Raw genomic sequence first — 51,258 nt, 5'->3', positions numbered from 1 at the left:
TCTATACACCCCTAAAGTCCCCTCTAGGGGACATCACTCTGATGTGCTTACTCTTGTTTGATTACTCGGACGGCAATACACATAATACAAAACAAAAAAAGCAATTTCACTCGAACTGACAAATGTTTCCTTTTTAGCTATTCTTTTTTAATTATTAGTTATTTAATTAAACCTCACAACTCCCCAATCTTATCCCCTTCCTGCAACTTCTTACTCGCTAAACGCCAAGAAGTAAAAACCTGATAAAAAACCAAAGGAAGTATTAAAACGGTTAATACACTTCCTAAAACCAATAAAGACTTATTTTTTTTAAACTGATACGGGAAAATAGATATAGGTATAGTGCGTAACATGGCCAGTCGTGCTGCTTTATTACCAAAATAACGTCTAAAAAAGTACAACACACTAGGTATGGGTCTTGGGGCAAAAAAATTAGAAGGTCTAAAGGCATCCCAACTTCCCATTTCGCGTAAACCTCCGGTTCCTGCCTTTACATCTATACAAGATGCTATAGGGTTAGACACACTTTTTATTCCTTGTAAATACACACGCATACCAAACTCGCCATCTCCCATACGTTGCTTTTCAAATTGTCTATCAAACAGTCCTACTTTTTCAAAAACGCTTTTATACAAGACGGCATTTCCTGTTGCAAATTGTGACGCTATTGCAAAAAAGGCTCTGTCTTTTGGTATTTGTTTCCCTTCTGGATAAAAAACACCTGCAGATACCTCCGCTTTAAAATAATCTAAACATTTTAAATGACTAGAAATCCAATTAGGTGCGATACGCACATCATCTTCAGATAATGCTATAAAAGCTCCCTTTGCATTCTTAATAGCGTTATTTCTCGCTAACCAAAGTGCTTTCTCTTCTTGTCGAACTAAGTTAATATCTAGGGTATAATCTTTGTAGAAATCTGGATGAAAAGGTTCGGATTGATCTACAACAATAACTTCAAAATTACTGTAGTCTTGTTGCTCCAAATCTTTTAGTACCGCTTTTAAATAATCATAACGATTTAGCGTAGGGATGACCACACTTACCTTTTGATTTTCTTTTATTAATGCCGATTCAAAGGTATTGTAATCGTTATACACAATAGGATTACTTCCTATAGAAACACGTTGTACCTGTCGCGTTTTTAACCAAGCTGTAATTTCTTTAAAAGGATTTTTAAACGAAAACAAACGAAGTACTAACACATAAAAAACCCATGCTTTATTAAAATACTTACGTATAAAATGGTAGTTATCTTGTGCTGACAGTTTTTCAAAAGTGGTATATGTTGGTGCTTCTCCAATATATCCTTTTTGTACTGCTTGCCAAGACAAATCATAATCTTGTGCTAAAGTAGAGGTATATGTTGTATCTACTGTTAACTGCAATAAAACAGATTCTGGTATACTTTTTACAATGGGAAAAACAGAGGTATTCGCTTTTGTAAATAGCTGAAAATAATGGGTTGGCTGTAAATATGTAAGAAATTTAAAAAGCATTTAAATGTAGAATATTTTATGGCATAAATAATCAGAAAAAACGGCAAAGGATATATGTACTAGACCTTTTTTAGTGTTTCTCCATTTTGTTAATTTTTCAAATAATTGTAAATCATTTTTCAACTATAATATTTTTAATCTGTTTATAAATCGATTTTTTGTCAAATGTGTTTTTGTAAATATCTTTAAAGTATTCTCCTTCTATCCCCTTATTTTCTATATAAGAAACTAAAAGTTCCTTTAACTCATCGACAGAATTCGGATGAAAACAAAAATCCTTAAGATTCATTTTTTCAGCATCTAAAAAATTTAAAGCACCAAATTTTGAGGAAACAATAACAGGTCTACCTAATGAAATAGCCTCGATAAAAACTAATCCAAATGCCTCATTTAAACTAGGTAACACTAAAACATCCATCGTTTCATAAAAAACGATCATTTCGTTTACAGATAAAACACCTAAAAAGGTTACTTCTTTTTGAAGGTTAAGGTTGTCGACAATGTCCTCTAATTTGGATTTGTCTGGACCTCCTCCAGCAATATACAAATGTATCTCTCGCTCATACGTATCCTTTAAAACAGATAATGCCTCCATAACAACCTGATGGTTCTTATCCATGAGCAATCTACCTGGAACCCCCAATTTAAGCACACTGGAATCCTTGTTAATATTTAGCTCACTTACCGAGTTGCGATAATTCAATATATTAGACCAAAAAGGAACACAACGCGTATTCTTACTACGAACTCCGTAAATATCCTGCATTTCTTTTTGTAAAATTTCAGAATTAGCGATTACTATATCTGCCATTTTTAAAAAAAGTGCTTTTCGATACACTTTAAACGTACTAGGTTTATCATGTTCATAAACCGTGTGAAACCAAACTATATTTTTTTTAACGCCTAACAGTTTTCCAAATAACAACGCAGGATTAACGTAACTGAAGTTAGAAATAATGACATCTGGTTTTGTTTTTTTTATAACCTTATATATATTTTTATAATTATATAAATAACCACCGCGTTTCTCTCCATACACCTGAATCCCTTCTTGAATAAAAAAAGCTTTCTTATGTTTAAAATAAAAATTAGACACTTCATGTCCATCCGTAACCAATTTTCCAGATAACTCCTGGAAAAAGTTAGAAAGCAAACCTTTATTATATGTATATAACAATAATATTTTCACTTATATGGATGTCTTTTTTAAGATAAAATAATTATTAGATGCTGATTCTTAAAATACGAAAAAAGTCTTGGCTTTAATCCTTATACCCAATAGCAATTAAATGCGCTGTTTCTTCCTCGGTATCTGCTACGTCTTTAGATTGCATTCTATTAATAATATTAGAAAAAATAGATTGCAGAGTTTGTATGGGTCTTTTTACACTATAACTTTTTAAGCCTTGCACTCTGTATTTTCCAGTTTTTACCCCATAATGTACATCTACGCTATCAAAATACTTTTCTAATAGCGTTTGCAATTCTAATCGGGTATAATGCCTAACGTGATCTGGGTTTTTATTAGGACCTTCGTTCTTGATATAATCTCCATTAGGAGTGGTAAAATAAGCCCAACCGCCTTTATCTATAACTTTTGCAATGTTTTTTACAAAAACGTCATCTTCTACTACATGCTCTATCACTTCAATACACACTACAGCATCATACGAGGCATCTGGCAGTGTAGATTTGGTCATATCTTCTATAACAACATCTTTTATATTACTACGTTTTTTTTGAATAGTAGTTAATATATCTTTTGTAAAACCCAAATTTAATGCTTCTCGCGTTCCTTCTTCCTGTGGCACATCTAATAAAGTCACATTTGCAGGAAGATTTATGGTATAGGGTGATTTACGTCCGCCAACATCTAAAACATCTGGTATTGTTTTTCCTTTTTTATGTTCTTTTAATAACTGTTTTATATTATTACGAACAGTTACTAAATGCGTAGGCATTAATGAAAAAGTAAACCAACGCATGTATTCATATTGTGTCATAATTACGTATAGATAGTAAATTTAATTCTAATCGTTTTACAATAATAGATATTATGTATTAAAAAACGGTAATCTTTAGGCAAAAGCTATAAAAGATACCACTTTAGCACCCTAGATTTCTTTATTTAGGCCATAAAAACGTACAAAAGCCTTATGTTGCTGCTGTAAACCAAAGGTGTTTTGTACCCTGGTAATAGCATTTGTTTTTATTTTTTGCTTTTCTTCATCGGGTAAAGAAAAAACGGCTTCTATTTTTTTAGCTAAAGCTTCTGGTTCTCGTTTTGGTACTACCCAACCTGTTTTGGTATCTAATACATTTTCTGCCAGTCCTTCTGCATTAGATACTACACATAATAAACCTAAAGATTGTGCTTCTAAAACCGCATTACAAAACCCTTCCTGAATACTATATTGTACATAGATTGCGGTTTGTTCTAATTGTTTTTTTATTTCGGTTTGCAATAATTTTCCAGTAAAGGTAATGTGCTCCAAGATACCTAGTTGCTGTGCTGCAAAAACCAACCGTTCGCGCTCCTCTCCATCTCCTATAATGGTGTAATGAAAGGCTATTCCTTTCTTTTTTAAAAGCGCTAAAGCTTCTAAAGTATATACAAATCCTTTTTTCCAGTGCAAACGCGCAACAGTTGCTAATTGTAATACATTACCATACTGGTTTCTTTTGCTTGCTGTAAAAAAGTGGGTATCTATTGCTGGTGTAATTACCTGTATTTTGTTACATGCTATTTTATAATCCTGTAATTCTTGTTGCATTTCTTGTGACAATACATGGTATTTTACCGCTTTTGTAAACAACACATCATAACAGCCTGGATGCTTTAAAGGTGATAAGTATAAATCATAGCCTCTAAAACTTACCGCCATTTTTGCATCCATAGCAGCTGCTACATTTTCTCTTGTAACCGCTAACATACCAAAGCCAAAATGCAACCAATCTACCTGTTCGTTAAAAAAGAACTGGTTTAAAATAATGCTTCTAATGTTCTTTTTTAAAGACATGCCATCTTTTTTGTTTAATGCATATAAACGATAACTTCTTTTAGGGTGCACAAATAAAGACTTGCTTATGGCTAAAAAACTATACCATAAAGCTTTAAAAAAACCTACATTAAAATTTTTTCCCGCTACCACCTTACAGGCAAAATCAGCAGCATCTGCATGCACATAGTCTACAAACAAAACCACACAAAAACCAGCTTCCTGCAACCCTTTTATTTTATTTCTAAAAAAGGTTTCAGAGTATTTAGGCACTGTAGACAATACCATACCAATACTTGGTTTTTCTGTTTTATGCTTTGTCATGATATAGGCTTTGGTATACTGCTAACATTTGGTTTACCATTTGTTCTTCGCTGTGTTGTGTGTTAATGGTGCGTACTGCTTTTTTACGTATGGCTTCTTTTTCTACTTCTGGTATGGCTACTATTTCTACTATTTTTGTTGCTATGGCTTTTGCGTTGCGTATAGGTACCATAAAGCCATTAACACCATCTGCAATAACCTCATCCATACCACCACAGTTAGTACTTAAAACCAAGGTTTTGTTTTGCATGGCTTCTAAAACTACATTTGCAATACCTTCTTCTACACTTGGCAATACAAGTAAATCTGCTTGTTGCATTAATGCTTGCACTTTGGCATAAGGTAAATTATCTATCAGGCTTACTTCCTTTTCTAAGTGAAGATCATGCAATTGGTATGCAAATTCTATATCATTTGTACCACCAACAATCGTATAGTGAAACTTGACACCTTGCGCTTTCAATATTTTACAGGCATCTAATGCGTAGGTATAACCTTTTTTCCAATGCGCTCTTCCTACGGATATCATTTGTAAGACTGTTTTTGTTTTTTGCTTTTCAACATGCGCTTTACCTTGCGGCAAGCCACTATAGACTACGTGTATTTTTTCTGTTGCTGCACCATACTTTTCCGCTTCTACTCCTATGGCTTTAGATACCGCATGAAAGGCATCTACTTTAGGAAAATGTTCGCGATAGCTACTTGCTAATGCCTGATCTGCAATAGGCGAATAATTAATATGCGCTCCACGCAAACTAAGCACGAGCTTTATACCAAATTCTTGCACCCAAACCCAATCGGCAAGACCTTTTGCCCATTGTACATGAAAAACATCTGGTTTATGCCATAATACGGGATAGCTTTTTACCTTATCCAATAATAGGTTTTTAGATTGTGCTTTTAAAATACCATCTAGTTTTTGTTTTTCTTTATTTTTAAAACAGAATAACAAAAAACTGTATTTTATATAATGTAATGCCTTATGTACTCTTGTGTTTTTATACCCAAAAACAGAAACCAAAGCGGGATACCTTGTTTTCTTTTTAATAAAACCAAACAAATAGATTCTATTTCCGGTATGCGATAATCCCTGTATTAACCTTTCAATAAAAGTAGTACTGGGTATATCTCCAGAATAAACAGCTATTTTTAATTGGTCTTTCATTAATTAGATCTCATTACTTTAATAAAGATTGAAATACATTGGCAAAATGTATGCTCGCCATTTGCCTGCCTTTCGTATTCACATGTATTTCATCATAAAAATAAGCTTCGTTTTTTAATACATCGCTATGATTAATAATCGGAAAACTAGTGGTTTTCGCAATCACTTTTTTTGCTTTTATAGGCGAAAAATAAGAAATCAGTTCTATATTATTAGCCACACATAAGGCTTTTATTTTCGCTACATAAGGATTTGAAAAAGAAACCGGAAATGCTTTAAATTCAGAAATAGCAGCATCCTTATTATTTTTTATCGGATAGGTATAATTCCCTTTGGCATCAAATCTATTTCTTTTTTTGGGCTGTATAATCGTAAACAAGGAAGGATAAAACACTTCCACATTAAAATAAGATACGCCTAACATAGGTAACCATTTCGAATTGCTTATTAACTTTGCTCTTGTACTAGCATACTGCTTAAAATATTGAAAAACATAGGCTTCATTAATATATGGTAAAAACCGATAATCATTATCACTAATATCAGGATCTTTAGCATCAAAACTAGCAGCGCTTGGCGCCAAAACACAATATCTTGTCGTTTTTCCTTGTGCTAAAAAATGTTCTAACATCAAGTACTGACTGGATAAAGCGGTGTCATCCATAGACAAGTTAATTCCTTTTGTTTGTATCACCGAATCTATAACGCTAGTATTTAATGTCGTCAAGCCTGTACTTGCTCCTAACACAATATAATCAAAGTCTTTTTCCGGGATATCATTTACTAGAAAAGAAGGCTTATAAAAAGACGACTGACGCAAAAGCCATAGGCTACCAGCAGACACTAGCGTAGCGAAACCAATAGCTAGTAACAGAATAAAACCGATTCTTTTAAAAAACAACTGCATCATTAAAATTGAAAATATATAAACGCGGACGGATTTTTAAACACCCCCATAAAACAGATTAAAAGCACAACAACTATAGCGGTATACTTATTTAATGCTACTTCTTTTTTATCTTTTTGAATGGCTAAAAACTCAAACAGGAGCAATATACCAATACTTACAACAATAATAGCTGTAAATAATACGGTTTTAGAAGTCTTATAAAAGACTTGTGTAGTGCCACTATTAAAACTAGCGATATCTAGTATATACTGATAACCTATACTTACGCTATCTGCTCTAAAAAAGATCCATGCCATAGTTACCACTACAAAGGTGCCCACCAACATAGGTACTTGTTGCAGGCTTAATTTGGTAGACGTAATATGTTTTCTATTGGATTGCAATAGTAATAAAGGCAAAAACAGTATGGCATGAATAGCGCCCCAAACCACAAAGGTCCAATTGGCACCATGCCAAAAACCACTGACTAAAAACACGATAAATACATTTCTAACATTTTGCCAAGTAGATCCTCTAGAACCTCCTAACGGGATATACAAATAATCGCGAAACCATGTAGACAAAGAAATGTGCCAACGTCTCCAAAACTCTGCGATATCTCTAGAAAAATAAGGAAAGGAAAAGTTCGTTTTTAAATTAAAACCAAATAATCTAGAAACCCCAATGGCAATATCGGAATACCCTGAAAAATCGCCATAAATTTGAAAAGCAAAAAGAACAGCGCCCAGAAATAATTCCATGGAAGAATAACTGCCATACCCATCAAATATCTGATTTACAAAATAGGCGCAATTATCGGCTACCACTACTTTTTTGAATAATCCCCAAATAATGAGATACAATCCGCTAATAGCAAATTCACTATTAAAAACACGTTTGGTTTGAAACTGTGGTAATAAATGCGAAGCTCTTTCTATAGGTCCTGCTACCAATTGCGGAAAGAAAGACACAAATGCAGCAAACTGTATAAAACTATTGGTTGGTTCTATTTTCTTTCTATACACATCCATGGTATAACTCAAGGTTTGAAAGGTATAAAATGAAATACCTACTGGTAAAATAATTTTTAACGTAGCAGTTTGCATTTCAATGCCAAACAACTGCCATGCATCTACCCAACTTTCTATAAAAAAGTTAAAGTATTTAAAAAAGGCTAACATGCCTAAATTGAAAACTAAGCTAACAAAAAGGAGTGCTTTTCTTCGCTTGCCTACTGTTTCTTTTTGTAATTGTTTAGCAACTATAAAATCGACAAGGGTACTTAAAGCGATTAACGCTAAAAAACGATAATCCCACCACCCATAAAACAAATAACTAGCACAAACAAGAAGGATGTTTTGTAAGGACAGTGATCGCTTGGTTACAAACCAATACCCTATAAAAACTATTGGCAGAAAAACAGCAAAATCTATGGAGTTAAATAGCATCGTTAGTTAATATCTAAATTATTTTTTGTTTTCAAAATACGTTCCTATAAATAAATCGGTAAAAGCCTTTGCTCCTTGTATATTTAAATGTTGGTAATCATTGAACATGCTAATATTATTAATTGATTTAGAAAAATCCATATAATTGGGAAGATTTTCTTTTAAAACTTCCGTATTAAAATCGGTTTGGTAATAGGGTGCCGTAAAAAAATAGCAACGAATTGCATTTTTCTTACAAATTTCTAAGATTTCTAAGAGATGTCTGTTTTTTTTATTTTCCAATGCTTTTATGCGAAACGTAGCCTCTTTTTTCATCGTTCCATTAATCCCTGAAAACCCAAGATTTTCTTCCACTTTATCCTCTTTTATAAAAGCCATAGAAAGCTCTCTAAAGCCTAATTTAGAATCGTAAAGCATATACCTATAAAATGGTAGATACTTCTTAAAAAAGGCTAAAGAATCTTGTTTTGCTATTTCATTATACACATAATCTGTTCTTAGGTAAGGCATCCATGGTGTTATTGCAATGGGATCTATAGTTTCTTTATTATAGACCTTATCTACTTGGATAAAAATTCTTTTCACTTCATGTTCTTCCAAGAAATGCTTCACCATTAATTTTATCTCTAAATTTGTTGCTGCAGGATATGCAAGGTTTACTCCAAACTGATTCGTTTTTTCTAATATTTGTTTGGGAATAATATGAAAAGCGGCTCTAGAAGAACCAAAAACAGCATAATCCAAAGGGGTTTCATTACTTATATTTTTCACCCAAGACACCTTACTTCTATTATACCTAGCGCTACTATATATTTTTGTATACATAAAATCTAAGGCTATAAGTACGAGTACAGATAACAACAAAAGCTTAAAAAAATGGGATACAAATTTTTTCATATTTAAAACTGAAAATAAATAAACTCTTGTAGTTTAGAAAAACTTCCAAATACAAAAATGAGTAGCATAAGTATTAAACTTGCAAGTATGGGTTGCTTTGTTCCCTTTAAAGGATGTTCCTTTTTTCTTGTAAACCATTCTATAGTTAAAAGCAGTATGATTAATGGAACAATTTCAAATGCAAAACGTTCCAGCTGGAGCTTTTCCATAAAAGGCAAAGAAAAGGTACCCATTTGTTTTAGATACAAAAATGCGTGGGTTACATTCTCCGATCTAAAAAACACCCATGCTATCATGGTAACAAAAAAGGTAAATCCCATTTGCATACCCTCTTTTATACTTGGTAAAACACTGTTTTCGGCAACTATATTCGTGTGTACTCTATTTTTATTGGTTAGCATAATTGGTAAAAAATAACATGCATTTAAAAAGCCCCAAACAATAAAGGTCCAATTTGCACCATGCCAAAAACCACTGACTAAAAATATAATAAATACATTTCGTATTTGATTCCCTTTGGTACCTCTAGACCCTCCTAGTGGAATATACACATAATCTCGAAACCATGTAGATAAGGAGATATGCCATCTTCGCCAAAACTCTGCAATATCTCTAGAAAAATAAGGCAATGCAAAATTCTGCATTAAATCAAAACCAAACAAACGAGCGGTTCCTATCGCTATATCCGAATACCCTGAAAAATCCCCATAAATTTGAAAAGCGAAATAAAAAGCTCCTAATAATAACGTTGTGGAAGAATATGCTGGGTAGTTATTAAAAATATCATTTGCAAACTGCGCGCAATTATCCGCAATTACCACTTTTTTAAACAAGCCCCATAGTATTTGTTGTAAACCATCGATCGCATTTTTACTATTAAAAGCATGCTTCTTTTTAAACTGTGGTAACAAATGTGTTGCGCGTTCTATTGGACCTGCCACAAGCTGCGGAAAAAAGGAAACAAAAGCAGCAAAGGCAATAAAATCAGTTGTAGGTTCTAACTTTTTCCGATATACATCTATCGTATAACTTAGGGTTTGAAAGGTGTAAAAACTTATTCCTACTGGTAAAATAATATTTAGAGTATTTGGCTGTATATCACTTCCAAAAAAGGAAAAAGCTGCCGTGAAATTATCTATAAAAAAATTATAATATTTAAAGAATCCTAAAAGTCCGATATTAACAAAAACACTCGTATACAACAGGATTTTTCTTTTAGAAGTATCTGTCGTTTTTTTTAAATAATTACCTATCCAAAAATCAACAAGCGTACTAAAAACAATAAGTGCCAAAAAGCGATAATCCCACCAGCCGTAAAAGACGTAACTAGCGACCAATAACAAAATATTCTGTCCTTTTAGAGAATGCATAAAAACAAACCAATAGCCTATAAAAACTATGGGTAAAAAAATCGCAAAATCTATAGAGTTAAATAGCATAGATTAACTGTATTATTTTTTTAATAATTTCATTAATTTTTCTAATTCTATATTTAGTGATTTTGTTAATTTCTTTGCGCCATAAATATTTAAATGATCTTCATTATAAAACATATCTTTTTCATCTTGATAAGTAGTTTCATAATTCATGATATAAACTCTATCACGCTTCTTATACTTTTCAAATACTAAATTTCTTCTCTGTAATTTGGTTGATGTATAATTCTTGTTGTAAGTACTGTATTTGGGTGGAGAGAACAAGATTAAATCTAATCCTTTTTCTTCACATGTAGTAACCATATTAGCCAACAATTTAGTTTCTATTTTATAATTTTCTAAACTTTCTTTTATATGTCTGCTTTTTAAGTCTGAAGCAGGATAACCACTTATATCTAATGTTTTTTTTGTGGAAGTAATAAAGCCGTAGTTATTGTATACGCCAAACTCAGGAAAAACAGATTGTGTCCATATTTTTTTTATATATGCTTTTGGATTTGCTGTCAACAATAGATTTTCAGACCAAGGTACGACTCCTTCATAATTATTTATATCATAATATATATGAAACAAATGGTTTTTATTCCAGTTGGAATTTCTAAATTCTTCAAAGGTATGGTAAGACGCTTCTAGAATTACCACTTTAAGGTTAGGAAAAATATCAACATATTTTTTAAATAGTAAATAATCAATATTCAAAGCACTTCCTCCATGAGCTAATGGAGCAACATCCATTGTTAAATATTCCGGATTAATGGCTCTCCAAGTTTGCGAAGACCCTAAAATTAAAACTTCAATGGCGTTTTTGTTATCCTCAATATATTTACTTTTTGCATAAAAAGTATTATTAGTTCTATTTTCAATTTCAATAAAGATAAAACATAAAACCAAAGGCAAAATAAACAGACTCGATTTAACTATAAATTTTTTCATATTTAGAACTGAAAATATATAAATTGTTGCTCATTACCGCCAAACCAAAATATAGCAATAATAATTGCATAATAGAAACTATAGCGCAATATAATATGCTTTCTAATAAACGTCCGAGCAATGCCATACTGTTCTCTTCTTCCCTGCCACTCAATCACTAAAAACACTAAGATTAATAGTATTAAATAAGTTGGTTTAATTTTTGGCAAAGAAAATAAGGAAACATCCAAAATATGACTCACATAATCGACTGCTTTTGTAATAGATTCTGCTCTAAAAAATACCCAAGCTAAAACTGTAATGAAAAATGTAAATAGCATGCTGAAAAATTCTTTCACACTAGGAAAAATAGTGTTTTCTGCTACTACATTTGTATTTGTTCTGTTTTTATTGGAGAGTAATAATGGTAAAAAATAAAATGCATTTAATGTTCCCCAAGCAATAAAAGTCCAGTTAGCTCCATGCCAAAATCCACTGACAATAAAAATAATAAACACATTTCTAATTTGGTTCCATTTACTTCCACGAGAGCCTCCTAATGGTATATATACATAATCCCGAAACCAGGTAGATAAAGATATATGCCATCTTCTCCAAAACTCTGCTATATCTCTTGAAAAATAAGGGAAAGCAAAATTTTGTTTCAGGTTAAACCCAAACAATCTAGAGGTACCTATAGCAATATCCGAATACCCTGAAAAGTCTCCATAAATTTGAAAGGCAAAAAATACAGCCCCTAAAAGCAAGGTGCTACCAGAATGTGTGTCGTAATTATCAAAAATTAGATTCGCATATTTGGCGCAATTATCTGCAATAACTACCTTTTTAAATAAACCCCACAATATTTGTCGTAATCCATCTACAGCTTTATCATATTGAAACTTTCGTTTTACATAAAATTGCGGTAATAAATGTGTTGCGCGTTCTATTGGACCTGCTACTAACTGCGGAAAAAAGGAAACAAAAGCAGCAAAGGCAATAAAATTAGTTGTAGGTTCTAACTTTTTCCGATATACATCTATCGTATAACTTAGGGTTTGAAAGGTGTAAAAACTTATTCCTACTGGTAAAATAATATTTAGAGTATTTGGCTGTATATCACTTCCAAAAAAGGAAAAAGCTGCCGTGAAATTATCTATAAAAAAATTATAATATTTAAAGAATCCTAAAAGTCCGATATTAACAAAAACACTCGTGTATAACAGGATTTTTCTTTTAGAAGTATCTGTCGTTTTTTTTAAATAATTACCTATCCAAAAATCTACAAGGGTACTAAAAAGAATAAGTACCAAAAAGCGATAATCCCACCAGCCGTAAAACACGTAACTAGCGACCAATAACAAAATATTCTGCCCTTTTAGAGAATGCTTAAAAACAAACCAATAGCCTATAAAAACTATGGGTAAAAAAATCGCAAAATCTATAGAGTTGAACAGCATATCTACGATCTAATTTTTAAACCATTTAGAAAAAATTTCCTTTTTTACAAGGCTATCCAAATCTTTAAATTCTGTTTTAAAAAAATCATCTAATAATACTACTGTAGCCTTGGATGCTTTAAATTTGATAGTGCTTTTTAAGGGATTCAGCTTTTTATGCAATCGATCTATCATGCGATATTGCAAAGGCATTTTACTTTGAAAATCTGGAGTTACCGGTATAAAATTAGAATACCTATAGTTACCACTTTTACGTAACCAACGATTTCTAAGAAGCTGTAATTTTATATGCTTTGGTGTTTTTGTTTTATTCGAATGTGTATTAAAGACACTGGTATCGAACTTAGAAAAATCTACTTCTAAAAAATCGCATACTTCTTGGATGCATTTTTCCTTATTTTCTAATAAATCTTCAAACAAAACCACTTTAATCCTTTCGAACGGAATGTGCTTATAATAGGCTTCTAACTGTTCCGGATACATACTTCGTCTAATAATACTATTCGGATTATATCTTAAAGTATCCTCTAGAGAATATATTGCTCTTCCCGATTTTAGTAAGTGTAAATAATTAGATATCGTTCTTTTGGTAGGATGGCGTAATATAAAAATAAGTTTTATGGGCTTGTCTTGTAAAGCGATTCGTTTTGCTGCAATTTCAGAAGTTAAATACGTAGTAGAATCTTCACCTATTATTTTTGCTTTTTTCTCTATACTTTTAAATTGCGATGCATACCAATTCCACAATAGCGTTGGCTGTTTTTGCATGGATTGGCTGGTCCAAGTTTCTTTTTTAGGGTCGTAAAAATGATAATCTGGATGCTGCAACATACTATCGATATCAAAAAAACCCAATTCATTATGCGCCATAGCAATATCTGGATGACTATGTAAAATAGCATGCAAACTGGTGGTACCCGATTTCATGGCACCTCCTATAATAAAATCTGGTAGATGCTCTGGTGTTTTAGATTTCCATACTTCTTGTGTATTCTTTGCCATACAATCTATTTAACAATACTTAAATATAAGGCTTCATGGTTTTTTAGAAACTCTTCTATTGAAAATTCTTTAATCACCTGCTTTCGCATCGCTTTCCCTAAAGCATTTCTTTCGGTTTCCGACATATTCTTAACGGCCTGTATTTTTTCGGCTAACATAGCCACATTACTCGCTTCAAACAAGTATTCTGGAAATTCCTTTAAAATATCTTTTACACCAGACACATTAGAACCGACCACCACACATTCTGTAGCCATGGCTTCTAGTGGTGCATTGGGTATCCCTTCTCGCCTTCCTTCGTCTTTAGTAGGGATAACAAATAGATCTGCTAAGGCTAAATACGGTCTCACTTCTAGCTGTTTTCCAGCAAAGACAATATTTGTGTTTTTATGGTATCGTTCTTTTAATTCTTGCCCATAATCATTGGTATCATTACCAACAATTAAAACCTTTATAGAAGTATCCTCTAATTGCTGTACCGCATCAAAAAGGATTTCCATTCCTTTTACAGCTACCAAGTTTGCTATCGATAATATGACAAAATCCTCCTTTTTAAAAGCATATTTTTCTAATAAGGCATCACTAACTGCTGTAGCTTGATACCGGTTGGTATCTATGGCTAATGGAAATTTCTTTGCTTTATGCAGCATGGTATGAAAATACTGCTGCATCATATCTTCATTAACCACAATAACTTTGGTGCTTAGTTTTGAGCGCCAAGACCAATATCTATTTCCCCAACCCATTGCTTTTTTGGTATACACATAAGGTATTCCTGCCAGTCTTGCGGCTAAAGGCTCTGAAATATCAGAACTCCAATGCCAGGAATGAATCAAATCAAACTGGTTCTCTTTAAAAAACGTTCTAATTTTTAAAACGCGCTGTAAAAATGTTATTCTAGGCCTGTAGCTTGCTGTAAAAGGAAAAAGATGCATCTTAACCCCTAGTTTTTCTACCTCTTTATAATAAGCGCCCTTATTGTGAAAACAACATATTTCGGGTTCAAAAAGGTTACGATCTAATTTTTCAACCAAATCATAAACAGACCTACCACTACCTGCGGTATTAAAATTGGGTATGGTATATAAAACTTTTATTTTTTTCGACATATAAAGCCTTACTTTAATTTAATAATTTTAGCAGGATTTCCCGCAATAACACAATTAGAAGGCACATCCTTTACTACTACAGATCCTGCTCCTATAACCACATCATTACCTATAGTAATATTGCCTATAATAACCACATTAGCACCAACCGTAACATTATTTCCTATAACCGGAATCATGGTATTATTGTTACTTTTATTCCCTATGGTTAACCCATTTCTAAATTGAAAATTTTCACCAATAGATTTCGCATTAATAACCGTAGCAAACGGATGGTAACATACCATGCCTCCTGCTATTTTAGTACTTCTAAAAATCTTACAAGGCACCGCTTTAGTAAAGCCTCTTTTCCATAGATAGTTCTTACGTTTTATTCTCCAGAAGAAAATAAAAGCAAAATCGGGATAATAAATCATCAAGTGTTCAAACCTTTTCTTCAACGTATCTGGTTGTACCGTACAACCTCTTACTTTTATGGTTTGATTAATATCTTCTTGAATCGTTTTATCATTCACCACGTAACTAGTAAACAACCTTGCTATAAGGAGTTTTTTTAGGACGTGTTTTATTAGAAAAAAGAAACGCTTCATATTAGTATTAAAGTTTTTTTATAAAATGTTTTATATAAAAGGGAACAAGGTAATAAACATAAAATTTAAGTATATATGAAAAAGGAAATAAAATAAGAAGCCAAAGATAACTTTGTAAATAAAAAGGGATCTCTAATGGTTTAATTTCTAACATTATCTCTTTATATTTCACTTTCCTTTCCGAATAACCTTTTGTATAAAAAATCAACTTACCCATACTGCTATATATCTGGCTTACAAGTATTTTGTCAAACTTCTTAGGAGTCTTGTGCTTTGCATAAAATGGTAAATGTTCCTTTACTAAACGAACCCATGTATAGAATATCATGTTTTCATTTTTTTTAGTTTGCTGAATTGTTGAGGCATGATGCTTAAAGTACAAATACACATAGGTGTCTAAAAAAGCTACATTGCTTGTCATACCTAGTTTAATATCTAAAGCAGTATCTTGACCTATACGCAACTCTTCATTATAGAGACCAATTTCCTTAAATATTTTCTTTCTATATAAAAAAGCTGGAGGTCCAACTACATTTTTTAAACTAGAAAACCAATGAACACCCCAAAATGGTTTTTCTTTAAAAATAACATTATGTGTTTCATCTTTAGGCTTAATTGTTTCCGCTATACCTTTGTATGATTTCACCATTTTACCAAATACCGCATCCACTTTTGGATGACCATCTAAAACAGCAAGCATTTTATGCAATGCTTCCGGATATATTTCATCATCTACATCAAAAATATACACATAGCTTCCTATAGCTTTTTCAATTCCTAAATTTCTGGCTGGCGCAGCGCCTTGTTTGGGTTGTTTAAAAAGTTTTACCCGAGTATCTTTTGCTATTAGTTTTTGTATGTTTTGTACCGAAGCATCTTTAGAGTTGTTGTCTACATATAAAATTTCAAAATCTTCTATTTGTTGATTGATTATAGAATGATAGGATTTCTCAATAAATTCTGCGCCATTATAAACAGGAATAATTACAGATAATTGCATAAATTATTTGGTATAAAAGTGTTTTTTCCAAAGGGAAAAAGTTAATAACATACTTACTGGTGTAGAATAATACACCGAATTTACGTTTTTAAACTTGTCATAAAATTCGGTAACCACTTCTTTGGGTATAAATTCTAAAAAAGAAGGATCAAATATACGTTGCTGTAATTGTTTGTCATTTGTATCGCCATAAAACTGCAACTCAAAATTACGCTGAATATACGGATTTCCTAGCACTGCATACAACTCCCGTTTTAACTTATTACATATTCTATACGGTAAATTATAAGGTGCTTTATTGTACTGGTAATTATTTAAATGAAACGGTTTTTGTTCTTGCCAGGTAATATTGGCTAAGGCTTTGTCTTGCTGTAAGTGCGCGATTTGCATGCGTCTATCTGCTAAATACGCCTCTGGAATAGTACAAATAAACTGCAGCATGCGATCGTCATAATACGGTAAAGTAATAGAATGTGCTTCGGCAAAGACACTTAAATTCGTGGTGGTCCAACGGTGTGCCCATTGCGAGGTTTTAAAAGCACGCACACGAGCACTAATGTTATCTATTTTAATGGTAGACAAACTCTTTTCTATTCTAGATATGAGATAGGGCTTAAAAGCACCTGCTAAACCCCAAGACTTCCAGAGTGCTTCTGCAAATTCTAATCCGCCAGGTTTTAGCATTTTTTTTAATAAAAGCGGAATGACATCTGCTTCTTTAATATCCTCGGGAGCACCTCTATCAAAGAGTACATCTCCCCAATGCCCAAGAGCGAAAACACCTTCTTTCTGTTTCAATGCGGGCAATACTGCCATTTGACGTGCATGGGTAAATTCTGCAAAACAACCATTTATTTGTGCTAATGCATCTATATCCTTCCATAAATACCCTTTAGGAATGGTAAAGGCTTCAAATTCAAATCCGCAAACTTTTGCTATTTTTTCACTTATTTTATGTTCAGGAAAACCTCCAGGAAAAGAATAACTATAGGCCTGTACTTTATTTTTTAGTCCTTTAAAAATAAGTGCCTGGCTCCTACTATCCAATCCACCAGAGATTGGTAAAATAACAGGGCAATCACCTACTTGCTCTTTGGTTATAGTAGTTAACAAATCTACATATTCTTTTAAAGCTTGATCAAAAGAGATGTCTCTTGGGGTATAATGCCAATGAAACCATGGTTCTCTATTTATAAGAAATCCTTCCGCATCTAGGGTATGCTTATGTGCAGGTAATAAACAAACTTCGTCTTTAAAATAGGTGTCTTCATCCATAAAAAAACCAGTAGCTGCATAAATACAAATAGCTTCTTTGTGTAGTGTATGCGGTACATTTCGTTTTATAAACGTTTGTTTAGTAGGTAATATAGGGGTTTTAAGAAGCTTCATATATTAATAACGAATATAGTATTATTCAAGGAAGAAGAAAAATCATTTATTACTAATTATTTTCTATTTTAATATATGAGTAAACGGTTTATTACTTTTAAAACTATAGGTTCTAAATGTTTAAACAAGGTAATAAAGGGGAACGAAACAAGCACTAAAGCAAGCCTTATTTTTAAACGCAACACCAATGACAATTTACTACCATATGATTTATACGCTAAAAGCACCTCCTTTTTATTGATTATATACAGTTCTTTATCTAAAAAACGTAATAAAACAAGGTTTTTTAAAATTTTACCAAAATACTTAGACATTAAATTATTTGGCAATAATTGCAATGAAACAATTAGTGTCTGTATCATATGTGCTTTTTTAGCAGCATCATTAATAGCACTATACACACCACCTTCATGCAAACGATAGGCAGCGGTTACTTCATTTAATAGCTTTATGTTACCTAATCTAGATTGCCACAGCAACATAACGCTATCTACCCCTGGCGCAGAAGGCAAACTACTAAAATCTCTGTTTTTAAATACACGGGTTAGTGTTGGTGCCCAATTAGGCAAGTTATGTATAGTAAAAACATCGGTTAGGCTTGGTTTAAAAAGTGCTTCTTTAGTTACCTGATTTAAGTTATCCACTATTTTAATATTGGTAAAACACACCTCGTAGTCTGGGTTGGCTTCTAAAAAATCAACCTGCTTTTGCAGTTTTAATGGGTCTACCCAATAATCATCCCCTTCGCATAAGGCTATATATTTTGCTTTACATGCATCTAATACAAACATAAAATTAGCATACATCCCTTTGTTTTTGGTATGCGAATAATAGGTAATAAGATTCCCTTTTTCGTGATTTTTTATTAGATTTTCTACCACAGTATCTGTAGCATCAGGAGAGCAATCGTTAGCGATTATTACTTCAAAATCGAAGGAAGTTTGCTGCATTAAAACACTTTCTATAGTCTGCTGAATAAATTTTTCATGACCATAAGTAATCATACAAATACTTACTAGTGCTTTAGCCATACTAAAATATCAAAGGTTTCAATTGTTTTTTTACTACTGCGGGTACACCTGCAACCATACAATTATCTGGAACATCTTTAGTTACCACTGCTCCTGCTGCAACAATTACATTTTGACCAATTACAATATCTGGCAATATAGTAGCATGACTTCCAATTTGAGAAAAAGCACCTATACAACAACGTCCTAACAATATTGCTCCCGGAGAAATTTCTACAAAATCACCTACCTGCACATCATGAGTTAATACTGCATTATAATAAACTATTACTCCATCTCCTATGGAAACATCGTTAGACAGTATTGCTTGATCCAAAATATTGGCTCCTGTACCTATATTTTTAACATATGTTCCTATAATTGATTGCGTACTAATGGTACTTGTAAACTTTCCTCCTAATTCTTTAAATCTCTCAAATAGCATTTTTCGTAAAATAGGGTTTCCAATCCCTAAAGTAAATCTACTATCTATTTTTTCAAAATATATTTTAGCCTCTTCTAAAGTTTTCAATATAGAAAATTTATCATATAAAATATTAGCTTCATATAAATTAACATCATCATAAAAGGCTAGATTTTCTACATCTTCTAATTGACACATAACTTCTAAAACCTCTTTCGCAAAACCTTTTGCTCCTACAATTAGCATAGATTCGTTTTTATTATATTAATAATTCTTTCCACATCTTTAGCTGCAAGACCTACATATAGTGGCAAACATAAAACAGAAGCTGCTATTTTTCGGGATATTACACAAGCTTCAGCCTTTACATAAGGTAAGGTATCTAAACTAGGGTAAAAATAACGTCTTGGGTGTATATTTTCTGTTTCTAAAGCTTGTTTTACTTTTAATAATTGGGCTTCATTTTTAAAAATCACAGGATAATAGCAAGAATTCCATTGGGTGTGTTCTCTAATTTTTAACACTTGCAAATCGCTTTTAGCAAATGCATCCTTATAGGCATCTGCTACTTTTTTTCTTTCCTTTAATATGGTTTCAAAATAAGGAAAAACAGCTAATCCCATAGCGGCCTGCGGCTCACTCATCTTTGCATTAATACCTAAACCTTGAAAAGCCTCTGGCCCATCATGCCCAAAGTTATGGTGGTAAAATAATTTATCATGTACTGCCTTATTATTCGCAAACATAGCACCACCTTCTCCAGTATGAAAAAGCTTCGTAGCATGAAAACTGCAGGTACTTACATCGCCATAGTTAAACATACTTTTCCCTTTATATTCTACACCAAAAGAATGGGCTGCATCATAGATTACTTTTAAATTGTGCTTTATTGCAATCGCTTCAATAGCTTCCACATGACAAGGGTTTCCAAAAACGTGTGTTGCTAAAATTGCGGATGTATTTGGAGTTATTGCAGCTTCTATTTTGGTTTCATCTATGGTTAAATATTTATCATGTATATCAACAAAAACGGGTATACAACCTTCCCAAACAATACTACTTGTAGTGGCTACATAGCTAAAAGGTGTAGTAATAATTTCTCCAGATAACCCTAACCCTTTAATGGCTATTTGTATAGGTAAAGTACCATTGGTAGTTGCTATTATATTTTTCACCCCCAAATAGGATATTAATGTTGCTTCTAATTCCTGTACTAAAACCCCTCTATTTGTCATCCATCCAGTTTCCCAAGCACGTTGTAAAACAGCTTGATACGCTTCTTGTGGAGGCAAAAAGGTTTTGGTTACGTTAATCATCTTAATAGTACTTAGGTCTTATTTTCCCAAGGAAAATTATTTCCCTTAGGGGCTTGATTTAAAAATGTACACAATTTAATATAATCATCTGCTTTCGCAACATTTATAACTAACAATTTTTCTGGCCTACTTTTAAAATATTCTTTTACGGTTTGGTTATAATTTATGTAATGTGCTTTTAATATAATCTCGTTATAGATATCTGCTTCTGGCGTGCTATACAAATAGGTATTAAATCGATAGGCATACCCTAAGCCTCTATATTTTGCAGCTTTTAAATCTGTTGCAGTAGGAATACGTTTTCCATCTGCCCATAATTTAGAATGAAACTTAGTGATAGATTGATACCACTGCTCTGCAGAATCTCGTTCTGTTAAAATAAATCTTGCATTTGGGAAAGCTACGTCTAGGTGTTGATACGTATACGATAATGAAAATGGTATATCTTGAAAAGCTTCTGCTGTTTTACAAAACTTAATAATCTCTTTAAAATCTCTGGCATGCCAAGCTTCTAAAAGTAATTCTCCTTGTACTTGGTTTCCTAAACGGTAACCAAATCCTTTTAAAACAGCTTCAATGGTAGTTGTTCCTGTTTTATTTTGACCAATACAGAATACTTTTGGTTTTTGTTTTAGAAATTGCATGTTAAGTTTATAAATATATTAGAATTTAATGAGAACAATATAGCGAAACATATTGTGAGGTTTCGTTTTCTTGTGTTTGTAATACGGTTTCCATGGCATTTTTTTGAAGCTTTAATCTTAGGTCCGCATTGTCAATAACACTTTTTGTTTTTTCTGCCAATGCATTAAAATCATACGGCGAAAACAACAAACCATTATGTCTATCTTTCACTATTTCTGGAATACCATCTGTATCGCAGGCTACTACAGGAAAGCCACACTTTAAAGCTAAATATAAGGTATTAGGTATTCCTTCGTTAATAGAAGGCAACCAAAAAATATGCATATCTAATAATATCCTTTTGTACTCCGATTCGTTTAAATAACCATGTATACATACATTTTTAGTTAATCCTAACTTTTTTATTAAGTATACTATTTTGTCATACTCACCTTGCTTTGGAAATCCTCCTATAATATGATAACGGACATCGTATCCAGAATTTACAAGGTTTTTAACAGCTATTAGCGACTCTGGAATGCATTTTTTCCAATGCACTCTTGAAATCGTTACAATATTTATTTCTTTTTGAATTACTGTTACCTCCTTACTTTGTATAATATCTTTTAAATTTGGTGTTCTGTAAATAACATGTATTTTGTCTGCATTTATTGTCGCTAATGTAATAGCTTCTTCTTTTAAGCTTTGACAAACCGAATGTATTCTCCAAGCATGTTTTAATACCATTATAGCATGTGCTTTTATCGCTTCGCTTAACAATGGTTTTATTGCAATATCATTACCACGTAACGACACTACATATTTTATTTTTTTCTGTATTAAGATAGGCAACAATACTTGATCTATAGCATGCAAATCGTGAAAATGAAATACAGCATCTTTGTTCTTAAAAATAAAAGCATATTTACCATATAACTTAGCCGACTTACTTATTTTAGAGAATGAAAAAGTAAACTTTTCATTTTTAAGATATAAAAGAACACCTATAAAAAAGGCTTTTAATTTTTGTATTTTTCTGTCTTGTTTTAGACAAATAATATCCTTTTTGGGACTAGCAGAAATGGCTTCATTTAACGAAACAACAAAAACCTCTAATTCTTTACATTGCTCTAAACTAGTTATTAACCGTTTATTATACGGCTGATATTTATTGGAAAAAGTAGGGAATATGTGAAAAATCTTCATGAATACATTTAACGATTAGAATACATTTTTTTTATTCTTTGTTCATAAGAAAACAAACCTTTATTAAACATAAAATGGAATACATATAATATAGTTAAATACAAATAGTCGTACCATTTTATATACGTAAACTTTAATAGATACCCGTTAAAAATACTTGTACGTTTATTTACAAAAGCTATTTTTAATTTATCTAAAAAATGAAACTTAAGTTTCTCTAAAACTTCTACAGGTTGATTTTCAGGAAACTCATCTATCAAAAGAAGTTTGACATCTAAAATAGATTTTAAAGTTTCTAAGGTGTAATTTGTAGTTATGGAACCGCTGTGCCTTCTTATTTTTACTAGCACCTCATTTAACAAATAAATACATTCTTCATGTTCTCTAAATATACGTTGTAAAAACGCTACTTCTTGGCTTTTCTTTAAAGATTCATTAAAAGTATATTTTTTAGCTATATCCCGTTTAAAAAAAGAGGTTTGTAGATTTGCTTTAAAAATACGTAAAGCAAAATCGCAGTAAATAGAATATCTAATGGTGTGCTTTTTAGTTGTTTTTTTAAGTTCGGTCAAATCTTCATTATAACGATCTAATAAACAAATAGAAATTGGCAAATTATGAACAACCAAACTTTGCAATTGATGCTCTATTAATGTAGCACACATAACATCATCACTATCAAACCATTGCACATAGTCTCCTTTACTTTTTTTAAACCCAAAATTTCTAGCACCATTACCCCCTGGCAAATGGGTGTTAGGTCTTACATGATATTGAAATCGAGAATCTTTTTTTAGGTAAGTGTCCATTACGGTTGCTGTGCCATCTGTAGAGCCATCATCTACTACTATACACTCCCAGTTGGTATAGCTTTGTGCTAAAATACTATCTAGCGTTTCCCCAATTAAATGGGCACGATTATAGGTAGGTATAATTATAGAAACTAGTGGTTGCTCTGGCATGCTTAGTATTTACCCGACTAATATACAAAGTCAAGGGAAAAAGAAATACTAAATAGAAAAAAAAATAACATTCTTTCAAGAAATCAACAACTGACATTAACCACTTAAAAAGGGAACTTTTAATGCGTTGTAAATCTTGGAAGTATTATAACAGTATTAATTATGTAAAAGAAAAAACGGATGCTTTGGTGTGCGTTTTTTTTATATATGTACACAAAAACTAAATTTTATCCATATAATTCAAAAAATTGAGTTGCCAAAGTAGTACTACTAAAATTCTGCAAAACAAATGCTTTTGCGGCACTACTCATAGCGCTATAATCATCCGGAGATTCTAATAGTTTAACAATAGCTTCAGCATAGGCTGTAACATCTTTTTCTGCTACTAAAAAACCGGTCTTACCTTCTAAAATAGTATAGGGTACACCTCCACTATTAAATGCAACTACTGGCAACCCCATTGCTTGGGCTTCGGCTGTAACAACACCTTGTGTTTCTGCCCTATTAGTACTATCTGTTACAGAACTCATTAAAAAAACATCATGCGCTTCAAATAAGTCTTTAATCTCTTTCTGGTTTTTAGCGCCTACCAAAAAAACATGCGCTTCCAACTTTAGCCTAACTATTAAATCCTGCAGGGCATCATTTAAAACTCCAGCTCCAACAATAGTATAACGTACAGGAAACCCCATATCAATTACTTTTCGCACGCTCTTAATAGCATAAGTAAACCCTTTAAAATCAATAAGTCTACCAACAGAAATTAATTTAAAGGTTGTTTTACCAACTAAATCTTTTCTGTATTTTGGTTTAAAAAAATCCAGATCTATTCCCATAGGTATAACAACTACACGTGCTAAACTACTGGCAGGCATAATAGCATTCACTTGTTTGGCCAAATATGGTGTATTTACAGTAACATATTTAGAATGCTCTAACAATAATTGATAACGCTTTTTTAAAACCTCTAAGGCTGCATCAGAATTGAAATGCGCATCATAGCCATGAAACGTAGTAATAACATCTCCCTTAAGCAAGCCTATAGCTTTCATTTTTGCTAATTCTTTACCAGCTGTAGCAAATTGAACATGAAATACCGAAACATCTTTAAACAGATTATAAAACGCAAGTTGAAACGGCAAAGAAGAGAAACGTTTTCTAAAAGAAACATCCTTAACTTGAAACCAATATTTTAAATATTTAATAATGTATACTAAAGCTAGTAAACGTCTTTTTAATCTAGCGCTTGGTATTTTATAGTCAGTAGTATAAATATCTTTTAAAAGATCATGTTTTACAATCAGTTCTTTTTGTGAAGACTCTGTTATTGGCAATTTCTTTTTTACCAACAATAGTACACTATAGCCCTGAAGCTTAGCTTGTATAACATGATTTGTAACAAAAGTTTCTGAGACTCTTGGAAAACTAGACACTACAAAACAAACCGTTTTCATGCGCTTTTATGTTTTAGCCATTTGGTAATAAAGGTATAATTTTCTTCATACATCTTTTTATAAAACAAGGTATAGTATAAGGTTCTAAAATAAAGTTTCACCTTTTCCTTTTCCTCATAATCTCCTGTAATGTAATCTCGAGTCTTTACTAAAATTCGCTTAACAAACCCCAAAACCCCATATTGTTGTATAGGTTTCCATTGCCTATTACTACTACCCTTAATAAGATCTTTATAACTCCATAGTATAAAATTAGAATAGCTCATTGCTTTACGTAACCGACTTAAATAATCTAAATGCATTCTACCAGCAGTCATATAATGTGTAAAATACAAGCGTTCATCATACCAGATTTTATAACCTAGTAATCGTAATGCGTAACTGTATTCTGTATCTCCTCCTGAGCTTAAGCTGGTTCCTTTTCTACAAGACAACAAATGCACAAAACCTAAGCTTTTTAATTCTAGCCAATGTGTTTTATTAAGCACCATACCTGCACCATACAAACATCCTTTTTTAGTGGTAATATCGCCACTTGCTACTCCTTGCTTTGATACTGCAAAATATTTACTATAGGTAGCAAACCAATCTGGTTTTTCACCTTCAAAAGCAGCATCACACCAACCACCTAAAGCACCAATCTGCGAATTAGACTCCATGATATCAAAAGCATTTTGCACATAAGTATCACACAACCAATTATCATCATCACAAACCAGCAAGTAGTTGTAATTTGCTTTTTCATACCCTAAATCTTGGGCATACGATTTTCCAGGAATGGGTTGCTCAAAAGACAAATACGTTATTTTAGAAGTACCATGCGTAGCCCACCAGGTATCTGCAAAAGCTTTAGTGCCATCTGTTGAAGCATTATCCACAAAGATAATTTCACAAGGTACATCCAGTTTTTGTGCTGCCAAATGCCCTAATGTTTTGGCTAGTCGATTTTTACCATTATAGGTACATAATACTATAGACACTCCTTTTTTAAGCATACATATTTTCTATTTTATTTCCCTAACAAAATCTTTAAAACCTGCTTAAAAGCCTTATAAGCTCTTTTAAGTCGATTAGCTTTCGGCTGCAAACTGGTAGTTTTTAAAACTGGTTGTTTTCCATAAATAAAGTTCACTTTTTTTAACCCTTGGTAATTATTGGCTAACAAACATCTTTTATACAAATCAAATACCGGTACAATATCTAAGCGATTATCTAAATTAAAATTCTTGTTATACGATGCTATTTGCGGTTCGTTTTCCATTTTATAATGGCTATAATGAAAAAATCGTAATGGAGTCTTTTCATTATTAACAGCAAAAGAATCTACTTGTTTTATAATTTGTCGTTCATGTAAATTCCAATTAGCAACATTATACCCCAAATGTCTTAAAACGTAAACATTATCTAAAAATGCGGGACCATACCCCAACCAAATCTGATCATAAAAATAACCTTTCTTTAAATCGTGATAACCATAAGCCTTAACACGTTTGTCCCACCAGTCTACAAAACGCAATACTTCGGGTGTATTATTTACTGCTAAAAAGCCTAAATTATAAATACCTGTTCGCATTAAATCTTTATCCAGCGGATGGCCTACCTCTCCTGTAGGGCTGCATATATGCGGTGTAAGTACCATTTGGTTTGCTTCTAAAGCTGCAAACACCTCGACAAAAGGGGAAAACACTTTAATATCTGGATCTATATACAAGACCTTTTCATAGTCTTTATGGAAAAAATATTTAAACAATTCTGGCTTCACTACGGTACATAACTCTGCAATCCCATATTGGGCTTGTAAGGTATCGATTAATTCACTTAATAAGTTTGGCAACCATAACACCTCATCTGCACCTAAATCTGTATAATCTATGGTATCATTAGGTGCGTCTAAAATAGCGATGATAAACTTTTTATCTGGATGATGCTTTTTAAATGATACCGCTAAAGTTTTGGCATGTGCCAAATAGTTATTTGCACAAATGGTAAAAGCTCCTGTCATAGGTTAATATAGTTTTTTTAAAAGATGTAACCCTGTTCTTTTATCGTCAAAAGTATAATTTAATTGTTCAATATCTTGACCATATTTTTGGGAGACTAATCGTTTGTTTGAATTGGTGTAAAACAAGGAGTACTCTTTTACACGTTTACTTTTATTGGAGTGTTTATTAAATACTTTATCTATTTTCAAGTTTGTTAACACTTTTTGTATGTCTTCGGTAAAGTTTTCAAATCGACCAATAAAATCAGGTTTATAAATACCTTCGAAATCAAAATAATCTGTCTGTCCCTGTAAATGATCTCCCAAATAACTACTATTTGAACTATCGTTTAAAATCCCTTCAAATTCATTTTCCTTTTTTAAAAAACTTTTAAAATCTCCTTTAATTTTTGAAAAATTTTGAATAAATATATAATCGGAATATGCTCTATCCCATGGGTTTCTCACAAAAACAAACTTATAATACGTTTTCCATTGTTCCTTTGTTATCAATCCGGTTTCTAATAATTGTTTGGATGTAGCGTGTTGCATGTGTAGTTTTCGTTCTGGACACCATCCAAAAAGTCTTTCATAATCGGGAGTGTCATGATGAAACTTAACCCCTGGATGAAAAAAAGTATTAATACTAGATCCGGCTGTTTTTGGAATATGTATAAAAATACATTTATGTTTGTGTGATATCATAAAAAACTTTTTCTTTCTAAAATAGCTTTCACATACCATACATCTGTTCTCGATTCAAAAATATTGATATCGTTTTTAAGACACAGAGCGTTAGCTACTAATCCTCTAGAAACCATCTTTAGGTCTTGTTCGAATAACCACATAACTAAAAGAGACAAGCTAAAACGATACATTCTTGTTAAATAATCCATTTTATTTATATTTTATATTAAAGAATAATTATATTATTTTTTTAAAATCACATCTTTTATTCTTTTGAAGAATGACTTCTTCTTAATTATTACTTTTTGTGTCACCTTCTTAACAGGAGGAAAATCTGAATGATTTTTATCAGCTACAATAAAAGCAGTACTATTATATTCTCCAATTTTCGTTATTTTTTTAAACTCTCCTGTATTATTTAGAGTTTCTGTGATTGGCTCATAAAAAAAAGTTATATCTGATTTAAAACTTGGACTTTCATCATATGCAGCTATTAATAATCTTTTATTTGTATATTTAACTAATGTATTAATTAAACTTAAATAAGCTTCATAATTTTTTTGATGAATCAAAACATCTAAACAGATTACAACATCCATTTTTTCAGAATAAAAACCTTCTTCACTAATATGTTCAAAACTCCATTCTGGTTTTTTTATTTTTCCTTTTTTAATAGCTTCAATAGATAAATCTACTCCTAAGTATTTTTTAAAATCAAATACTTTGATAATCTCCAAATCTCCACAACCTACATCTAAAACAGTTAAATCCTGTCTATTATCAAAACAATTTTGAAGTAACCTTCTCTTATACTCTAATATTTTTCCTCTAGACCCAATACCACTTCCTAACTCAGGATAAAACTCATATCTAAAATCCCAAAAAATGCTATTTAAATGTTTTTTTCTTATCGATTGAGAAACTCTTTTATTAAGTTTATCAATAACACTATCAACTTTTTCTAAATTAACTTTTTTTAATTTTATTTGATTATTAATACAGTCATGAAAATGTAATATTCTAGGTTCTATATCTATTTCTGTTTTTACATGTGTTGGATAGTTCCACTCTATACCAAGATGTGTTACTTTTTTATTTAAACTCGTTAGTGCTAAAGCAAAACCTACTTGATCTGCATGCTTGCTATATGTTGGCGTAAACAAATCTTCTTGCTCTATACATGCCTTAGCATAATGTATCCATTTTGGCGCTAATGTTTTTAAAAAGTCTTTTTTTATTATATATAAACCACCATTACAATTATTCCAATCGGTTATCTGTTCTCCATTTATTGGAAATGTAGTTTCTGCAGGCAGTAATTGCAATTTATTTTCATCAAATACACGTTGAAGAATTGATAAAGGAGGATTAGGAAAATCTACAATTTTAGCATACACATCTTCTGTTAAATCTACATTTTCTAAATCTACCACAGCAGTATCACAATCCATTAAAAACACATAGTCAAAATTATCTAAACCTATAAAAGTTTCTAACTGTGTTAACTTATTGCAATACTTGTTTCTTTTATCAAAAATAGTTTTACGGATAACATTTACCTCAATTTCATTTAAATACTCTAAAAACGCATCTGGAACATCAGATACAAGATGTATATATATTTGGTTCGATTTCACGCTGTTTTCTAATAAACTACTCAACCATATATAACATTGAACAGCCATTAATGGTGAATAATCTAATACACAGGAAAAAAAAATTCTTTTATTCATTTGTTTTATTTTTGATAATGATTCCAAATAGCTGTTGCTATTTTTATTACTTCTGATACTTCTAATTTAGAGTCATCTACTTTTGATTCTTCAATTATCTCCTCTTTTTTATACCAACTCACATCTCCATTAAAATAACAATTAGATATTTCTAAATTCGATTTAACATATTTAGATAAAACATATTTTTTTTGCTCTATAGTCAACTTTAAGTCATCTTCTTGCTCAATAGAATCCTTTATAATTTTAATTAAAACATTATTTGCATCTCCATCAGATTTATCAATATTAAATTTATTAGCCTCTCTTAAAAAAGTTATTGATTTACTACCTAAACTTTTATTTTTTAAACCTGCTTTTTTATCACTTTCTATATTTAGATTAAATATTTTAAAGAAAGTATTTAATATGTCTTCTTCTTTTAAATAAGGCTTAACAATAATATTATCTACTCCAAAAGTATTGCTCCAATAATTTATGATAGTTTTATAATCGAATAAATCTATGTTTTCTTCATAATAGGTCATAATATCTTCATAATATAAGTTATTAAAATTATGCCTTTTAATAATTTGATTATACATCGATAATAAAAAATCATCTTGTTTTCTTAAAAATAAGATGATTTTAAATTTAAACCCATGTCCATCTAATAAATGTAATAATCGTTTTGAAGCTTCAACACCTAAATACTTATCGCTACTCACTAAAGAAAAAATCTCTGTAGTAATTAAAACTCTACTCTCTTCACTTTTTAATATTTCATCAACTAGTTTCTGATATAATTCTTCAGCGGTATTAGGTAAAACATGCTGAACATGCTTAGGGACCTTATCCATCAAAGAAAAAGCTAAATAATTTTGGGCTTTTAAATTTACCTGAGGATATAATACGTTGTTTTCTTTAAGGTAATCTATATTATTTACTAAATAATTTTGCACAGCACTACTTCCTGTTTTCATAGTACCTATATGTATATATATAGTTTTGTTTTGCTTTTGCTTTTGCTTTTTAATTAACCTCATTCTGTTTTATTTCTTTCCACTTCCCTAAAAATTGAACAGGTGCAACTGATGTTGCTACATTTATAATTTGAATACTCCCTATGCTTGTATTATATAAATATATTTCTCCTCTAGAACCAGATGGAAGCACTTCATAAACACTAATAGAAACGTTATAAACTCCTGCTCCTAAACATAGATTACTTATTATAGTCTCATTTAAAACCTTTCCCTTTAAATGGAATAGAGTCTTAGCAACCTTAGAATACACATTTGCTACAATTTTAGTATCTACATCAATAAAAGCATAACTAACGTGATACCCTGAATCCGTATCCTCTAATTGTAAAATCGCACTAAATTTCAACTCTTTATTAAACTCAATATTTATAACATTATCGGAAACTATTTCAGTTCCATTTATGCTAAAACTCAATAATTCTGTTTTACCATTACTAAATGAAACGCCTTTATTGTTGCTAGATATCATTTCTTTATAAAAACTTTGAATTCCTAATGAAATATCAGTAGTATCTATTAAGCACTTTCCCTTACTCATTAATAATACTCTACTCGATGTTCGCGCAATCTGAGGCATTGCATGAGAAACAAATATAGTTACGCAGGTAGGTAACAATTCCCCAATTCTATTTAAACACTTTGTCTTAAAATTAATATCTCCAACAGCCAATACCTCATCAATAATCAAAACATCGGGTTCCATTTCCGCGGCAACGGCAAAGCCCAAGCGCACCTTCATACCGCTACTATAATGCTGTACGGGCATGTCTATAAATTCTTCAAGCTCTGCAAAGGCTATAATGGCTTCTAGTTTACTATCTATCTCTTTTCGGCTAAAGCCTAGAATAGCGCCATTGTTATAAATGTTTTCGCGTCCGCTAAGAATAGGGTTAAATCCCGCACCTAACTCAATAAGCGCGCCAATACGTCCTTTAATGGTTACCTTACCTGCGTCTGGGTTTATTAGTCCGTTAAGTATTTTTAATAAGGTAGACTTACCAGCACCATTATGCCCTATCAACCCCAAACATTCACCGCGTCGCAGCTCAAAATTAATATCTTTTACTGCCCAAAACTCTTTAGGTCGCAATACGCGCTCTTCACTAGCACCAGAAACACCACTTAACAAATCTTTTACGCCATACCAAAGGCTTGTTTTAAGGTTTTTGCAAAACTTCTTGCTCAACCCCTCTACTTTTACCAGAACTTCTGGTGGATTTGTTATCTGCTTTGTATTAGACATATATATTTAAAATTGTTTTTTTATTTTTTTACCATCATTTAAATCATGAAATTGCCACACTTCTCTGGCAATAACAGTAGACCTAAGCACTTAAACGCTCTACAATTATAGGAATAGAAATACGGTAAATAATTAACCCCAAGAACAATAATGGTATGCAAACCAACAAGACTCCTAAAAAATAATTTACATATACAGGATGAAAACCAACTACCAGATCTCTTGCTGTTAACACCAATGGGGTTATAGGGTTCCAGGTCATTAAGGTATGCATAATACCTGTTTTAGGTATGGCATACACCACAGGAGTAACATACATTAAAAACTGTAAGCCAAAGGAGATTATCTTACCTATATCTTTATACAACAACCCTAAAGGCGTTACAAACAAACCAAGGGTAGTACCAAATAAAACCGCTCCTAAAATAGCAACAGGAAACAATAACAAGCTCCAATGAAAGCCTACTCCATACACAAAAACAAACAATACTAGTAAAATAATTTTAATAAAACTATCAAACAACAGCTTGTAAATTCCTGATACTAAAAGGGCTTCTTTTGGAAAATTGATTTTTGTTAAAATACCTTTAGCGGCATTGGTACTTTGCATAGGAGAGTTAATTGCTGCAACTATAATAGACCAAATTAAAGTTCCCGAAAAAGCATACACAGGATAAGGTATTCCGGTGTCAGACAACGCTATAGTACCACTACTGTTTAAAACAATCCATACAGCTGCTGTAGCTAATGGTGTTATAAATGCCCAAACAATACCTAAATAAGATTGCCTGTACATGGCTTTAATATCGCGTTCTGCCAATTGTCTTGCCAAGAACCGAGAATGGTACATATCGCTTAAACTCGCTTTTAATAGCGCACCAAATTTTATGGTTCGTTCTTTTTGATAAACTCTAGTTTCTAATGCCATGAAAGGTTTTGAATGCTAATAATATAGTAAATAGGATACATAGTGCTAATATAAGAAAACACAATCTTTTATTTAAAAAGATTCGTGTATTTTAGAGCAAAAGAAATCTTAGTCTTTAAACACGTCCCAAGTAAGCTCTAAACCTTCGCCTACCGTATACTCTGGCGCGTATCCCAATAACTTTTCAGCTTTAGAAATATCTGCTAAAGAATCTCTTACATCGCCTTGGCGTGTTGGTCCATACATCGCTTCTAGATTGGTATTGGCTGCTTGGTTTAACGTATCCCATAAATAATTCACAGAAATGCGTTCCCCACAGGCAATATTAAACACTTGATTAGCTGCTTCTTTAGATGCAAACATCCCTTTTACATTGGCTTGTACGGCATTAGCGACAAAGGTAAAATCTCGGGTTTGTCCGCCATCACCATGAATGGTTGGTGCTTTCCCTTCTTTTAATGCTTGCATAAACAAAGGAATTACTGCGGCATAAGCGCCATTAGGACTTTGTTTTGGTCCGAATACATTAAAATATCTAAAGCCAATAACATCGGTATTGTACGTAGTACCAAAAACATTGGCATACAATTCATTTACATATTTGGTTACTGCATAAGGAGACAAAGGATTACCAATAGTCTCTTCTACTTTTGGCAAAGAAGTACTATCGCCATAGGTAGAACTAGATGCTGCATATACCATACGTTTTACGCTAGTACTTTCTTTTAATGCGATAAGCATATTTAAAAAACCAGATATATTAACGTCATTAGTAGTTGCTGGATCGGCTATAGAACGCGGTACCGAACCTAATGCTGCTTGATGCGATACATAATCTATATCTAACATGGCTTTTTTACAGGTGGCAAGATCTCTAATATCGCCTTCTAATAATTCGAATGCTGGGTTGTCCATAAACTCGGTCAAGTTTTCTCTATAGCCATTAGAAAAATTATCTAATACGCGTACTTTTTTTGCGCCGAATTGTAATAGGTATGCTACCAGATTAGATCCTATAAAACCTGCTCCTCCAGTTACTAAGAAACTAAAATTGGATAAATCTTGTTTGTGGTATGGTTGTGTATACATGGTTTTGGTCTTTAATTTTTGTTGCAAGGCTTTCGTTATACTTGTTCTCGATACCATCCCGAAAAAATATCGGGATCACTCGAAATGACATTGGTTTCAGTCATCCGTTCCAAAGAGATTTCTCGACAAGCTCGAAATGACATTGGTTTTTGTTATCCGTTGTTCCTTGATTATTTTAAGCATTTCTATTAACCTGTTCTCGATACCATCCCGAAAAATATCGGGATCACTCGAAATGACATATTTTCAGTCATCCGTTCCAAAGAGATTTCTCGACAAGCTCGAAATGACATTGTATTTTAGTTATCCGTTGTTCCTTGATTATTTTAAGCATTTCATTAGCCTGTTCTCGATACCATCCCGAAAAATATCGGGAGCACTCGAAATGCCATTGGTTTCAGTCATCCGTTCAAAAGAGATTTCTCGTCAAGCTCGAAATGACATTGTATTTATTTTTTAGACTCCTAATTATGAGATTGCTTCGTAGCTATGCTTCTCGCAATGACGAGAAGTTTTAAAGTCTCCCATCTACCTGCTCTACAGGTAATAAAGACTTTACATCAAATATTACACCTATAGGAGATTTTAATGCTTCCATATCTAATGCTTTAAATTCATTATGCGAAACAGCCAAAATAATAGCATCGTAATTGGCGCTTATTTCTGTTTTAGAGCATAATAAATCAAAACCATATTCATGCTTTACCTCTTCTGAAGAGGCCCAAGGATCAAAAACATCTACATCTACATGATAAGTTTCTAGTTCTTTAATAATATCTATAACTCTGGAGTTTCTAATATCTGGACAGTTTTCTTTAAAGGTAATTCCTAAAACCAAAACTTTAGCACCTTTAATGGTAGCCCCTTTTTTAATCATCATTTTAACGGTCTCCTGCGCCACATAGCTCCCCATACTGTCATTCATTTTTCGGCCTGCTAAAATAATTTCAGGGTTGTAACCAGACTCAATCGCTTTTTGTGCTAAGTAGTACGGATCTACGCCTATACAATGCCCTCCTACCAATCCTGGCGTGAAGTTGATGAAATTCCATTTGGTTCCAGCTGCTTCTAAAACGGCTTTAGTATCGATATCTAGTATTCTAAATATTTTAGACAACTCATTTACAAAGGCAATATTAATATCCCGTTGGGAGTTTTCAATTACTTTTGCTGCTTCTGCAACCTTTATAGATGGTGCTTTATGGGTTCCTGCTGTAATAATCGATTTATACAAATCGTCTACTACAGTAGCTATTTCTGGTGTAGAACCAGAGGTTACTTTTAATATTTTAGTAACGGTATGTTTTTTATCTCCTGGATTAATACGTTCTGGGGAATAGCCTGCAAAAAAGTCAACATTGTATTCTAAACCCGATTGTGCTTCTAAAATAGGCACGCAAATATCTTCGGTAACCCCAGGATATACTGTAGATTCATATATAACGATATCTCCTTTTTTTAACACCTTAGCAACCGTTTCACTAGCTTTTACAAGCGGCGTAAAAACAGGCTTGTTTAATGCATCTGTGGGTGTGGGTACGGTTATAATAAAGATATTAGAATCTGCCAGATGCTCTGGCTTATTGGTAATAAGAAGTCCTTTGGTGGCAGTGGTTTTAGAAACTAATACTTCTTGTAACGCAGGAGTTTCTACTTCTAAGGTTTTGTCTATTCCTTGCTGTAATTCTCCAACGCGAAGCGTGTTAATATCAAAGCCTACAACAGGATACTTTTTGGCAAATTCTACAGCCAATGGCAAACCTACATACCCCAAACCAATAACGGTTATTTTATGCATTTTCATTATTATATTTATAGATTAATAGCGATAACAATATATTAAATACTTTTAATAAATGCTTTAACTTTTTTAAATAATGACTTTTTTGAGTCTTCATGATAGGCGTTACCATAAACACCATAGCCATAACCGTACCCATAACCATAGCCATACCCATAATTATGGTTAGACTTATGTTTGTAGAAGTTAAGCACAAAACTGATGTTTTTTACCTCACCTGCACGATACTTCGCGTTTATTAATTGTAACATTCCTTTTTTAGTATAATCTAAACGAACCATAAAAATAGAAGCATCTGCATACTGCACCAACTCTAAGGCATCGGTAACTAAACCTAAAGGTGGTGTATCTAATACAATCATATCATACTCTTGACGTAACCGTTGTATTAACGCTCCCATTTTGTCACTCATAAGCAACTCTGATGGATTTGGAGGGATAGGTCCTGAAGTAACCACACTTAAGTTTTCTACATGTGTAGTATTTATTACCTCATCAAATTCACTATCGCCAATAAAATAGTTTACAATACCTTTTTCATTGGTTAAACCAAAATCATCAAATATCTTTGGTTTACGTAAATCCAGTCCTAATAATATTGTTTTCTTTCCTGATAAGGCATATACTGTTGCAATATTAATAGAACAAAAGGTCTTCCCTTCTCCACTTACAGAAGAGGTAATCATTATGGTTTTACCTCCTTCTTGTTCCTCTTTTAACTTGTTTTTATAAAAATACTGCAAGCTAGATCGAATTGCTCTAAAAGACTCTGCTACTGCAGACTTTGGTTTTTCAAAAACCACTAAGTTATTATGGTAGCGATACTTACCTATAAGCCCTAAAATTGGAATGCTAGATAAATGCTCTACCTCATCAGAACCATGAATTGTGTTATCTAATAGAAAAATAACAAATATTAAAAACAACGGAATAAAGAAACCCAGCATTAACCCCATCATATAATTTAAGGAAGTATTAGGCCCTATTCTTCCTCCTCCAATATCTTTTGCTTCATCTACAATGGTGATATCCGAGATATTAGCCGCTTTTACAATAGCTGCTTCACTGCGCTTATTCATATACACATTATACGCTTCCTGGCTAATATCTAATTTTCGCTGAATCTTTAAATACTCTTGTTGGTCTTCTGGTAAGTCATTTAACTTAGCACTTAAAATAGCAATCTCTCTATTAATAGTACCTAACTGAAGATTGATCGTGCTTATGGTAGATTTAATAGTTTCCAGCAACACATTTTTTTCTGCATCTATTTGTCTGTCTATATTTTTAAAAATAGCGGAAGACTCTCTAGTAGTATATTCTAAACTTCTACGCTCAATAGCCAGGTTTGTTATTTTAGACACGCTTGTTAAAATATTCCCTTCAGAAATCCCTACAGAAGTAGGTGCTGCTATATTGGTATAATCGGTTTTAGTCTGTAAGTAACTTTCTAACCTATTTAAATAGTTTAACTTGGTTTCTTCGGCTTCTTTTTGGGCTTCAAAAGATTTTAACTTACCTGAAATGTTAGTCATTTCTACACTTACATCAAAGACTTTGTTTTTCTTTCTAAAAGAATTCATCTCTTTAGTAACATCGGTTAAATCGGTATTTACTGCTGCCAAACTACTATCAATAAATTTAATGGTATTGGTTGCATATAAATTTTTACGTTCTAACTCGGTTCTACTCAATATAGCTGCAGTAGTATTTAAGTAATCTACAATTTTACCCTTATTATTTCCTGCTAACGAAAGCCTTAATACTGGAGAGTTTGAAGAATTAAAAGAGCCTACACTTATACTTTTTTTATAAGAATTTACAACGCCATCAAAGTTTTTAAAGCGCAAATAAAACTCAGTTCCTGGTTTTATATTTCTATGCGCTCTAGGCATTAGTGTTCCGCTAAAAAAAGGCAGATTTACAGGCTCACCTAGCGAAAAACTTTTTGTAAATTCTCCTACTGGTACTGTTACTGGTACTACTTCTTTGCTACTGTATATTTGCCCGCTACCTCCTGCACCTTCATAGGCAGTAAAAATCTCAAATTGGGTAGCACTTATAAAACGAATTCCTATAGGTTTCCCCAGTACCTGTGGTTTTTTAATATCTAAATCTACTTGAAATGGCGCTCGTTTATAGATATCTTCTTTTCGGTATTTACCTTCTTTTAGATAATCCATATAAAACTGTAATGAATCTACAACCAGCTCATTATGTGTTCTTGTTTGCAAGGTGGTAATGGTCTTTCCCATTTTACCTGAAACCCCTCCCCAATTAAAAGAAATACTGGTATTGGCGGTAAAAAAAGGGTTTTGATCGTTCTCTACACTTATTAAAGAATCTAGCTTATATACATCCTGCTTACGCACATTAATAAGATAGGCTATAATTAAAGCAGCACCAATACATAATAATACAAATTTCCATAAGTTAATAACCTTAAACAAGAAGCCTTTAAAATCAAAAGCAACATGATTAGATTCTAACCCTTCTATATCATCAAATTCTTTGTAGGCCATAAGTTATATACGTTGTAATAATATTATAGTAGTAGAAATCAAGGACAACACAGTAGCAACTGCACCTATGTTTTGCAAGGCATTAGTACCTGTTCCCCAAGCCTTTTGTCTTAAAGGCTTTACATATATCATATCATTGGGTTGTATATAATAATATGGCGATTGCATCACGTTAACATCGGTTAAATCAATATGGTGTACTTTTTGCCCTTGTGGGTATTGCCTTATAATCAATACGTCTTTTTTATCTCCTGTTACAGGAATATCTCCAGAATTAGCAATAGCTTCTAATATATTAACACGCTCTTGATATAAAACTTTTGTACCTGTATTACCAATTTCTCCGGTAGTTACATACTTTAACCCTGTAAGTTTTACGGTAACAAATATATTTGCAGTTTCTTTAAATTGTTCTTCTAACAGCTTTTCTTCAATCATTTGTTCAATCTCCTCGGTAGTATACCCCAGCACATTCATTTTACCTAAGGTTGGTATTCTAATATTACCATGTAAGTCTATAGTAAAACCATCAAAATAAGATTTCTCTACACCACTAGCATTTAAATCGCCATTACCTATAGGGTTAAAAATCTGGACATTTTCCTGATCTAAAGCTTTTACACGAATATTTAATATATCGTTAATTTGAACGCGATAGGCTTTTTGTTGCTCTACTATGGTTTGTAAAGAATCTACCTGACTCCCTTTGTTTTGAATATACAAAGTATCTTTATGAGGTATGCAAGAACTAATAAATACAGTAAAAAGTAAAGAGAACGCAAAAAAAAGTTTCTTCATTGTTGAAGTTTAATGTTACGTAACAAATATAAGTTTTCAGTAGGAATATAAAAACTTATAGAACTTTTTTTGGTATTTTATACGTTATTTGTAAAAAAGACTAAAATTGAACTATCTTAACGTAGAAAATATATCGAAATCTTACGGAGAGCTAACGCTTTTTCAAGACATTTCGTTCAGTATTCATAAAGACCAAAAAGTAGCGTTTGTTGCTAAAAACGGAACTGGAAAAACATCTATTCTAAACATTCTTGCTAAACTAGACCAACCAGATACAGGGCAAGTAATTTTTAGAAAAGACATTGTTGTTTCCTTTTTACCACAAGAACCGCTTTTAGACCAAAATCTAACCATTGAAGACACCATCTTTAGCTCTGACAATGAAATTTTAAAAGTCATTAAAGCTTATGAAAGAGCACTTTTAAATCCGGAAGACACAGAAGCATACCAAAAAGCTTTTGAAAACATGGACAGACATAATGCCTGGGATTTTGAAACACAATACAAACAAATACTCTTTAAACTTAATCTAGAAGACTTAAACCAAAAAGTAAGTGCGCTTTCTGGAGGACAAAAAAAACGTCTTTCACTAGCCAACGCACTAATTAACAAACCAGACTTACTAATTCTTGATGAGCCTACCAACCATTTAGATTTAGAAATGATTGAATGGCTAGAAAGCTTTTTTGCCAAAGAAAACATTACCCTTTTTATGGTAACGCATGATCGCTACTTTTTAGAACGCGTTTGTAATGAAATTATAGAACTAGACCAAGGTGAATTATTTGCTTACAAAGGAAACTACTCGTATTATCTGGAGAAAAAAGAAGAACGAATAAACAGAGAAGCCGTTGAAACCGGTAAGGCAAAACAACTCTTTAAAAAGGAGCTTAACTGGATGCGTAGACAGCCAAAAGCCAGAACTACAAAATCTAAATCCAGAATTGATGATTTTACCGAAATAAAACACAGAGCACACCAACGCAGAAACGACCATGAAGTGCAACTAGAACTCAACATGGAAAGACTTGGTAGCAAGATTATAGAGTTGCACAAAATATCTAAATCTTTTAAAGACAAAACCATTCTTGACCAATTTGAATACAACTTTCAAAAAGGAGAACGCGTGGGTATTATTGGTAAAAACGGAACAGGAAAATCTACTTTTCTAAACATTCTTACCCAAACCATACAACCAGATACCGGTAAAATAACCATTGGTGAAACCGTAAAATTTGGGTACTATACGCAAAGTGGTATTACAGTAAAACCAGACCAAAAAGTAATTGACGTGGTTCGGGAATTTGGCGATTATATTCCACTAAAAAAAGGAAGACAAATAAGCGCACAACAGCTTTTAGAACGCTTTCTTTTTGACAGAAAAAAACAATACGACTTTGTTGAAAAACTTAGTGGTGGTGAAAGAAAAAGACTTTACCTATGTACGGTTTTAATTCAAAATCCTAACTTTTTAATATTAGATGAACCTACTAACGATCTAGACATAGTTACCTTAAATGTTCTTGAAAGCTTCTTACTGGATTTTCCTGGCTGCCTCATTGTGGTTTCTCACGATAGGTATTTTATGGATAAAATTGTAGATCACCTTTTTGTTTTTAGAGGCGAAGGTGTAGTAGAAGATTTTCCTGGAAACTACAGCGATTTTAGAGCCTATGAAGATAGTCAACCCGTCTTAACCGAAGACAACGACAATAAGAAAGAAAAGAAATCCTGGAAAAAAGACAGCAACACAAAACTATCTTACAACGAACAAAAAGAATATAAAAACATTGAAAGCAAACTAAAATCTTTAGAATTTGATAAAAAGGAATTAGAAGCAAAGTTTCTAGACGAAACACTAACCCAAGAAAAAATCACAGCACTTTCAGACCAACTGCAAAGCATTATCACAGAAATGGAAACCAAAGAAGAACGCTGGTTTGAACTCATGGAAAAAATGGAAGAATAGATTTTTCAGATTACTAGTTACTAGTTGCTAGTTGCTAGTTGCTAGTTGCTAGTTGCTAGTTGCTAGTTGAAATTGTCATTTCGAGCTTGTCGAGAAATCTTTTTAACTTTTGCCTTTTTAAAATTAATCATGTTATACCAAGCCAAACAATACTTAAAATTCTTAAAAAAATCTACTAACCAACATGGTGTACATTCCCCTTTTGTTTACAATCTGGTAACCCAATGTTTTTATAACAAAACAAAATATAAAGATTACACCACCTTAAAACAGTACAGAGAAAGCTTATACAAAAACAATACTACCATTTCTGTAACCGATTTTGGCGCAGGAAGTCGTATTTTTAAAACCAACCAAAGACAAGTATCTAAAATTGCAAAAACCGCAGGAATAACAAAAAAAAGAGCGCAATTACTCTATAGAATCACCAACTACTTACAAGCCAAAAACACGCTAGAACTAGGTACATCTCTAGGTTTAGCTACTGTAGCTTTAAGTTTGGCAAACAAAAACGGAAACGTAACAAGCATTGAAGGTTGCCCAGAAACAGCACAAATAGCAAAACAACAATTAGAGGCTTTTCATTGCAAAAACACAACGCTAAAAACCAGTAATTTTAATACCGAATTACACCAATTAAATACTAGCGTTTTCGACCTTATTTATATAGACGGAAACCACCAGAAAGAAGCTACACTACACTACTTTGAGTCTTTACTACATAACATTCATAATGATTCTTTGATTATTTTTGATGACATCCATTGGTCTGCTTCCATGACAGAAGCTTGGCAAGAAATTATGAAACACCCAAAAGTTACCGTAACTATTGACACCTTTTTTTGGGGATTTGCATTTTTCCGTAAAGAACAAGAAAAAGAACATTTCACCATTAGAGTGTAACAACTTTTACTAAAAAGCGTCTTACTTTATAAATATATTTTAACTTGTAGCAACAAAAAATAAAAGATGAATAACGTTATTGAAATTAAAAATATTATTCGCGATTTTAAACTAGGTACAGAAACAGTACATGTTTTAAAAGGAATAGATTTAAATATAGAACGTGGCGATTATGTAGCAATTATGGGGCCTTCTGGTTCTGGTAAATCTACTCTTATGAATCTTTTAGGTTGTTTAGACACTCCTACAGATGGTAACTACCTGTTAAACGGTCAAGATGTTAGCAAAATGTCTGACGATCAGCTTGCAGATATTCGCAATAAAGAAATTGGTTTTGTTTTTCAAACCTTTAATCTCTTACCTCGTACTACAGCTCTAGATAATGTTGCATTACCAATGGTATACGCAGGAATTTCAAAAACAGCACGCCATGCTCGCGCTGCTGAAGTACTAGAAGATGTAGGCCTTGCAGACAGAATGGACCACAGACCAAACCAGCTTTCTGGAGGGCAACGCCAACGTGTTGCGGTAGGTAGAGCCTTAGTTAACAAGCCTTCTATTATTCTGGCCGATGAACCTACAGGAAATCTAGATTCTAAAACCGGAGAAGAAATTATGGGTTTGTTTGATACTATTCATAAAGCTGGAAACACGGTTATTATGGTAACACATGAAGAAGAAATTGCTGATCATGCACACCGAGTTATTCGTTTACGTGATGGACTTATTGAAAGTGATACTAGAAATAGATAATTGTTAGTAGTTAAAAAACTTTCCTTCTTCTTTTTTATATAAAAGCGCTTCGCCTTTTAGGGCAAACCTTCGGATTTTTAGGTAAACCAAAAAAGCCCCTTCCTTTTGCTAAAGGAAAGCGCTTTAATCTGGTATTTTTTGTTCGCTTTAAGCCGTAAAATTCTTCAATCTAAGAAAATTAGAGGCTTAAATTGATAATTTTGTATCTTTGATAAAAAGCGAATAAAATGGATTTACAAACAAGAAAATTGGAACTTATTCAAGAGTTTTTAAAAATTCAAAGTGAAGATGTTATTTCACGAATTGAAAAAATCCTTAAAAAAGAAAACAAAAATCTTAATAATGAAGATTTTAAACCAATGACAATAGAAGAATTTAATTCTCGAATTGATAAATCTATGGAAGATTCAACAAATGGTCAACTTATAGAGTCAAGCAAATTAAAAGCCAAGATTGATAAATGGAATTAAAACTATTTTGGACTAATTTTTCTCAAAAAGAAATAGAAAAAATTTATAAATATTATAGAGAAAAAGCAGGATCTAGAATAGCAAAAAAAATCGTTATTGGAATTTATAACGAGACTTTAAAACTACAAAGGCAACCAAAAATTGGGCAAACCGAAGAACTTCTTAAGAGTAGAAAACAAGAATTTAGATATTTAATCTATAAAAATTACAAAGTTATTTATTGGATAAATGATAAAGAGAACAGAATTGAAATCAGTGATGTTTTTGATACCCGACAAAACCCAATAAAAATAGAACGAAAAAAATAACAGTTGAACAACCTTGTCTTCTTCTAAAAAACAATAGCTTCTCCTCTTCTTTTTTATATAAAAACGCTTCGTCTTTTAGGGCAAACCTTCCGATTTTACAGCAAACCGAAAAAGGCCCTTTCTTTTGCTAAAGGAAAGCGCTGAAATAGAGGGTCTTTTTTGATGTTCTAGAATAAAATTACTCAGAAGAAACTTTTTTTTATTTATCATACCTAAAAAAAGGGCTTCGCCTTTTAAGGCAAACCTTCCGGATTTTTGTTAAAACAAAAAATCACCTTCCTTTAGCTAAAGGAAGGAGCTGAAATAGAGGGTCTTTTTGATATGTTAGATAAAACTATCCGCAGACACCTAATACCTCAAACCTCATCCCTACTACCTCATCCCTCTTCCAAAACTTTTAACGAGCAATCCTTTTGTCTTTTCCTTGATTACATTTAACTTTAAACTTTTAACAGGAAGTGAGCATATTAAACAGGTGTTACTTAGTAAAACACATGATACCCTTAAGCTCAAAACGATAACAACAAACAAATGAAAGTATACACAAAAACAGGAGATAAAGGTACCACGGCACTTTTTGGAGGCACAAGAGTACCTAAACATCATATTCGTATAGATAGCTATGGCACTGTAGACGAGCTAAACTCGCATATAGGTTTAATTAGAGACCAAGATATAAACAGCAAGTACAAAGAAACACTTATTCATATTCAAGACAGACTTTTTACCGTAGGAGCTGTTTTAGCCACAGACCCAGAAAAGGCCATGCTTAAAAATGGAAAAGAACGTTTAAACATTCCAAAAATTTCGTCTGAAAACATAGAACTACTCGAAAAAGAAATGGACACTATGAATGAAGCCTTGCCACAAATGACACACTTTGTGCTTCCTGGCGGACATCAAACCGTGTCATTCTGTCACATTGCACGCTGTGTTTGTAGGCGTGCAGAGCGTTTAGCTACTGCCTTAAATGAAATAGAAACTATAGAACCAAACACTTTAATGTACTTAAACAGATTATCTGACTACCTTTTTGTCTTGGCACGAAAGTTGTCTTATGATTTAAAGGCAGACGAGGTAAAATGGATTCCTGAAAAGCACTAATACGTTTCGTCTGTAATTAGTAACACTGCAAAATACTTTAGTATCAAGTAGTTTCAGTAAAGAAGACGTTCTTTTAATTATTGAAAAAATAATGCACTTTTTTCTTGACTATTTAAACTAAAAATTTATTTTTGCAAAAAATAAAATCATTTAGAAATGTATTGGACTTTAGAATTAGCATCTTATTTAAGTGATGCACCTTGGCCAGCAACAAAGGACGAACTTATTGATTACGCAATTAGAACAGGAGCACCTTTAGAAGTTGTTGAAAACTTACAATCAATTGAAGATGAAGGAGATTCTTATGACTCCATTGAAGAAATCTGGCCGGATTATCCAACAGACGAAGATTACCTCTGGAATGAGGACGAATATTAATATCAAATAAAATTACCAATAAAAAAGTCTCATTTCGAGGCTTTTTTTGTTGACACAAATAATAACATTTTGTAAATTAAGGAAAATCATCACCTTATTTTATAATATTTTTAAATAACATAACAACATAACGTATCTTTGAAATGAATAAAAGATACTAAAAGGCTTGCCTTGAAGTATCTGTTGAAATTAGCAATCTCCTCAAAACAGGAACCTTGTAAATTTCTATTTTATTTTCATTACATACACAATAACAATTAAAAGCTTGTTTTACCCAAGTGTTTTACTATAAACAAAGTAAAAACACCATTTAAAAAACCAAGCAACCAAAAACATATACACATGAGTTTTTTAGATTCTGTACTAAAAGTATTTGTTGGCGACAAGTCTAAACAAGACGTAAAAGCCATAACACCTTTAGTAAATAAAATTAAATCCTTTGAAGCTGCTCTAGAAGCTTTATCGCACGATGAACTAAGAGCAAAAACAGCTTTCTTTAAAGAAAAAATAGCAGAGGCACGCAAACCACTTCAAGATAAAATAGACGCCCTTTTACTAGATGCTGATAACGAAGAAGATATTGATAAACGAGAAGATATTTATCTAGAAATTGATGCTATTAAAGACGAAGTCTATAAAATAACCGAAGAGGTTTTAAACGATATCTTACCAGAAGCCTTTGCTGTAGTAAAAGAAACAGCAAAACGTTTTACTAATAACACTTCTATTACAGTTACTGCAAATGAGTTTGATAGAGTAATTTCTGGAGCGCATGACTATGTAACCCTTGAAGGAGATCAAGCAACCTGGGCAAACTCCTGGGATGCTGCAGGAAAACCTATTACTTGGGACATGATTCATTATGACGTGCAATTAATTGGTGGTATTGCTATGCACCAAGGTAAAATTGCCGAAATGCAAACAGGTGAAGGTAAAACATTAGTAGCAACGCTACCTGTGTACCTTAATGCTTTAGCTGGTCGTGGTGTACACTTAGTAACCGTAAATGACTATCTAGCAAAAAGAGATAGCGCATGGATGGCTCCTCTTTTTGAATTTCACGGCTTAAGCGTAGACTGTATTGACTATCACCAACCTAATTCTGCAGCACGTAAAAAAGCATACAATGCAGATATTACCTATGGTACCAATAACGAGTTTGGTTTTGATTACCTACGTGATAATATGGCACATAACCCTAATGATTTAGTGCAACGTCCACATCACTACGCTATTGTGGATGAGGTAGATTCTGTTTTAGTAGATGATGCAAGAACGCCATTAATTATTTCTGGTCCAATACCTAAAGGAGATCAACATGAGTTTGATGCCTTAAAACCTAAGGTAGATGATATTGTTTCGGTACAACGTAAATACCTAACAGGTGTATTAGCAGAAGCTAAAAAACTAATTGCTTCTGGCGATGAAAAAGAAGGTGGTTTTCAATTACTTCGTGTATACAGAGGTATTCCTAAAAACAAAGCATTAATTAAGTTTTTAAGTGAAGAAGGTGTTAAACAACTACTTCAAAAAACCGAGAACTATTACATGCAAGACAACAACAGGGAAATGCCTAAGATTGATGCAGAACTGTACTATGTAATTGAAGAAAAAAACAACCAAATAGAACTTACAGATAAAGGTATTGAATACCTTTCTGGAAAAGACAATCCTGACTTTTTTATCATGCCTGAAATTGGTGTTGAAATTGCAAAAATTGAAGCCAAAGGATTAAGCAAAGAAGAAGAAGCAGAACAAAAAGAAGATTTATTTCGTGATTTCGGAATCAAATCAGAACGTATACATACCCTTAATCAATTACTAAAAGCATATGCCCTTTTTGAAAAAGATGTGCAGTATGTGGTAATGGATAACAAAGTAATGATTGTAGACGAGCAAACTGGTCGTATTATGGATGGTCGTCGTTATTCTGACGGTTTACACCAAGCGATTGAAGCTAAAGAAAATGTAAAAATTGAAGATGCTACCCAAACTTTTGCTACAGTAACCCTTCAAAATTACTTTAGAATGTACAGAAAGCTTTCTGGTATGACAGGTACTGCTGTAACAGAAGCAGGTGAGTTCTGGGAGATTTACAAATTAGATGTTGTTGAAATACCAACCAACAAACCTATTGCACGTGATGACAAACAAGATTTAGTATACAAAACCAAACGTGAAAAATACAATGCGGTTATTGATGAGGTAACCAAACTATCAGAAGCAGGAAGACCTGTTTTAATTGGTACTACTAATGTTGAAATTTCTGAGTTATTAGGAAAAATGCTTTCTATACGAAAAGTACCTCACAATGTTTTAAATGCTAAACAACATAAAAAGGAAGCAGAAATTGTAGATGAAGCAGGTAGAAGCGGACAAGTAACTATTGCAACCAATATGGCTGGTCGTGGTACAGATATTAAATTAACAGACGAGGTAAAAGCTGCTGGCGGTTTAGCAATTATTGGTACAGAACGTCATGATTCGCGTCGTGTAGACAGACAGTTACGTGGTCGTGCTGGTAGACAAGGAGATGTTGGTAGTTCACAATTTTATGTGTCTTTAGAAGATAATTTAATGCGTCTTTTTGGTAGTGAACGTATTGCCAAAATGATGGATAGAATGGGATTAGAAGAAGGAGAAGTTATTCAGCACTCTATGATTTCTAAATCTATTGAAAGAGCACAGAAAAAAGTAGAAGAAAACAACTTTGGTGTACGTAAACGTTTATTAGAGTATGATGATGTTATGAACTCACAACGTGAGGTAGTTTACAAACGTAGACACCATGCATTATTTGGTGAACGTCTTCGTGTAGATATTGCCAATATGGTTTATGATACTTCAGAAATCATTGCAGACACAAATAAAGCTGCTAGCGATTATAAAAATTTCGAATTTGAGTTAATTCGTTATTTCTCTATGAGCTCGCCAATTACAGAAGCCGAATTTGCCAAACTTTCTGTTCAAGAAATTGCGCAACGCGTATATAAAGCAGCTTTTGAACATTACAAAGCTAAAATGGAACGCAATGCAGAAGTTGCATTTCCTATTATTAAAAATGTATACGAAACACAACGCGATAAATTTAAAAGAATTGTTGTTCCATTTACAGATGGTGTAAAATCTTTACAAGTAGTTACAGACCTTGAAAAAGCGTATGAGTCTCAAGGAAAACAATTAATAACAGATTTTGAAAAAAACATCACACTAGCTATTATTGATGACGCTTGGAAAACACATCTTCGTAAAATGGATGAGTTAAAACAATCGGTACAATTAGCTGTACATGAGCAAAAAGATCCTTTATTAATCTATAAGTTTGAAGCTTTTGAGTTGTTTAAATCTACAATAGATCAGGTAAATAAAGACGTAATTTCTTTCTTATTTAAAGGTGAATTACCAACCCAAGAATCTACTATTCAAGAAGCGAAAGAAACGCGTAAAAAAGAAAACTTACAAACGCAAAAAGAAGAGATTCCTAACCTAGACGAACGTTCTGCTCAAAACAGAGCTGCTAGTAATACGCAACGTCAACCAGAAGTAGTAGAAACAATAGTACGTGACAAGCCAAAAATAGGACGTAACGACAAGGTTACTATCAAACACGTTATGAGTGGTGAAAACAAAACCGTAAAATACAAACAAGCAGAACCTTTAATAGCTAAAGGCGAATGGGTTTTAATTGAAGAATAAATAATGTTTTAAAAATAGAAACCAAATACATAGTTATTATTAGTCTATAGACTTTTAAATACACAAAAAAAATCCTGATGTTAACCTATCAGGATTTTTTATATTAAATAGTGAGCATTGGACTTTTTGTTTCCCTTTAAAACCAATTATTATAGGGTTAACCAATGCTACAAAATCTATAAACTTAAAACTAGGTATCCCATGAAAAATTTATTCTTAATTATTGCTATATTTTTAAGCTATAATGCATCTGCCCAAATTACAATTAACAATCCTAATCCAGGATCTATCGAAATCACAGAAAGAAATATTCTATTTAACCCAAACTATTTAAGTTTTTATATTAGAATAGATGATTATAAAATAGAACCTTTTAAAGTAAACCAGTTAGAACAAGAATATACCACTGTATTACTAGACTATTCAAATTTAAGACCACACGAAAAAAGCATTCCGCTTTACACAATTAAGATAAGCGGCACGCATATAAGTAATGGAATTAGAGAGGTCTATTTTGACTTTAAGTTTACAAACCTAGAAGCTTTTTTAGCGACTACATCTTTATTAGAAAATTATGATAGAAAAGGAAAACTTATTTTATCAAGATCACAAGTAAATCCTCAAGACGCTGTAAATGTGGTAATAGAAAACATCGCAAATCCTTCACCTGGAAGACAAAATGAACAACCAATATTTCCTATTCAAAACGATATCATAGAATACATACATAACTAAAAACATTATTATGAAAATTCACTTACTATATTACACCCTTTTTGTGCTATGTACTACCGCTGTTTCAAGAGCACAAGAACAAACAGTTACCAATATCACTATCCAAAAAATTGGTGAAACAGAATTAAAAACAAGCATCAACCTGCCTAAAAAGCAGACACTAAATCACAACAAAGGATTAAAAAATTATAAAAATCAATGGAAGCAAAACGCTAACGGTAAAACAGTAATAGAATTCAATAATGACATACTAGTAAATAACATAAAACTAAAAGCAGGTAAGTACTATATTTTATTTTTTCCAGGTAATGACTGGCAACCTAACAAGGATTCTATTGCTGCTTTTCCGGGAAACGACTGGAAACCAAAAAACAATTCTCTTATTCGCTTTCCTGGCAACGATTGGAACCCTAAAAATTCTAAACTAAAATTTCCAGGAAATGACTGGAAACCAAGAGAGAACAGCATAAAATTTCCAGGTAACGATTGGAAACCTGTAAATAAATTAATGGAATCTTTCCCTGGTAACGATTGGCTAGTGGTTTTTTATCGCATTACAAATAGCAATAAATTAGATAAGAATCTAATAGCCGCAGAACTAACTGTAGATTCAAAAAAATTAATTTTACCTACTAAAAATTTAACTGCTAATTTTATTTATTTAGCCCCTAATCATATTGAACTAACACTCTCTTTGGATAAAACACTTATTTCCATTCCAATACATATCAGATAAAATTCGATAATAGTTAATAAGCAAAAAAATCCTTTATTAATCTATAAGTTTGAAGCTTTTGAGTTGTTTAAACCTACAATAGATCAGATAAATAAAGACGTAATTTCTTTCTTATTTAAAGGAGCATCACCAACACAAACAAGCAAAGCTAATAGCCAAAGGAGAATGGTTTTTGGTAGAAAAAAAACAACTTAATACACCTAGCAAAACAATTATATTAATTAAAAGACTTGAAGTATATACTTCAAGTCTTTTTTTACAATATGGTACAACAAAAACCAAAACAACACATATTCTAAATTTTTTAACTAATATTTTTTTGTATCTTTAAAAATACCTAACCAAAATTAAAGATATGAGAAACGTGTTTGCCATTACTGTTGGTCTTGTTGTTGCTGGATTAGTAGTATTTTTATTATATATTTTAGGCCCTCAGTTTTTTACTTTCCCGCAAGGAGCTAATCCTATGGAGCCAGAATCTATTAAACAAAACATGCATTTAATACCTAAAGGAGCAATGATTCTAGTTATTGTAGCGCATTGTTTTGGTATTGTTGGCGGTATGATTGCATCTACAGCCGTTTCAGAAAACTCATTAATCCCTGCCTATATAGTATCCGCAATAATCATTACAGGATCTATTGGTGGCTCTTTGGCTATGTCTCATCCTACTTGGTCTATCATTTCCGGTATAATTTCTGTAATTGCAGCATTTTTTATTGGCAGATTAGCAGCTATTAACAAATTAAACGAAGAATAAAACATATTTTCTTACCTTATTATTTCTTGCTCTACAAAACACCTTGTTTTTTTCCATTTCAACGAAAAAAACACCTCTAGCGTCTAAATCTAGTCATTATTACTTAAATTTAACATGTTGCTATTAAGCAACTTACATCTCTTTATTTTTTTTTGATTAATAGCACTTAATAAACAAAAAAAACAAAAAAAAATGATGCAGCTTTACTTTACAATAAAGCGAAATTTTGTGCTATGTCTCTTAATTTCTACCTTACACTTTTCTTTAAACACAAATGCTCAAACCATTAGCTTTGGATCATCCAGCCTAGTAGGAGAATCTGTACTTAACCCTACTTCTTTAGAATTTGGACCAGACAACAGGCTATATATAGCACAACAAGACGGGAAAATTTTGGCGTATACTATAAGTAGAGACGCTGCTACATCAGGAAACGGAACCTATACCATTACCAATACAGAAGAAATTACCACTATACAAACAGGTATTGTTAATCATGATGATTCTGGAATTTCTAATCCTAC

Annotated in this window: 46 protein-coding genes and 1 pseudogene (1 of these 47 cut by a window edge); 13 read left to right on the top strand and 34 right to left on the bottom strand. The window is 32.4% G+C overall.

The annotated features are described in order from the left end of the window. Positions 1-173 precede the first annotated feature (173 nt). The 34 genes from KO494_RS08535 to KO494_RS08370 all read right to left on the bottom strand — a co-directional run bounded on the left by KO494_RS08535 (position 174) and on the right by KO494_RS08370 (position 38,922). Positions 174-1,499, bottom strand: a complete 1,326-nt coding sequence (locus tag KO494_RS08535; RefSeq protein ID WP_215967184.1) for a glycosyltransferase family 2 protein — start codon at positions 1,497-1,499, stop codon at positions 174-176. A 112-nt stretch (positions 1,500-1,611) separates the two neighbouring features. Further along, complete coding sequence (locus KO494_RS08530) at positions 1,612-2,688, bottom strand: glycosyltransferase family 4 protein (protein ID WP_215967183.1); 1,077 nt, start codon at positions 2,686-2,688, stop codon at positions 1,612-1,614. A gap of 73 nt (positions 2,689-2,761) precedes the next feature. Beyond that, the gene (locus KO494_RS08525) at positions 2,762-3,502 is read right to left on the bottom strand and encodes a bifunctional 2-polyprenyl-6-hydroxyphenol methylase/3-demethylubiquinol 3-O-methyltransferase UbiG (protein ID WP_215967182.1); all 741 of its coding nucleotides are present in this window, start codon (positions 3,500-3,502) and stop codon (positions 2,762-2,764) included. Between the two features lie 111 nt (positions 3,503-3,613). Next, positions 3,614-4,822 (bottom strand): glycosyltransferase family 4 protein, encoded by a 1,209-nt coding sequence (locus KO494_RS08520; RefSeq protein WP_215967181.1) that lies wholly within the window; start codon positions 4,820-4,822, stop codon positions 3,614-3,616. Further along, on the bottom strand, positions 4,809-5,987 hold the full coding sequence (locus tag KO494_RS08515; protein ID WP_215967180.1) for a glycosyltransferase family 4 protein: 1,179 nt from the start codon (positions 5,985-5,987) through the stop codon (positions 4,809-4,811). The genes KO494_RS08520 and KO494_RS08515 overlap by 14 nt, the downstream gene beginning before the upstream one ends. A gap of 13 nt (positions 5,988-6,000) precedes the next feature. Continuing rightward, positions 6,001-6,897, bottom strand: coding sequence for a hypothetical protein (locus tag KO494_RS08510; protein ID WP_215967179.1), 897 nt, complete (start codon positions 6,895-6,897; stop codon positions 6,001-6,003). Continuing rightward, positions 6,897-8,324: an MBOAT family protein gene (locus KO494_RS08505; RefSeq protein WP_215967178.1), complete on the bottom strand. Its 1,428-nt coding sequence runs from the start codon at positions 8,322-8,324 to the stop codon at positions 6,897-6,899. Before KO494_RS08505 ends, KO494_RS08510 begins: the two co-directional genes overlap by 1 nt. Before the next feature lie 18 nt (positions 8,325-8,342). After that, the gene (locus tag KO494_RS08500) at positions 8,343-9,221 is read right to left on the bottom strand and encodes a hypothetical protein (RefSeq protein ID WP_215967177.1); all 879 of its coding nucleotides are present in this window, start codon (positions 9,219-9,221) and stop codon (positions 8,343-8,345) included. Positions 9,222-9,223: 2 nt separating this feature from the next. After that, positions 9,224-10,660: an MBOAT family protein gene (locus tag KO494_RS08495; RefSeq protein ID WP_215967176.1), complete on the bottom strand. Its 1,437-nt coding sequence runs from the start codon at positions 10,658-10,660 to the stop codon at positions 9,224-9,226. Positions 10,661-10,672: 12 nt separating this feature from the next. Further along, a complete protein-coding gene (locus KO494_RS08490) occupies positions 10,673-11,590 on the bottom strand; it encodes a hypothetical protein (RefSeq protein ID WP_215967175.1) in 918 nt (305 codons plus the stop codon). Between the two features lie 2 nt (positions 11,591-11,592). After that, the gene (locus KO494_RS08485) at positions 11,593-13,029 is read right to left on the bottom strand and encodes an MBOAT family protein (RefSeq protein ID WP_215967174.1); all 1,437 of its coding nucleotides are present in this window, start codon (positions 13,027-13,029) and stop codon (positions 11,593-11,595) included. 9 nt (positions 13,030-13,038) lie between these two features. After that, on the bottom strand, positions 13,039-14,031 hold the full coding sequence (locus KO494_RS08480) for a sulfotransferase (protein ID WP_215967173.1): 993 nt from the start codon (positions 14,029-14,031) through the stop codon (positions 13,039-13,041). A 5-nt stretch (positions 14,032-14,036) separates the two neighbouring features. Further along, on the bottom strand, positions 14,037-15,140 hold the full coding sequence (locus tag KO494_RS08475) for a glycosyltransferase (RefSeq protein ID WP_215967172.1): 1,104 nt from the start codon (positions 15,138-15,140) through the stop codon (positions 14,037-14,039). Between the two features lie 8 nt (positions 15,141-15,148). Beyond that, positions 15,149-15,730, bottom strand: coding sequence for a serine acetyltransferase (locus tag KO494_RS08470; protein WP_215967171.1), 582 nt, complete (start codon positions 15,728-15,730; stop codon positions 15,149-15,151). A 7-nt stretch (positions 15,731-15,737) separates the two neighbouring features. Further along, the gene (locus tag KO494_RS08465; RefSeq protein ID WP_215967170.1) at positions 15,738-16,730 is read right to left on the bottom strand and encodes a glycosyltransferase family 2 protein; all 993 of its coding nucleotides are present in this window, start codon (positions 16,728-16,730) and stop codon (positions 15,738-15,740) included. 3 nt (positions 16,731-16,733) lie between these two features. Continuing rightward, positions 16,734-18,119 carry an asparagine synthase-related protein gene (locus tag KO494_RS08460; RefSeq protein ID WP_215967169.1) on the bottom strand — a complete coding sequence of 462 codons (1,386 nt, stop codon included), beginning with the start codon at positions 18,117-18,119 and terminating at the stop codon, positions 16,734-16,736. 68 nt (positions 18,120-18,187) lie between these two features. Further along, positions 18,188-19,150 carry a glycosyltransferase gene (locus tag KO494_RS08455; protein ID WP_215967168.1) on the bottom strand — a complete coding sequence of 321 codons (963 nt, stop codon included), beginning with the start codon at positions 19,148-19,150 and terminating at the stop codon, positions 18,188-18,190. A 1-nt stretch (position 19,151) separates the two neighbouring features. Beyond that, on the bottom strand, positions 19,152-19,799 hold the full coding sequence (locus tag KO494_RS08450) for an acetyltransferase (RefSeq protein ID WP_215967167.1): 648 nt from the start codon (positions 19,797-19,799) through the stop codon (positions 19,152-19,154). Beyond that, on the bottom strand, positions 19,793-20,869 hold the full coding sequence (locus tag KO494_RS08445) for a DegT/DnrJ/EryC1/StrS aminotransferase family protein (protein ID WP_215967166.1): 1,077 nt from the start codon (positions 20,867-20,869) through the stop codon (positions 19,793-19,795). Before KO494_RS08445 ends, KO494_RS08450 begins: the two co-directional genes overlap by 7 nt. Before the next feature lie 11 nt (positions 20,870-20,880). After that, positions 20,881-21,513: a sulfotransferase gene (locus KO494_RS08440; RefSeq protein WP_215967165.1), complete on the bottom strand. Its 633-nt coding sequence runs from the start codon at positions 21,511-21,513 to the stop codon at positions 20,881-20,883. Between the two features lie 25 nt (positions 21,514-21,538). Then, a complete protein-coding gene (locus KO494_RS08435; RefSeq protein WP_215967164.1) occupies positions 21,539-22,699 on the bottom strand; it encodes a glycosyltransferase family 4 protein in 1,161 nt (386 codons plus the stop codon). Between the two features lie 8 nt (positions 22,700-22,707). Then, positions 22,708-23,661 (bottom strand): glycosyltransferase family 2 protein, encoded by a 954-nt coding sequence (locus KO494_RS08430; protein WP_215967163.1) that lies wholly within the window; start codon positions 23,659-23,661, stop codon positions 22,708-22,710. A 227-nt stretch (positions 23,662-23,888) separates the two neighbouring features. Further along, on the bottom strand, positions 23,889-25,115 hold the full coding sequence (locus KO494_RS08425) for a glycosyltransferase (protein ID WP_215967162.1): 1,227 nt from the start codon (positions 25,113-25,115) through the stop codon (positions 23,889-23,891). Beyond that, the gene (locus tag KO494_RS08420; protein WP_215967161.1) at positions 25,112-26,110 is read right to left on the bottom strand and encodes a glycosyltransferase; all 999 of its coding nucleotides are present in this window, start codon (positions 26,108-26,110) and stop codon (positions 25,112-25,114) included. The genes KO494_RS08425 and KO494_RS08420 overlap by 4 nt, the downstream gene beginning before the upstream one ends. Before the next feature lie 14 nt (positions 26,111-26,124). Further along, positions 26,125-27,117 (bottom strand): hypothetical protein, encoded by a 993-nt coding sequence (locus KO494_RS08415; RefSeq protein WP_215967160.1) that lies wholly within the window; start codon positions 27,115-27,117, stop codon positions 26,125-26,127. 3 nt (positions 27,118-27,120) lie between these two features. After that, a complete protein-coding gene (locus KO494_RS08410) occupies positions 27,121-27,801 on the bottom strand; it encodes a sulfotransferase family 2 domain-containing protein (protein WP_215967159.1) in 681 nt (226 codons plus the stop codon). 224 nt (positions 27,802-28,025) lie between these two features. After that, complete coding sequence (locus tag KO494_RS08405; protein ID WP_215967158.1) at positions 28,026-29,516, bottom strand: methyltransferase domain-containing protein; 1,491 nt, start codon at positions 29,514-29,516, stop codon at positions 28,026-28,028. 5 nt (positions 29,517-29,521) lie between these two features. Continuing rightward, positions 29,522-30,541, bottom strand: a complete 1,020-nt coding sequence (locus KO494_RS08400) for a hypothetical protein (protein ID WP_215967157.1) — start codon at positions 30,539-30,541, stop codon at positions 29,522-29,524. Continuing rightward, positions 30,528-31,784: an ABC transporter ATP-binding protein gene (locus KO494_RS08395; RefSeq protein WP_215967156.1), complete on the bottom strand. Its 1,257-nt coding sequence runs from the start codon at positions 31,782-31,784 to the stop codon at positions 30,528-30,530. The genes KO494_RS08400 and KO494_RS08395 overlap by 14 nt, the downstream gene beginning before the upstream one ends. 82 nt (positions 31,785-31,866) lie before the next feature. Beyond that, positions 31,867-32,712: an ABC transporter permease gene (locus KO494_RS08390; protein ID WP_215967155.1), complete on the bottom strand. Its 846-nt coding sequence runs from the start codon at positions 32,710-32,712 to the stop codon at positions 31,867-31,869. 108 nt (positions 32,713-32,820) lie between these two features. Continuing rightward, positions 32,821-33,801 (bottom strand): SDR family oxidoreductase, encoded by a 981-nt coding sequence (locus KO494_RS08385; protein WP_215967154.1) that lies wholly within the window; start codon positions 33,799-33,801, stop codon positions 32,821-32,823. 514 nt (positions 33,802-34,315) lie between these two features. Next, positions 34,316-35,605, bottom strand: a complete 1,290-nt coding sequence (locus tag KO494_RS08380) for a nucleotide sugar dehydrogenase (RefSeq protein WP_215967153.1) — start codon at positions 35,603-35,605, stop codon at positions 34,316-34,318. A gap of 35 nt (positions 35,606-35,640) precedes the next feature. Continuing rightward, on the bottom strand, positions 35,641-38,124 hold the full coding sequence (locus KO494_RS08375; protein WP_215967152.1) for an exopolysaccharide transport family protein: 2,484 nt from the start codon (positions 38,122-38,124) through the stop codon (positions 35,641-35,643). A gap of 3 nt (positions 38,125-38,127) precedes the next feature. Continuing rightward, positions 38,128-38,922: a polysaccharide biosynthesis/export family protein gene (locus tag KO494_RS08370; RefSeq protein ID WP_215967151.1), complete on the bottom strand. Its 795-nt coding sequence runs from the start codon at positions 38,920-38,922 to the stop codon at positions 38,128-38,130. 106 nt (positions 38,923-39,028) lie between these two features. On the opposite strand from KO494_RS08370, the gene KO494_RS08365 reads away from it, so the two are divergent. The 13 genes and pseudogenes from KO494_RS08365 to KO494_RS16105 form a co-directional block, all read left to right on the top strand. Continuing rightward, entirely contained in the window at positions 39,029-40,891 is a 1,863-nt protein-coding gene (locus tag KO494_RS08365; protein WP_215967150.1) for an ABC-F family ATP-binding cassette domain-containing protein, read from the top strand. A 129-nt stretch (positions 40,892-41,020) separates the two neighbouring features. Beyond that, positions 41,021-41,794: an O-methyltransferase gene (locus KO494_RS08360; protein WP_215967149.1), complete on the top strand. Its 774-nt coding sequence runs from the start codon at positions 41,021-41,023 to the stop codon at positions 41,792-41,794. A gap of 66 nt (positions 41,795-41,860) precedes the next feature. Then, the gene (locus KO494_RS08355; protein ID WP_215967148.1) at positions 41,861-42,547 is read left to right on the top strand and encodes an ABC transporter ATP-binding protein; all 687 of its coding nucleotides are present in this window, start codon (positions 41,861-41,863) and stop codon (positions 42,545-42,547) included. Positions 42,548-42,774: 227 nt separating this feature from the next. Further along, on the top strand, positions 42,775-43,017 hold the full coding sequence (locus KO494_RS08350; protein WP_215967147.1) for a hypothetical protein: 243 nt from the start codon (positions 42,775-42,777) through the stop codon (positions 43,015-43,017). Continuing rightward, complete coding sequence (locus KO494_RS08345; RefSeq protein WP_215967146.1) at positions 43,008-43,325, top strand: type II toxin-antitoxin system RelE/ParE family toxin; 318 nt, start codon at positions 43,008-43,010, stop codon at positions 43,323-43,325. Before KO494_RS08350 ends, KO494_RS08345 begins: the two co-directional genes overlap by 10 nt. Before the next feature lie 531 nt (positions 43,326-43,856). Next, entirely contained in the window at positions 43,857-44,429 is a 573-nt protein-coding gene (locus KO494_RS08340) for a cob(I)yrinic acid a,c-diamide adenosyltransferase (protein ID WP_215967145.1), read from the top strand. A gap of 156 nt (positions 44,430-44,585) precedes the next feature. Further along, positions 44,586-44,807: a DUF2795 domain-containing protein gene (locus KO494_RS08335; RefSeq protein WP_006989959.1), complete on the top strand. Its 222-nt coding sequence runs from the start codon at positions 44,586-44,588 to the stop codon at positions 44,805-44,807. Positions 44,808-45,149: 342 nt separating this feature from the next. Then, the gene (gene secA / locus KO494_RS08330) at positions 45,150-48,503 is read left to right on the top strand and encodes a preprotein translocase subunit SecA (protein ID WP_215967144.1); all 3,354 of its coding nucleotides are present in this window, start codon (positions 45,150-45,152) and stop codon (positions 48,501-48,503) included. Positions 48,504-48,704: 201 nt separating this feature from the next. After that, a complete protein-coding gene (locus tag KO494_RS08325) occupies positions 48,705-49,238 on the top strand; it encodes a hypothetical protein (RefSeq protein WP_215967143.1) in 534 nt (177 codons plus the stop codon). A 10-nt stretch (positions 49,239-49,248) separates the two neighbouring features. Further along, positions 49,249-49,974 (top strand): DUF2911 domain-containing protein, encoded by a 726-nt coding sequence (locus KO494_RS08320; protein WP_215967142.1) that lies wholly within the window; start codon positions 49,249-49,251, stop codon positions 49,972-49,974. A 6-nt stretch (positions 49,975-49,980) separates the two neighbouring features. Further along, positions 49,981-50,139, top strand: a pseudogene (locus KO494_RS16110) (hypothetical protein); the annotation flags it as partial. Positions 50,140-50,329: 190 nt separating this feature from the next. Then, positions 50,330-50,734 carry a hypothetical protein gene (locus KO494_RS08310; RefSeq protein WP_215967141.1) on the top strand — a complete coding sequence of 135 codons (405 nt, stop codon included), beginning with the start codon at positions 50,330-50,332 and terminating at the stop codon, positions 50,732-50,734. A 228-nt stretch (positions 50,735-50,962) separates the two neighbouring features. Beyond that, positions 50,963-51,258, top strand: the beginning of a protein-coding gene (locus KO494_RS16105) for an HYR domain-containing protein (protein ID WP_215967140.1). 5,788 nt of this gene lie beyond the right edge of the window; only the first 296 of its 6,084 coding nucleotides appear in the window; it begins with the start codon at positions 50,963-50,965; its stop codon lies off the right edge, out of view.

It is taken from the genome of Lacinutrix sp. C3R15, from assembly GCF_018860825.1.
Classification (GTDB): Bacteria; Bacteroidota; Bacteroidia; order Flavobacteriales; family Flavobacteriaceae; genus Oceanihabitans.
This window is presented reverse-complemented; position numbering and strand designations above follow the sequence as displayed.

Excerpts from the sequence above, each read along its gene's own strand:
- KO494_RS08535 (WP_215967184.1), bottom strand. The coding sequence starts at position 1,499 with ATGCTTTTTAAATTTCTTACATATTTACAGCCAACCCATTATTTTCAG.
- KO494_RS08525 (WP_215967182.1), bottom strand. The coding sequence starts at position 3,502 with ATGACACAATATGAATACATGCGTTGGTTTACTTTTTCATTAATGCCT.
- KO494_RS08520 (WP_215967181.1), bottom strand. The coding sequence starts at position 4,822 with ATGACAAAGCATAAAACAGAAAAACCAAGTATTGGTATGGTATTGTCT.
- KO494_RS08515 (WP_215967180.1), bottom strand. The coding sequence starts at position 5,987 with ATGAAAGACCAATTAAAAATAGCTGTTTATTCTGGAGATATACCCAGT.
- KO494_RS08510 (WP_215967179.1), bottom strand. The coding sequence starts at position 6,897 with ATGATGCAGTTGTTTTTTAAAAGAATCGGTTTTATTCTGTTACTAGCT.
- KO494_RS08505 (WP_215967178.1), bottom strand. The coding sequence starts at position 8,324 with ATGCTATTTAACTCCATAGATTTTGCTGTTTTTCTGCCAATAGTTTTT.
- KO494_RS08500 (WP_215967177.1), bottom strand. The coding sequence starts at position 9,221 with ATGAAAAAATTTGTATCCCATTTTTTTAAGCTTTTGTTGTTATCTGTA.
- KO494_RS08495 (WP_215967176.1), bottom strand. The coding sequence starts at position 10,660 with ATGCTATTTAACTCTATAGATTTTGCGATTTTTTTACCCATAGTTTTT.
- KO494_RS08490 (WP_215967175.1), bottom strand. The coding sequence starts at position 11,590 with ATGAAAAAATTTATAGTTAAATCGAGTCTGTTTATTTTGCCTTTGGTT.
- KO494_RS08485 (WP_215967174.1), bottom strand. The coding sequence starts at position 13,029 with ATGCTGTTCAACTCTATAGATTTTGCGATTTTTTTACCCATAGTTTTT.
- KO494_RS08480 (WP_215967173.1), bottom strand. The coding sequence starts at position 14,031 with ATGGCAAAGAATACACAAGAAGTATGGAAATCTAAAACACCAGAGCAT.
- KO494_RS08475 (WP_215967172.1), bottom strand. The coding sequence starts at position 15,140 with ATGTCGAAAAAAATAAAAGTTTTATATACCATACCCAATTTTAATACC.
- KO494_RS08470 (WP_215967171.1), bottom strand. The coding sequence starts at position 15,730 with ATGAAGCGTTTCTTTTTTCTAATAAAACACGTCCTAAAAAAACTCCTT.
- KO494_RS08465 (WP_215967170.1), bottom strand. The coding sequence starts at position 16,730 with ATGCAATTATCTGTAATTATTCCTGTTTATAATGGCGCAGAATTTATT.
- KO494_RS08460 (WP_215967169.1), bottom strand. The coding sequence starts at position 18,119 with ATGAAGCTTCTTAAAACCCCTATATTACCTACTAAACAAACGTTTATA.
- KO494_RS08455 (WP_215967168.1), bottom strand. The coding sequence starts at position 19,150 with ATGGCTAAAGCACTAGTAAGTATTTGTATGATTACTTATGGTCATGAA.
- KO494_RS08450 (WP_215967167.1), bottom strand. The coding sequence starts at position 19,799 with ATGCTAATTGTAGGAGCAAAAGGTTTTGCGAAAGAGGTTTTAGAAGTT.
- KO494_RS08445 (WP_215967166.1), bottom strand. The coding sequence starts at position 20,869 with ATGATTAACGTAACCAAAACCTTTTTGCCTCCACAAGAAGCGTATCAA.
- KO494_RS08440 (WP_215967165.1), bottom strand. The coding sequence starts at position 21,513 with ATGCAATTTCTAAAACAAAAACCAAAAGTATTCTGTATTGGTCAAAAT.
- KO494_RS08435 (WP_215967164.1), bottom strand. The coding sequence starts at position 22,699 with ATGAAGATTTTTCACATATTCCCTACTTTTTCCAATAAATATCAGCCG.
- KO494_RS08430 (WP_215967163.1), bottom strand. The coding sequence starts at position 23,661 with ATGCCAGAGCAACCACTAGTTTCTATAATTATACCTACCTATAATCGT.
- KO494_RS08425 (WP_215967162.1), bottom strand. The coding sequence starts at position 25,115 with ATGAAAACGGTTTGTTTTGTAGTGTCTAGTTTTCCAAGAGTCTCAGAA.
- KO494_RS08420 (WP_215967161.1), bottom strand. The coding sequence starts at position 26,110 with ATGCTTAAAAAAGGAGTGTCTATAGTATTATGTACCTATAATGGTAAA.
- KO494_RS08415 (WP_215967160.1), bottom strand. The coding sequence starts at position 27,117 with ATGACAGGAGCTTTTACCATTTGTGCAAATAACTATTTGGCACATGCC.
- KO494_RS08410 (WP_215967159.1), bottom strand. The coding sequence starts at position 27,801 with ATGATATCACACAAACATAAATGTATTTTTATACATATTCCAAAAACA.
- KO494_RS08405 (WP_215967158.1), bottom strand. The coding sequence starts at position 29,516 with ATGAATAAAAGAATTTTTTTTTCCTGTGTATTAGATTATTCACCATTA.
- KO494_RS08400 (WP_215967157.1), bottom strand. The coding sequence starts at position 30,541 with ATGAGGTTAATTAAAAAGCAAAAGCAAAAGCAAAACAAAACTATATAT.
- KO494_RS08395 (WP_215967156.1), bottom strand. The coding sequence starts at position 31,784 with ATGTCTAATACAAAGCAGATAACAAATCCACCAGAAGTTCTGGTAAAA.
- KO494_RS08390 (WP_215967155.1), bottom strand. The coding sequence starts at position 32,712 with ATGGCATTAGAAACTAGAGTTTATCAAAAAGAACGAACCATAAAATTT.
- KO494_RS08385 (WP_215967154.1), bottom strand. The coding sequence starts at position 33,801 with ATGTATACACAACCATACCACAAACAAGATTTATCCAATTTTAGTTTC.
- KO494_RS08380 (WP_215967153.1), bottom strand. The coding sequence starts at position 35,605 with ATGAAAATGCATAAAATAACCGTTATTGGTTTGGGGTATGTAGGTTTG.
- KO494_RS08375 (WP_215967152.1), bottom strand. The coding sequence starts at position 38,124 with ATGGCCTACAAAGAATTTGATGATATAGAAGGGTTAGAATCTAATCAT.
- KO494_RS08370 (WP_215967151.1), bottom strand. The coding sequence starts at position 38,922 with ATGAAGAAACTTTTTTTTGCGTTCTCTTTACTTTTTACTGTATTTATT.
- KO494_RS08360 (WP_215967149.1), top strand. The coding sequence starts at position 41,021 with ATGTTATACCAAGCCAAACAATACTTAAAATTCTTAAAAAAATCTACT.
- KO494_RS08355 (WP_215967148.1), top strand. The coding sequence starts at position 41,861 with ATGAATAACGTTATTGAAATTAAAAATATTATTCGCGATTTTAAACTA.
- KO494_RS08350 (WP_215967147.1), top strand. The coding sequence starts at position 42,775 with ATGGATTTACAAACAAGAAAATTGGAACTTATTCAAGAGTTTTTAAAA.
- KO494_RS08345 (WP_215967146.1), top strand. The coding sequence starts at position 43,008 with ATGGAATTAAAACTATTTTGGACTAATTTTTCTCAAAAAGAAATAGAA.
- KO494_RS08340 (WP_215967145.1), top strand. The coding sequence starts at position 43,857 with ATGAAAGTATACACAAAAACAGGAGATAAAGGTACCACGGCACTTTTT.
- KO494_RS08335 (WP_006989959.1), top strand. The coding sequence starts at position 44,586 with ATGTATTGGACTTTAGAATTAGCATCTTATTTAAGTGATGCACCTTGG.
- secA (WP_215967144.1), top strand. The coding sequence starts at position 45,150 with ATGAGTTTTTTAGATTCTGTACTAAAAGTATTTGTTGGCGACAAGTCT.
- KO494_RS08325 (WP_215967143.1), top strand. The coding sequence starts at position 48,705 with ATGAAAAATTTATTCTTAATTATTGCTATATTTTTAAGCTATAATGCA.
- KO494_RS08320 (WP_215967142.1), top strand. The coding sequence starts at position 49,249 with ATGAAAATTCACTTACTATATTACACCCTTTTTGTGCTATGTACTACC.
- KO494_RS08310 (WP_215967141.1), top strand. The coding sequence starts at position 50,330 with ATGAGAAACGTGTTTGCCATTACTGTTGGTCTTGTTGTTGCTGGATTA.